56 protein-coding genes (1 of these 56 cut by a window edge) are annotated in these 56,095 nt (G+C 61.5%); 32 read left to right on the top strand and 24 right to left on the bottom strand.

Features of this window, described 5'->3' with window-relative positions; genetic code table 11:
- The 3 genes in view from NCR40_RS12800 to NCR40_RS12790 are tightly spaced (at most 11 nt apart) and all read left to right on the top strand, a layout consistent with a single transcriptional unit that may run on beyond the window.
- A protein-coding gene (locus tag NCR40_RS12800; RefSeq protein ID WP_250509622.1) for a complex I NDUFA9 subunit family protein crosses the window boundary here: on the top strand, positions 1–338 show its 3' end. It extends 619 nt beyond the left edge of the window; only the last 338 of its 957 coding nucleotides appear in the window; its start codon lies beyond the left edge, outside the window; it ends in the stop codon at positions 336–338.
- 11 nt (positions 339–349) lie between these two features.
- Positions 350–973 (top strand): glutathione S-transferase family protein, encoded by a 624-nt coding sequence (locus tag NCR40_RS12795; RefSeq protein WP_250509621.1) that lies wholly within the window; start codon positions 350–352, stop codon positions 971–973.
- Positions 970–2,199 carry a multifunctional CCA addition/repair protein gene (locus NCR40_RS12790; RefSeq protein ID WP_244826504.1) on the top strand — a complete coding sequence of 410 codons (1,230 nt, stop codon included), beginning with the start codon at positions 970–972 and terminating at the stop codon, positions 2,197–2,199. The genes NCR40_RS12795 and NCR40_RS12790 overlap by 4 nt, the downstream gene beginning before the upstream one ends.
- Positions 2,200–2,202: 3 nt before the next feature.
- Here NCR40_RS12790 and NCR40_RS12785 read toward each other — a convergent pair whose 3' ends face one another.
- Entirely contained in the window at positions 2,203–2,397 is a 195-nt protein-coding gene (locus NCR40_RS12785; RefSeq protein ID WP_244826503.1) for a DUF2905 domain-containing protein, read from the bottom strand.
- Positions 2,398–2,406: 9 nt separating this feature from the next.
- Positions 2,407–3,612: a class I SAM-dependent methyltransferase gene (locus NCR40_RS12780; protein ID WP_250509620.1), complete on the bottom strand. Its 1,206-nt coding sequence runs from the start codon at positions 3,610–3,612 to the stop codon at positions 2,407–2,409.
- 13 nt (positions 3,613–3,625) lie between these two features.
- Between NCR40_RS12780 and NCR40_RS12775 the strand changes: the two genes are divergently transcribed.
- The 8 genes from NCR40_RS12775 (at position 3,626) to NCR40_RS12740 (ending at position 13,776) form a co-directional block, all read left to right on the top strand.
- The gene (locus tag NCR40_RS12775; protein ID WP_250509619.1) at positions 3,626–4,471 is read left to right on the top strand and encodes an SDR family oxidoreductase; all 846 of its coding nucleotides are present in this window, start codon (positions 3,626–3,628) and stop codon (positions 4,469–4,471) included.
- Positions 4,472–4,505: 34 nt separating this feature from the next.
- A complete protein-coding gene (locus NCR40_RS12770) occupies positions 4,506–4,907 on the top strand; it encodes a dihydroneopterin aldolase (protein ID WP_250465976.1) in 402 nt (133 codons plus the stop codon).
- Entirely contained in the window at positions 4,904–5,863 is a 960-nt protein-coding gene (ttcA, locus tag NCR40_RS12765) for a tRNA 2-thiocytidine(32) synthetase TtcA (protein ID WP_244826499.1), read from the top strand. The genes NCR40_RS12770 and ttcA overlap by 4 nt, the downstream gene beginning before the upstream one ends.
- Positions 5,864–5,960: 97 nt before the next feature.
- A complete protein-coding gene (gene glmU, locus NCR40_RS12760) occupies positions 5,961–7,325 on the top strand; it encodes a bifunctional UDP-N-acetylglucosamine diphosphorylase/glucosamine-1-phosphate N-acetyltransferase GlmU (RefSeq protein ID WP_244826498.1) in 1,365 nt (454 codons plus the stop codon).
- A gap of 61 nt (positions 7,326–7,386) precedes the next feature.
- Positions 7,387–9,204: a glutamine--fructose-6-phosphate transaminase (isomerizing) gene (gene glmS / locus NCR40_RS12755; protein ID WP_244826497.1), complete on the top strand. Its 1,818-nt coding sequence runs from the start codon at positions 7,387–7,389 to the stop codon at positions 9,202–9,204.
- Positions 9,205–10,204: 1,000 nt separating this feature from the next.
- The gene (locus NCR40_RS12750) at positions 10,205–11,209 is read left to right on the top strand and encodes a dsDNA nuclease domain-containing protein (RefSeq protein WP_250509618.1); all 1,005 of its coding nucleotides are present in this window, start codon (positions 10,205–10,207) and stop codon (positions 11,207–11,209) included.
- Positions 11,210–11,265: 56 nt separating this feature from the next.
- On the top strand, positions 11,266–12,966 hold the full coding sequence (locus tag NCR40_RS12745; protein ID WP_250509617.1) for a coiled-coil domain-containing protein: 1,701 nt from the start codon (positions 11,266–11,268) through the stop codon (positions 12,964–12,966).
- A 651-nt stretch (positions 12,967–13,617) separates the two neighbouring features.
- Complete coding sequence (locus NCR40_RS12740; RefSeq protein ID WP_250509616.1) at positions 13,618–13,776, top strand: hypothetical protein; 159 nt, start codon at positions 13,618–13,620, stop codon at positions 13,774–13,776.
- 463 nt (positions 13,777–14,239) lie between these two features.
- Here the strand turns inward: NCR40_RS12740 and NCR40_RS12735 are convergent, their stop codons facing one another.
- Complete coding sequence (locus NCR40_RS12735; RefSeq protein ID WP_250509615.1) at positions 14,240–14,944, bottom strand: FadR/GntR family transcriptional regulator; 705 nt, start codon at positions 14,942–14,944, stop codon at positions 14,240–14,242.
- Between the two features lie 333 nt (positions 14,945–15,277).
- Between NCR40_RS12735 and garL the strand changes: the two genes are divergently transcribed.
- From garL to gudD, 3 genes are all read left to right on the top strand, one after another.
- Positions 15,278–16,063 carry a 2-dehydro-3-deoxyglucarate aldolase gene (garL, locus tag NCR40_RS12730; RefSeq protein WP_250509614.1) on the top strand — a complete coding sequence of 262 codons (786 nt, stop codon included), beginning with the start codon at positions 15,278–15,280 and terminating at the stop codon, positions 16,061–16,063.
- 70 nt (positions 16,064–16,133) lie between these two features.
- Positions 16,134–17,027, top strand: a complete 894-nt coding sequence (locus NCR40_RS12725) for a 2-hydroxy-3-oxopropionate reductase (protein ID WP_250465961.1) — start codon at positions 16,134–16,136, stop codon at positions 17,025–17,027.
- Between the two features lie 485 nt (positions 17,028–17,512).
- Positions 17,513–18,862, top strand: a complete 1,350-nt coding sequence (gene gudD, locus NCR40_RS12720; RefSeq protein ID WP_250465959.1) for a glucarate dehydratase — start codon at positions 17,513–17,515, stop codon at positions 18,860–18,862.
- Positions 18,863–19,142: 280 nt separating this feature from the next.
- On the opposite strand, the gene NCR40_RS12715 is transcribed toward gudD, so the two are convergent.
- The 3 genes from NCR40_RS12715 to NCR40_RS12705 form a co-directional block, all read right to left on the bottom strand.
- Positions 19,143–19,961: a DUF72 domain-containing protein gene (locus NCR40_RS12715; protein WP_244826482.1), complete on the bottom strand. Its 819-nt coding sequence runs from the start codon at positions 19,959–19,961 to the stop codon at positions 19,143–19,145.
- 36 nt (positions 19,962–19,997) lie between these two features.
- Positions 19,998–20,264 (bottom strand): cupin domain-containing protein, encoded by a 267-nt coding sequence (locus NCR40_RS12710; RefSeq protein ID WP_250509613.1) that lies wholly within the window; start codon positions 20,262–20,264, stop codon positions 19,998–20,000.
- Between the two features lie 106 nt (positions 20,265–20,370).
- Positions 20,371–20,667, bottom strand: coding sequence for a hypothetical protein (locus tag NCR40_RS12705; protein WP_250465934.1), 297 nt, complete (start codon positions 20,665–20,667; stop codon positions 20,371–20,373).
- A gap of 418 nt (positions 20,668–21,085) precedes the next feature.
- On the opposite strand from NCR40_RS12705, the gene arsC reads away from it, so the two are divergent.
- Positions 21,086–21,508, top strand: coding sequence for an arsenate reductase (glutaredoxin) (gene arsC / locus NCR40_RS12700; protein ID WP_250509720.1), 423 nt, complete (start codon positions 21,086–21,088; stop codon positions 21,506–21,508).
- 109 nt (positions 21,509–21,617) lie between these two features.
- Positions 21,618–21,890 (top strand): hypothetical protein, encoded by a 273-nt coding sequence (locus tag NCR40_RS12695; RefSeq protein ID WP_250509612.1) that lies wholly within the window; start codon positions 21,618–21,620, stop codon positions 21,888–21,890.
- Between the two features lie 106 nt (positions 21,891–21,996).
- On the opposite strand, the gene NCR40_RS12690 is transcribed toward NCR40_RS12695, so the two are convergent.
- A complete protein-coding gene (locus NCR40_RS12690; RefSeq protein ID WP_244826478.1) occupies positions 21,997–22,491 on the bottom strand; it encodes an MgtC/SapB family protein in 495 nt (164 codons plus the stop codon).
- 131 nt (positions 22,492–22,622) lie between these two features.
- Here NCR40_RS12690 and NCR40_RS12685 point away from each other — a divergent pair, with 131 nt between their 5' ends.
- On the top strand, positions 22,623–22,997 hold the full coding sequence (locus tag NCR40_RS12685) for a RidA family protein (RefSeq protein WP_284507773.1): 375 nt from the start codon (positions 22,623–22,625) through the stop codon (positions 22,995–22,997).
- Between the two features lie 3 nt (positions 22,998–23,000).
- Here the strand turns inward: NCR40_RS12685 and NCR40_RS12680 are convergent, their stop codons facing one another.
- Complete coding sequence (locus NCR40_RS12680) at positions 23,001–23,597, bottom strand: alpha-ketoglutarate-dependent dioxygenase AlkB family protein (protein ID WP_244826476.1); 597 nt, start codon at positions 23,595–23,597, stop codon at positions 23,001–23,003.
- A gap of 131 nt (positions 23,598–23,728) precedes the next feature.
- Here NCR40_RS12680 and NCR40_RS12675 point away from each other — a divergent pair, with 131 nt between their 5' ends.
- On the top strand, positions 23,729–24,118 hold the full coding sequence (locus NCR40_RS12675; protein ID WP_244826475.1) for a response regulator: 390 nt from the start codon (positions 23,729–23,731) through the stop codon (positions 24,116–24,118).
- Between the two features lie 7 nt (positions 24,119–24,125).
- On the opposite strand, the gene NCR40_RS12670 is transcribed toward NCR40_RS12675, so the two are convergent.
- Positions 24,126–24,935, bottom strand: coding sequence for an endonuclease/exonuclease/phosphatase family protein (locus NCR40_RS12670; protein WP_250465929.1), 810 nt, complete (start codon positions 24,933–24,935; stop codon positions 24,126–24,128).
- Between the two features lie 50 nt (positions 24,936–24,985).
- A complete protein-coding gene (locus NCR40_RS12665; protein WP_250465927.1) occupies positions 24,986–25,525 on the bottom strand; it encodes a hypothetical protein in 540 nt (179 codons plus the stop codon).
- Positions 25,526–25,909: 384 nt separating this feature from the next.
- On the opposite strand from NCR40_RS12665, the gene NCR40_RS12660 reads away from it, so the two are divergent.
- From NCR40_RS12660 to NCR40_RS12645, 4 genes are all read left to right on the top strand, one after another.
- Complete coding sequence (locus NCR40_RS12660; RefSeq protein WP_250509610.1) at positions 25,910–26,887, top strand: AAA family ATPase; 978 nt, start codon at positions 25,910–25,912, stop codon at positions 26,885–26,887.
- Between the two features lie 185 nt (positions 26,888–27,072).
- Entirely contained in the window at positions 27,073–28,173 is a 1,101-nt protein-coding gene (locus NCR40_RS12655; protein ID WP_250465923.1) for an NAD(P)/FAD-dependent oxidoreductase, read from the top strand.
- 126 nt (positions 28,174–28,299) lie between these two features.
- On the top strand, positions 28,300–28,614 hold the full coding sequence (locus NCR40_RS12650; RefSeq protein WP_244826470.1) for a high-potential iron-sulfur protein: 315 nt from the start codon (positions 28,300–28,302) through the stop codon (positions 28,612–28,614).
- 229 nt (positions 28,615–28,843) lie between these two features.
- The gene (locus NCR40_RS12645) at positions 28,844–30,133 is read left to right on the top strand and encodes an MFS transporter (protein ID WP_244826469.1); all 1,290 of its coding nucleotides are present in this window, start codon (positions 28,844–28,846) and stop codon (positions 30,131–30,133) included.
- A gap of 24 nt (positions 30,134–30,157) precedes the next feature.
- Here NCR40_RS12645 and NCR40_RS12640 read toward each other — a convergent pair whose 3' ends face one another.
- Entirely contained in the window at positions 30,158–30,427 is a 270-nt protein-coding gene (locus tag NCR40_RS12640; protein WP_250509609.1) for a hypothetical protein, read from the bottom strand.
- Between the two features lie 54 nt (positions 30,428–30,481).
- Complete coding sequence (locus NCR40_RS12635; RefSeq protein WP_250509608.1) at positions 30,482–31,240, bottom strand: Mut7-C RNAse domain-containing protein; 759 nt, start codon at positions 31,238–31,240, stop codon at positions 30,482–30,484.
- A 90-nt stretch (positions 31,241–31,330) separates the two neighbouring features.
- Here NCR40_RS12635 and NCR40_RS12630 point away from each other — a divergent pair, with 90 nt between their 5' ends.
- The 3 genes from NCR40_RS12630 (at position 31,331) to NCR40_RS12620 (ending at position 33,091) form a co-directional block, all read left to right on the top strand.
- The gene (locus NCR40_RS12630; protein WP_250509607.1) at positions 31,331–32,203 is read left to right on the top strand and encodes an NAD(P)-dependent oxidoreductase; all 873 of its coding nucleotides are present in this window, start codon (positions 31,331–31,333) and stop codon (positions 32,201–32,203) included.
- An 89-nt stretch (positions 32,204–32,292) separates the two neighbouring features.
- The gene (locus NCR40_RS12625) at positions 32,293–32,718 is read left to right on the top strand and encodes a hypothetical protein (protein ID WP_244826465.1); all 426 of its coding nucleotides are present in this window, start codon (positions 32,293–32,295) and stop codon (positions 32,716–32,718) included.
- Positions 32,719–32,725: 7 nt separating this feature from the next.
- Complete coding sequence (locus tag NCR40_RS12620; RefSeq protein ID WP_244826464.1) at positions 32,726–33,091, top strand: response regulator; 366 nt, start codon at positions 32,726–32,728, stop codon at positions 33,089–33,091.
- A gap of 212 nt (positions 33,092–33,303) precedes the next feature.
- Here NCR40_RS12620 and argC read toward each other — a convergent pair whose 3' ends face one another.
- The 4 genes from argC to NCR40_RS12600 all read right to left on the bottom strand — a co-directional run bounded on the left by argC (position 33,304) and on the right by NCR40_RS12600 (position 36,197).
- Positions 33,304–34,257: an N-acetyl-gamma-glutamyl-phosphate reductase gene (gene argC / locus NCR40_RS12615; RefSeq protein ID WP_250509606.1), complete on the bottom strand. Its 954-nt coding sequence runs from the start codon at positions 34,255–34,257 to the stop codon at positions 33,304–33,306.
- Positions 34,258–34,419: 162 nt separating this feature from the next.
- On the bottom strand, positions 34,420–34,986 hold the full coding sequence (locus NCR40_RS12610) for a flavodoxin family protein (RefSeq protein ID WP_250509605.1): 567 nt from the start codon (positions 34,984–34,986) through the stop codon (positions 34,420–34,422).
- A 185-nt stretch (positions 34,987–35,171) separates the two neighbouring features.
- The gene (locus tag NCR40_RS12605; RefSeq protein ID WP_250465911.1) at positions 35,172–35,678 is read right to left on the bottom strand and encodes a YbhB/YbcL family Raf kinase inhibitor-like protein; all 507 of its coding nucleotides are present in this window, start codon (positions 35,676–35,678) and stop codon (positions 35,172–35,174) included.
- Positions 35,679–35,933: 255 nt separating this feature from the next.
- Positions 35,934–36,197: a hypothetical protein gene (locus tag NCR40_RS12600; RefSeq protein WP_250509731.1), complete on the bottom strand. Its 264-nt coding sequence runs from the start codon at positions 36,195–36,197 to the stop codon at positions 35,934–35,936.
- On the opposite strand from NCR40_RS12600, the gene NCR40_RS12595 reads away from it, so the two are divergent.
- A complete protein-coding gene (locus NCR40_RS12595; protein ID WP_250509719.1) occupies positions 36,096–36,755 on the top strand; it encodes a response regulator in 660 nt (219 codons plus the stop codon). The two genes, NCR40_RS12600 and NCR40_RS12595, sit on opposite strands and share 102 nt — an antisense overlap.
- Positions 36,756–36,854: 99 nt before the next feature.
- On the opposite strand, the gene NCR40_RS12590 is transcribed toward NCR40_RS12595, so the two are convergent.
- On the bottom strand, positions 36,855–37,541 hold the full coding sequence (locus NCR40_RS12590; protein ID WP_244826459.1) for an orotate phosphoribosyltransferase: 687 nt from the start codon (positions 37,539–37,541) through the stop codon (positions 36,855–36,857).
- 255 nt (positions 37,542–37,796) lie between these two features.
- Between NCR40_RS12590 and NCR40_RS12585 the strand changes: the two genes are divergently transcribed.
- Positions 37,797–39,023 carry an MFS transporter gene (locus NCR40_RS12585; protein ID WP_250509604.1) on the top strand — a complete coding sequence of 409 codons (1,227 nt, stop codon included), beginning with the start codon at positions 37,797–37,799 and terminating at the stop codon, positions 39,021–39,023.
- 243 nt (positions 39,024–39,266) lie between these two features.
- Positions 39,267–41,546 (top strand): NADP-dependent malic enzyme, encoded by a 2,280-nt coding sequence (locus NCR40_RS12580; protein WP_244826457.1) that lies wholly within the window; start codon positions 39,267–39,269, stop codon positions 41,544–41,546.
- A 115-nt stretch (positions 41,547–41,661) separates the two neighbouring features.
- Here the strand turns inward: NCR40_RS12580 and NCR40_RS12575 are convergent, their stop codons facing one another.
- Complete coding sequence (locus NCR40_RS12575; protein WP_250509603.1) at positions 41,662–45,249, bottom strand: indolepyruvate ferredoxin oxidoreductase family protein; 3,588 nt, start codon at positions 45,247–45,249, stop codon at positions 41,662–41,664.
- 347 nt (positions 45,250–45,596) lie between these two features.
- Here NCR40_RS12575 and NCR40_RS12570 point away from each other — a divergent pair, with 347 nt between their 5' ends.
- The gene (locus NCR40_RS12570) at positions 45,597–45,800 is read left to right on the top strand and encodes a hypothetical protein (RefSeq protein WP_250509602.1); all 204 of its coding nucleotides are present in this window, start codon (positions 45,597–45,599) and stop codon (positions 45,798–45,800) included.
- A 113-nt stretch (positions 45,801–45,913) separates the two neighbouring features.
- Here NCR40_RS12570 and hppD read toward each other — a convergent pair whose 3' ends face one another.
- Positions 45,914–47,017, bottom strand: coding sequence for a 4-hydroxyphenylpyruvate dioxygenase (gene hppD, locus NCR40_RS12565; RefSeq protein ID WP_250509601.1), 1,104 nt, complete (start codon positions 47,015–47,017; stop codon positions 45,914–45,916).
- 135 nt (positions 47,018–47,152) lie between these two features.
- Between hppD and NCR40_RS12560 the strand changes: the two genes are divergently transcribed.
- Positions 47,153–47,656, top strand: a complete 504-nt coding sequence (locus NCR40_RS12560; protein WP_244826453.1) for an Lrp/AsnC family transcriptional regulator — start codon at positions 47,153–47,155, stop codon at positions 47,654–47,656.
- Positions 47,657–47,711: 55 nt separating this feature from the next.
- On the opposite strand, the gene NCR40_RS12555 is transcribed toward NCR40_RS12560, so the two are convergent.
- From NCR40_RS12555 to NCR40_RS12540, 4 genes are all read right to left on the bottom strand, one after another.
- Positions 47,712–48,404, bottom strand: coding sequence for a GNAT family N-acetyltransferase (locus NCR40_RS12555; protein WP_284507765.1), 693 nt, complete (start codon positions 48,402–48,404; stop codon positions 47,712–47,714).
- A gap of 175 nt (positions 48,405–48,579) precedes the next feature.
- Positions 48,580–49,185, bottom strand: coding sequence for a TetR/AcrR family transcriptional regulator (locus NCR40_RS12550; RefSeq protein ID WP_250509599.1), 606 nt, complete (start codon positions 49,183–49,185; stop codon positions 48,580–48,582).
- A 28-nt stretch (positions 49,186–49,213) separates the two neighbouring features.
- Positions 49,214–50,014: a DUF1835 domain-containing protein gene (locus NCR40_RS12545; RefSeq protein ID WP_250509598.1), complete on the bottom strand. Its 801-nt coding sequence runs from the start codon at positions 50,012–50,014 to the stop codon at positions 49,214–49,216.
- Positions 50,015–50,180: 166 nt separating this feature from the next.
- Positions 50,181–51,650, bottom strand: coding sequence for an MFS transporter (locus NCR40_RS12540; protein WP_250509597.1), 1,470 nt, complete (start codon positions 51,648–51,650; stop codon positions 50,181–50,183).
- 181 nt (positions 51,651–51,831) lie between these two features.
- Here NCR40_RS12540 and NCR40_RS12535 point away from each other — a divergent pair, with 181 nt between their 5' ends.
- Entirely contained in the window at positions 51,832–53,094 is a 1,263-nt protein-coding gene (locus NCR40_RS12535) for a TIGR03862 family flavoprotein (RefSeq protein WP_250509596.1), read from the top strand.
- A 7-nt stretch (positions 53,095–53,101) separates the two neighbouring features.
- Here NCR40_RS12535 and NCR40_RS12530 read toward each other — a convergent pair whose 3' ends face one another.
- Positions 53,102–54,280 carry a 50S ribosomal protein L11 methyltransferase gene (locus NCR40_RS12530; RefSeq protein WP_250509595.1) on the bottom strand — a complete coding sequence of 393 codons (1,179 nt, stop codon included), beginning with the start codon at positions 54,278–54,280 and terminating at the stop codon, positions 53,102–53,104.
- A 179-nt stretch (positions 54,281–54,459) separates the two neighbouring features.
- Here NCR40_RS12530 and NCR40_RS12525 point away from each other — a divergent pair, with 179 nt between their 5' ends.
- On the top strand, positions 54,460–55,755 hold the full coding sequence (locus NCR40_RS12525; RefSeq protein ID WP_250509594.1) for an SGNH/GDSL hydrolase family protein: 1,296 nt from the start codon (positions 54,460–54,462) through the stop codon (positions 55,753–55,755).
- The last annotated feature ends 340 nt before the right edge of the window (positions 55,756–56,095 follow it).

The following is a 56,095-nucleotide window of genomic DNA, read 5'->3' as shown; positions in this document are numbered from 1 at the left end:
ACCGCATGGTCTATGAACTCGCGGGGCCAGGCGTCTTCACGCTCGCGGAGCTGGTGCGCTTTGCGGGCGCGACCATCGGCAAGCATTCGCGCATCATCAAGTTGCCCGAGAGCCTTGGCCGCCTTCAGGCGATGACGCTCGAACTCGCGCCCGGTGAACCGCTGATTTCGCGCGACAATCTCGATTCCATGAAAACGCCGAATATTGCGAGCGGCCCACTTGCGCCCGAACTGGGCATCGGCGAACCGGCGAGCATTGAGGCGATTGCGCCGTTGTATCTGACGGGCGCGTCGAATCGCTCGCGCTTCAATTCTTTTCGCGCCACGGCGCATCGCTGAACATCGATCGCATGAAACTCGTCATTGGTGACAAGAACACGTCTTCCTGGTCCATGCGCCCTTGGGTGCTGGCGAAGCACTTCGGCATTCCCTTCAAGGAAACGCTGATCCGTCTCGGTCAGCCCGATACCAAGGCGCGCATTCTCGAAGTGTCGCCATCGGGCAAGGTGCCGTGTCTCGTCACCGACGACGGCGCCTCCGTGTGGGAGTCGCTTGCGATCATGGAGACCCTCGCCGAGCGCTTTCCCGACCACGCGATGTGGCCGCGCGATGCCGGCGCGCGGGCTCATGCGCGCAGCATCAGCGCCGAGATGCACGCGAGTTTCGCTGACTTGCGTCAGTCGATGCCCATGGAAATTCACACGCACGCGCCAGGCAAAGGCGCAAGCGAAGGCGCATTGGCGAATATCGCGCGCATCGAAGCGTTGTGGGCCGATTGCCTGGCGAAGTCGGGCGGGCCGTTTCTGTTCGGCGAGTTCGGTATTGCGGATGCCATGTTCGCGCCGGTCGTCATGCGCTTCAATTCCTACGAGCCGTCGCTTGACGATGAATCGCGTGCCTATGCGCAGCGCGTGACCGCATTGCCCGCGGTCGCGGCGTGGATCGAGGATGCAAAGCAGGAAATCGCGCAATGAACATTTACGCGGTTGGCGGCGCGATCCGCGACGAGTTGCTCGGCGTGCCGGTGGTGGATCGCGATTATGTCGTGGTTGGAGCCACGCCCGAGCAAATGGTGGCGCAAGGCTATAAGCCGGTGGGCAAGGATTTCCCGGTGTTTTTGCATCCGCGGACGCACGAGGAATACGCGCTCGCGCGCACCGAGCGCAAGACGGCGGCGGGGTATCACGGCTTCCAGTTCTACTACTCGCCGGACGTGACGCTCGAAGAGGATTTGACGCGGCGCGATCTGACCATCAATGCAATGGCGCGCGAAGTGAATCCCGATGGCGAACTGACCGGCCCGGTGATCGATCCGTTCAACGGCCGCGCCGATCTCGCGCAGAAACTCTTCCGGCATGTGGGCGATGCGTTCATCGAAGACCCGGTGCGTATTCTTCGTCTCGCTCGTTTCGCGGCGCGCTTCGCCGATTTTTCAGTCGCGCCGGAAACCGAAGCGCTGATGAAGAAAATGGTCGAGGCGGGCGAAGTCGATGCCCTCGTGCCCGAGCGCGTATGGCAGGAAGTCTCGCGCGGTCTGATGGAAAAGAAGCCTTCTCGCATGTTCGAGGTCCTGCGCGGTTGCGGCGCGCTGGCGCGCATTCTCCCCGAAGTGAACGCGCTTTGGGGTGTACCGCAACGCGCCGACTATCACCCTGAAGTGGACACCGGCGTCCACGTGATGATGGTGGTGGACTACGCGGCGTCGCAGGGGTTTGCGTTGCCGGTGCGCTTCGCCGCGCTCACTCACGATCTCGGCAAGGCGACCACGCCGGACGATATCCTGCCGCGCCATCTTGGTCACGAAGGGCGCAGCGTCGATCTCCTGAAGCCGCTTTGCGACCGCTTGCGCGTGCCGAACGAGTGCCGCGATCTGGCGGTACTCGTCGCGCGCGAGCACGGCAACATTCATCGCGTCATGGACGCGGGCGCGGCCGCGCTGGTGCGCCTCTTCGAACGCGCCGACGCGTTGCGCAAACCCGCGCGTTTCGCGGAAGCCTTGCAGGCATGTCTCGCCGATGCGCGCGGTCGGCTCGGTCTGGAACAGCAGCCTTATCCACAGGCTGAACGGCTGCGCGAGGCGCTAGTCGCGGCCCGTTCCGTCGATGCCGGCGCGGTCGCGCAACGCTTCGCCAATCAGCCCGCCCGCATAAAAGACGCCGTGCACGATGCGCGGGTCGAAGCGGTGAAGGCGGTTCTGTAACGGCTAGAGCGCGCGCGCGATCAGCGACAGCAACATCGACAGCAGCAGCGTCGACATGAACGGAAACGAGTACTCGCGTCCAAAGATGCGCAGCGTGAAATCGCCCGGCAAGCGCCCGACGCCGAGCTTGCGGAGCCACGGCCAGCAAGCCGACAGCACCATCAGCGCGACAAACGTAGTCAGAAGCCAGCGGATCATGGCAATGGCTCAGAGCGTATGGGAACGGTCGCCGGCCGAGAAGGCGTCGAGCGTGCCGGGAATGCCGCGCGAAAACGCGATCACCTTGAAGAGTTCGCCCATCTCTGCTTCCGAAAGCAATTTCTGCACGGCGTTGGCGGCGGGCAAAAAGCGCCGTACGTCGGCGGGATCGAGTTCGTTGAGTACGTCGGTGATACCGGCGTTCATCAGAAAGCGCGCCTGCGACGTGAAGCCCAGCAGATCGGCGCCGGCTTCCGTGCCTGCTTCCGCGATCCCCGTGAATTCGACGTGCGCCGTGATGTCCTGCAAGCCCGGATAGAGAAACGGGTCCGTGTGCGCGCGATGCCGGTAATGACACATCAACGTTCCGGTCGCGCGCTGCGCGTGATAGAACTCGCGGCGCGGAAATCCGTAGTCGATGAAAAACGCCGCGCCGCGCGTGAGCATGGTGCAAACGGTCTTCGTGAAGCCGAGCGCCGCCTCGTGCGTTTCGGTCACGTATTCGGTGAATGGCTCGTCGTTGGCTTCGTCGATGGCGGCATCGATCAATTCGATTTGCTCGTCGATTTCCACGGGATGGTCATCGAAAGCGAAACGGTCGTTCAGCACGACCACGCCGCGCTCGTGCCACGCGCCGAGCTTGCGCACCACGAGTCGCACCGGCATGGCGTCCAGCACTTCGTTGCCGATCACCACGCCTTCGAACGAATCCGGCAATGCATCAAGCCAGATGACCTTGGCGGCGAGCGCGGGCGCCTGCGCTTCGATTGTCTCGCGCTGGCGCGCGCGCAATTCGCCGGAAAGATCGACGATTGCGTAACTATCGAAGGCCACGTCCAGTTCGGCGAGCGCGTTGAGCAAACCCGCCGCGAGCTTGCCCGTGCCCGCGCCGAACTCCATCAGCCGGCGCGTGCCGCTCTGTTCGAGCGCCTGCGCCACGGGCCGCGCGAGCGTCGTCGCGAACAAGGGCGACAATTCCGGCGCGGTGACGAAGTCGCTGCCGTCTTCCGCGCGCCGGCCGAACTTTGTCGCGCCGCCGCTGTAATAGCCGAGTCCGGGCGCATACAGCGCGAGGTCCATGTAGCGGTCGAACGGCAGCCAGCCGCCCGCCTCGGCGATACGCTCGCAAATCAGCGCGGAAAGTGCGTCGGACTGGGCGAGTGCATCCGCGCCGGGAGCAGGTAAACTGTCGGATTGTCGAGCTTTCGGATTCATCCCAGTATTGTAAATGAGCGCCTCCACGCCGTTATCTTCCGCAAATTCGCCGCTTTCGCCCGCTTCGGCTGCGCGGTCCCGCGTCGTACTCGTGACCGGCGGCGCCAGGCGCATAGGGCGCGGCGTCGCGCTGGAATTCGCTCGCCAGGGCTGGGACGTCGCCGTGCACTACGGCGGCTCTGCGCGTGAAGCGCTCGAGACCGTCGTCGAAATCGAAGCGCTTGGCCGGCGCGCGGCCGCATTGCACGCGGATCTCGGCATCGAAGCGGAAGTGGCGCGGCTCGTGCCGGCGTGTGTCGAGGCATTCGGCGCGCTGAATTGCGTGGTGAACTGCGCATCGCGTTTCGACGAAGACACGGCCACCGACTTCGGCTATGCGAAGCTGCTCGAGATGACCGCGATCAACGTCGCCGCGCCGCTCACGCTTGCGCGTCTGTTGCACGAAATCACGCCTGAATCCGCCGCCGATGACGACACGCAACGCGGCGTTGTCATCAACGTGCTCGATCAGAAGCTGTACAACATGAACCCGGATTACCTGTCGTACACGCTCACGAAGGCCGCGCTGGAAAACGCCACCGTCGCGCTCGCGCAGGCGCTGGGGCCGAAGCTGCGCGTCGTCGGCCTCGCGCCGGGACTGACGCTGATTTCCGCCGGGCAGACGCCGGAATCGTTCGCGGCGGCGCATCGCGTGACGCCGCTCAAGCGGGCGTCCACGGTGCGCGACGTCGCGGAGGCCGCGTGCTTTCTGGCGAACGCGCACGGCATGACCGGCACGACGCTCGTGGTCGATGGCGGCCAGCATCTCGTGCCGAGCCCGCGCGACGTGATGTACCTGTTCGGCGCGCCGAAGCTGTAGCCGCGCGCCGCACATCAACTTTTGGAACGAACCCATGCTTGCCGCACTTTCGCATCCCCGGCTGGCCGATTGCCGGCGGCTTTTTCTGCGCAACTACGAAGTGCGCATCAATATCGGTGTGCATGACTTCGAGAAGCGCGGCGAGCAACGCGTCGTGATCAACGTCGAACTGTTCGTGCCGCTCGCGCTGTCCACGCCCGTCGCGGACAAGCTCGCCGAAGTCGTCGACTACGACTTCATGCGCTCGACCATCGCCGAGCGCGTGAAGCGCGGCCACATCCATCTGCAGGAAACACTCTGCGACGATGTCGCCGCCGCGCTGCTCGCGCATCCGAATGTGCGGGCCGTGGCGGTATCGACAGAAAAACCCGACGTGTATCCCGACTGCGACGCGGTGGGCGTCGAAGTCTTCCGTATCAAAGAGGAACGAGCATGAACGCGCCCGAGACACTGCAAGCGCCCGACGAGCAAAAGCCCGCGCGCGAAGCGCTGACGCGCCGTCAGCAGAAGGAAGCCTACGAGAACAACAAGCTCTTCAAGCGGCTCGCGCGGCAAGTCGGCGAGGCGATCGGCGACTTCAACATGATCGAGGAAGGCGACAAGGTCATGGTGTGTCTGTCCGGCGGCAAGGACAGTTACGCGATGCTCGAAATTCTCATGCGCCTGCGCGAGCGCGCGCCGATCAACTTCGAACTCGTGGCCGTCAATCTGGATCAGAAGCAACCGGGATTTCCGGAGCATGTGCTGCCCGAATATCTGAGCAAGCTCGACATTCCGTTTCATATCGAGAACCAGGATACGTACAGCATCGTCAAGCGGCTGGTGCCGGAAGGCAAGACGACGTGTTCGCTGTGCTCGCGGCTGCGGCGCGGCATTCTGTACCGCGTGGCGGGCGAACTGGGCGCGACCAAGATCGCGCTCGGGCATCATCGCGACGACATTCTGCAGACGCTTTTGCTCAACATGTTTTATGGCGGCAAGCTGAAGGGCATGCCGCCCAAGCTGCAATCGGACGATGGCAAGAACATCGTAATTCGCCCGCTTGCCTACGTGAAGGAAACCGATCTGGAAAAATACGCCGAGTTGCGCGAGTTTCCGATCATCCCGTGCAATCTGTGCGGCAGTCAGCCCAACTTGAAGCGCGCGGAAATGAAGGCGCTGGTGCGCGATTGGGACAAGCGTTTTCCCGGTCGAGTGGACAACATGTTCAACGCGCTGACCAATGTCGTGCCGTCGCATTTGATGGATCACAAGCTCTTTCCGTTCGCCGGATTGCGCGCGACGGGCGAGGCGGACGCAAACGGCGACATTGCCTTCGACGAAGAACCGTGCGCGAGCGAACCGTCCGGGCCGGCAAACGCGATTTCAATCGTGCAGTTCGACGACCTTTGAGCCTTTCCCGACAAGGCGCAGCGTGGCATTTACCGCACTGCGTCAAAAGGCCTGCGTGCTATATTGGCCGCAACCATTCTTCGCAAGAAATCCGTCAATGAACATCGTGATTCTGGCTGCCGGCATGGGCAAGCGCATGCGCTCCGCTCTGCCGAAGGTCCTTCATCCGCTGGCGGGCAAGCCGCTTCTCGCGCATGTCATCGACACGGCGCGCACGCTTTCGCCAACGCGGCTCGTCGTGGTGATCGGTCACGGCGCGGAGAAAGTGCGCGAAGCCGTCGGCGCGCCCGACGTGCAGTTCGCCGTCCAGGACAAGCAACTCGGCACGGGCCACGCGGTGCAACAGGCGCTGCCGCTGCTCGATCCCTCCGTGCCGACGCTCGTGCTATACGGCGACGTGCCGCTCACGCGCGCAAGCACGTTGCAACGCCTGCTCGATGCTGCCGGCGGCGAACGCTACGGCGTGCTGACGGTAACGGTGGCTGATCCGACCGGCTACGGCCGGATCGTGCGCGATGCCAGCGGTTCCGTGCAGAAAATCGTCGAACAGAAAGATGCGAGCGAGGAAGAGCGGCGGATTGCGGAGATCAACACGGGCATTGTCGTTTCGCCCACGCGCACGCTCGAAGCGTGGCTCGCGTCGCTTAAGAACAACAACGCGCAGGGCGAGTTTTATCTCACCGATGTAGTCGAGCGCGCCATCGAAGCGGGCGTCGAAGTGGTGACGGCGCAGCCCGATGCCGAATGGGAAACGCTCGGCGTGAACAGCAAGATTCAGCTGGCGGAACTGGAGCGCGTGCATCAGCGCAACGTGGCTTACGCGCTGCTCGAAGCGGGCGTGACGCTCGCGGACCCGGCCCGCATCGACGTACGCGGCACGCTCGAATGCGGCGCGGACGTTTTCATCGACGTGAATTGCGTCTTCGAAGGCCGCGTGACGCTGGCGGATAACGTGACCATCGGTCCGAACTGCGTGCTCCGCAATGCCACCATCGGCACAGGCGCGCGCGTGGACGCGTACACGCATATCGAAGGCGGCAAGACCGGCGCGAATGTCGTGCTCGGGCCGTATGCGCGGCTGCGTCCGGGCGCGGTGCTTGGCGACGAAGCGCACGTCGGCAACTTCGTCGAAGTGAAGAACGCGGTGCTAGGTCACGGTTCCAAGGCGAACCACCTAACCTATATTGGCGACGCGGACATCGGCGCGCGGGTAAATGTCGGCGCCGGAACCATCACCTGTAACTACGACGGCGCGAACAAGCATCGCACGATCATCGAAGACGACGTGTTCGTCGGCTCGGATACGCAGCTCGTCGCGCCCGTGCGCGTAGGTCGCGGCGTGACCATCGCGGCGGGCACGACCGTGTGGAAGGATGTCGGCGAAGGCGAACTCGTGCTGAACGAGAAAGTGCAGGTCAGCAAGCCGGGCTACGTTCGCCCGGTCAAGGCGAAGAAGGTCTGAACAACGCGCGCGGACTGCATTGCGGCGCGCGCACGAAACTAAGTCTGAAAGGATCAACGCCATGTGTGGAATTGTCGGCGCGGTTGCGCAACGTAATATCGTCCCGGTGCTCGTCGAAGGCCTGCGACGCCTCGAATATCGCGGCTACGACTCGTGCGGCGTCGCCGTATTGAGCAACGGCGAGCCGCGCCGCGCGCGCAGCGTCGCCCGCGTGGCCGATCTCGACGAACAGGTGAAGCAATCGGGACTCGCCGGCATGACGGCCATTGCGCACACGCGCTGGGCCACGCATGGCGCGCCCGTCACCGACAACGCACACCCCATCTTTTCGCGCGATACCGTGGCGCTCGTGCATAACGGCATCATCGAGAACTACGAGGCGTTGCGCGAGATGCTGCGCGGCAAGGGCTATGAGTTCGTATCGCAGACGGATACCGAAGTCATCGCGCATCTGATTCACAGCATGTATCGCGGTGATCTGTTCCAGACCGTGCGCGAAGCCGTCGCGCAATTGCATGGCGCGTATGCCATCGCGGTCATTCATAAGGATCAGCCGCATACGGTGGTGGGCGCGCGGCAGGGCTCGCCGCTCGTCGTCGGTCTGGGCGATGGCGAGAATTTCCTCGCGTCCGATGCGCTCGCCATTGCGGGCAGCACGGACCGTTTCTCGTTCCTCGAAGAAGGCGATGTCGTCGAACTTTCGCTCGATGGCGTGAAGATTTTCGATCGGGCGGGTCTGCCCGCGAAGCGCGAAGTGCGCGTGGTGACGGCGTACGGCGGCGCCGTGGAGCTTGGGCCGTATCGCCATTTCATGCAGAAGGAAATCTTCGAGCAGCCGCGCGCTATCACCGACACGATTCCGCAAGCCGATCACTTCGACCCGGAGCTATTCGGCGCGACGGCCGGCGAGGTGTTCGCGGAAATCGACAGCGTGCTCATTCTGGCGTGCGGCACGAGTTCGTACGCGGGTTTGACGGCGAAGTACTGGCTCGAATCGATCGCGAAGATTCCGACGCAGGTCGAGATTGCGAGCGAGTATCGGTATCGGGAGTCGGTGCCGAATCCGAAGGCGCTGGTCGTGGTGGTATCCCAATCGGGCGAAACCGCCGACACGCTCGCCGCGCTCAAGCACGCGCAATCGCTCGGCCACAAGCACACGCTCGCGGTCTGCAACGTTGCGACGAGCGCGATGGTGCGACAGACCGAGTTCGCGTTCCTGACGCATGCGGGCACGGAGATTGGCGTGGCGTCGACGAAGGCGTTCACGACGCAGCTCGTCGGCTTGTTCGTGCTGGCGGTGACGCTCGGTAAGCTGCGCGGTTTCGTCGATGCAAAGCAGGAAGCGGCTTATCTCGGTCAGTTGCGTCACTTGCCGGCGGCGTTGAATAGCGTGCTGGCGCTGGAGCCGCAGATCATCGCGTGGTCGGAGGAATTCGCGCGCAAGGAGAATGCGCTTTTCCTCGGGCGCGGGCTGCATTATCCGATCGCGCTGGAAGGCGCGTTGAAGCTCAAGGAGATTTCGTATATCCACGCGGAGGCTTACCCGGCGGGCGAACTGAAGCACGGGCCGCTCGCGCTGGTGACCGAGGCGATGCCGGTCGTGACCGTCGCGCCGAACGATACGCTGCTTGAAAAGCTCAAGTCGAACATGCAGGAAGTGCGGGCGCGCGGCGGTGAGCTTTATGTGTTCGCGGATGCGGATACGCGCATCGTCAGCGAGGCGGGCATTCACGTCATCCGCATGCCCGAGCATTACGGCGCGCTCTCGCCGATTTTGCACGTGGTGCCGCTGCAGTTGCTGTCGTATCACACCGCTTGTGCGCGTGGGACGGATGTGGATAAGCCGCGGAATCTGGCGAAGTCGGTGACGGTGGAGTGAAGTTGGGTGGTTGCCGTCGCGGGTTGGTAGCAGGAATTAGAAACCTTTTCGCTTTCAAACGCTAAAAAGCGTTTATGGCGAGTTTCCGAAGCCAAACATCTGATTTGATGACGTAAAACTTCTAGGTCCAGGCCAAATTTTCGACCGTTTCCCGCACCTGGAGCGCGAAAATAGCAAAAGAATGACGCTACCTTCGCGCTTTTTCTTCTTCCCTCCGGCTCCCGCATACTCTCACCGGCGCGCGTGCTGCGACTGGGTCAGCCCATCCACACCCGACGCGTACACTGCTGAAGCGTTATGAAGCGCGAGTCATGGAGGCATCGCTGATGGCGAGTTCAGGCGGCAAGGTTCCCGTAGTTCCTCTTGAGACGTTCAGGCAACTAATAACCGACGTTCTGTACGACATCAAATCGTACAAACTCCCGCACGCGTGCAAGCGGTTAAGTATTCAGGATTCTGTAGGCCCGGACAACGCGACGGAGGCGCACGCCAGCAAAAGAACCGACATCCGTTGAAGAATTTTGGGTTTGGCAGGCGCCGCTGTCACAGTTAAGAAAACGCGAGGCTGTTCAGGTCTTCAAAGCACGCTTAGCAGGACGGTGGGGGACGCATTTTCGAACTTCAGCCCAAAAATTTCTGAATCAAATCGCATCTCCCGGCGCCTCCCGGTCAGACGCACGCATGCGTTCTGCACAGTTCCGACGTCCGCCGAAAGTATCAGCGTAGGGAGGAGCGTCCAGCTAAGTGTTTCTCTGGTCATGGACTTGTGAAACCGAAAGCCCCGCTACATGGCGAGTTGTTCAATATCACAGCGCGGCCTTCTCATCAGAGGTGCGTATCTATGATGCTGCACACGCTGGTTATAATGGGTCAACTAAAAAAGCGCCGCCCTTCAGACGTGAGAGACCGAAAATCGACTAGGTCGCGACCCCCGCTGGCTCCTGCTGGAGTTAAATCTCCGAACCCGCTTTTTTCACCGCAGCGTGAGACGGCCGGAGCGGTGACCGCGGAGCGCTTCAGTTACCAGTATGACTGGGCGCTTCATGAGTTCCTCGAACTCCATCATCGAGGTGAGGCGAGCATTGTTTTCGTTGAACTGCATGAGGACGTGGTTTTCGGGACGTCTTTGGATGTCGAGGAAACCAGCTTCATCTTCTGTCAGGTTAAAGCTGGTGGGAAAAACGGCTACAGCTCACACGCCTTGATTAAGCGTTCCGGAGCAAAGAACTCTGTTCTAGGCAAAATGCTGTCCAGTATCGCAGTGAAGGACATCGCCGAGCGCGTTCAAAAACTGGGCTTAGTGGCGACTCGTGGTTTTTCTCTGAAGTTGAAGACCTCTGGATTTCGCCTCGAAGAGATACCTTTTAGCGAGCTGGAAGACAAGACCGCAGACAGTATCCGCACTTCTCTGCAAACCGAGCTGAACGCTGACGTTCCCGTTGAGAAGCTGCACTTCCGCGAACCATCGCTCGACACGCGCTCCACGCGCCGCGCCGTCATCGGCCTAATCTCAGACCTGCTCACCGAGCGCAACCCGAATCAACATAGCAACAGCACTCAGATATATGTCGTGCTCACCGACGAGTTACGGCGTAAGGGCGAGCATGCCTGGGACTATTCTGACTGGGACCAGCTTGTCATGCGGAAGGGGCTAACAGCGGACCGCGTTGAAGCACTCTTCGCGCAATACTCGTCGACGGCGTCGACTGACGAACTCATCAACGACTTCAATTCGCAGGTCCGCGAGCTGGGATTTCTGACGCGTGACGTGAAAAGGCTGCGGGAGCGCGCGCGTACCTACTTGCTCAACACGCTTGCCGGAGGAGCGCTGGTTCAGGTGCAAGTTCGAGACTCAATCCGCGAGCACCTCTCGACGCTCGAAGAGGTGTTGTGCCGACAGACGCTTGAGAGCCTGATTAACACCTGCGCGCCTGTCGTAACTGAGCATCTCAGAGACTCAGAGAGCCGCGTCGCCGCTTACATCATCGAGTATCTCAGGTCATAGTGATATGGGATTACCCAACTATAAACTGCTTGTAAGAAATTTGCGTACGAAAGCCCATGAGCGCATTGATATTCAGGACCCTCTACGTACAGTCGACTACCCAAAGGCTCGCCGGACGATTCGGGTTCGAACCAGGCTTAAACCTGATAACGGGCGCGGATAACTCTATCGGCAAGTCTACGCTCGCACGCCTGCCGCTGTGGACCCTAGGGTGCGATATGGCATTCGACACGGATTGGAAGAATTTTGATGTTCGTGTGTTGCTGAAGTTCGAGCTCGACGGGCGCGAGCAATACGTCACCCGGTACCGCGATGAATGGCGGATACGAGCCGATGATGGACTGTGGACGTCATACGAGGTGGGCAGCGACGAGTTCGAGCAAAAATTTGCCTCCTTGGTCGGGTTCGGTGTGAAATTGCCGCGAAGGAATGAACCGTGGATTCACGAAGTGCCTTCGCCAGAGCATTACTTTGTGGCTTTCTACGTTGACCAGATGCGCGGCTGGGTGGAGCCCCTGCACAGCTTCGAAATCTACAAATACGATAAGTGGAAAGGTACGGTTTTGTCGTTTCAAGTTGGATACCGTTCGACCGGATATTTCAATCTCGATGCCGAGATTGCGAAGGGCAAACAGGCCGTCCGCGATGACACAGACTTAATCGACCGCTACACGAAGGCTGTGGACGTCCTCGATTTGTTTGCTCCCCAGGCGGAGCTTCCGACAACAGATGTGGAGCTCGATTCGGCAATTGCGGACATCCAGGGGACGATGGTCGGAATCAAGCGACGAGAGCAAAGGGCGTTGGCCGTCCTGCGGGCGAAGCAAGAAGAGCTGGAAGTCACGAAGGTCCAGCTTGGGATAGCAAAGGCGGCTGTTGAGGCGCTCGAGAGAGATTACGACTACGCGAACGACGAGTTGGATTCCGACGTCCTTGTCTGCCCGCTTTGCGCTACGAAGCATAACAATACTTTTCTTGAGCGCGCCTCGCTTCTTCAGGACCGGGCCGACGCGGAGCATCAGGTTGAGGAATTGACCGGGCGCCAGTCCAAAATTGAAGCGGCTGTGAACGCAACACTCGGGCGGCTGGACACTGTCCGCGAGGACTTGTCTAAGTTAAATCGGCGATTCAAACGGTTAGATAAGGACGTCACGCTGAAGAGCATCCTGGAGTCGATGGGGACTGATTCCGTTCGCCAAAGAGCCACGTCTGAGACAAATGAAGCAAGGAAGCGCCAACGTGATTACAACAAGAAGTTGAGCACCCAGCGCCAAGAGCTCGCCGAGTTGCTTGACGAAGACCACGACGAAACCATCAATCGATATTTCCGCAGTGAGCTACGAGAGCTTTGCCGCGTTCTGCGCATCAAGCCCGGTTTCGACCTTGAAACGGCAACGCCACTGGACTTCCGTAAGCTAAAGGCAACCGGTGGCGGCGCCGACAGCACCCGGATGCGACTCGTCTATTACCTGGCGCTGCATCGAGTCATTCAGCATTTCAAGACGGAAGCTCTTGCGCCCCTAGTTCTCGACACCCCAAACCAGCAAGATCAGGGCGTGTTGAACTACAGCGGCGTTGCGGCTGAATTGAAACGGCGTGCGACTAACGAAACTCAGTTCATCATCTGTGCCACGCGTCATCCTGGTATGGCACAGCTTGAGCAGGACTCCCATGTAATCGAGCTAGATGAAGGGAGGCTTCTGTCCGAGGAAGCGTTCGACCAGTACGAGCATCGTTTCGACAACTGGTTTGCGTAGGCTGTTGACTAGAACGCTCGACAAGCACTAAGTCCCTTTTCGGGCGGGGGTGACAGCCGGCGGCGGCCCCGCGCGTAAGCGTTTCTATTCCAGGCAGGTGCGCTTGGCCTGTAGTGTCATTCTCTTGCTATTTCGCGACCTGGATTAGACGTCAGAAGCGTTAACGGGCGCGGTAACACTATGATTCGGCAACGTAAACGCTTTCTGGCGCAGAAGCTAAAACGGTTCTAATTTCAAACACCACGAGTTTTGTAAAGCGCCCCTTCAGGGGCGTTTTTGTTGGATGGGCATATCCAAAGACAAGTGTTAATTTTTTTAAGCGGTGAAGTAGCGCCGGTAAGCGTCATTTTTTGCATTTAACCGGCAAAAAGATGCACTTTAACTTAGCAAGCTCCGCTGAGATTGGAGGAATTAGGCCAGCGCTGGCGCGCTCACCGCCCTGCACGACGTGGCAAGCCGCGCCGGCATAACGACGCGCGCGCTGCGCAATACCGAACGCGGCAGACAAGGGTCGCTCGATTCTTTGATCCGCGTCGCCATGGCATTGAGCCTCGCCGACGATCTCGATCTCCTTTTCGAACTCAAACCTCGCTCCATCAAGGCAATGGAAACCGCGAGCATCAAGCGGCAACGCGCATCCCGCACAAAGCCATGAAAAACCTGAACGTCATCTACGCCGGATGGGGCGAACGCTTTGCGTTGGGCAAGCTCGCCGAACACGGTCGCGATCCGCTGTTCGAATACTCTGCGATTGCGCGTGATCGCGGACTGGAGCTGTCGCCGTTCAAGCTGCCTCTTGGTCCCTTGTGACGCGCGAGCATCTCATGAACCTCGCCAGCAAGACCGGCATCGCGCCACGTGTCGCTGCGCGCTCCATCGATCGAATCGCGGCCATCGCATCGGATTCAAACGCTACGCCGACAACCTGCCGATAACCGTCGAAACCCTCGACGCCATGACCAAGACGATCTCGACAAACCAGGCGAGCGTGGCCTGACGCCTGTGGACAACCCTGTCAACAGCTCGACTGTTCGGCTGTTGGCGGTTTCTGGATAACTCCGTGTTAACCGCAAACACCGAAAGTTGTCCCAGCTTCCATCCGCAAACGCGCTCGCCATACCGGACTTGTTAAATCGCCAACTCGTTGATCGGAAAAGCACGACGGTACTTATCCACTGAAACGCCTCGTGCTTGTTAACTATTACTACGTATACATACGAATCCTTTTGTTAACTTAGACAGACGAGGCGCGCTGCCCAAAACCCGTGCGATGTCAGACCGCAGCCGACGCATGCACGTCTTTCAACCGCTCACGGCTGTTGCTCAGATGCAGGCGCATTGCTGCGCGTGCATCGTCGCTGTCCTGACGCACGATCGCCCGATAAATCGCCTTGTGTTCACTCAGAACATTGCGCAGGCGTTCGATCTGATCCAGCTCTGCCAACTCCGCCCGGCCAAGCCGCGTGCGCGGACTCACGCCTCGGCCCATCTGGCTCAGGACGTCGTAGAAATATCGGTTGCCGCTTGCCCGCGCAATTTGCAGATGAAACTCGACGTCGTGTTCGAGAACATCTGTGCTGCCGCTCGTCAGTTGATCCTCGAAGTTTCTGAGCGTCGCGGCAATCTGTTTCAGATGCTGCTCCGTACGGCGTCCCGCGGCCAGTGCGGCGGCAGCGCCTTCCAGATCGATGCGAAACTCGATGATCGCCATGATGTCCAGCAGGTTCGACAACTCGACGCCCGGTAAGCGAACGGTCTCGCGCCCGGACGGCGCCAGAATGAAAGTGCCGACGCCATGCCGCGTCTCGACGACATTCGCCGCCTGCAACCGCGACACCGCTTCGCGCACCACCGACCGGCTCACCGACAGTTGCTTCATCAACGCGGCTTCGGTTGGAATCCGGTCGCCAGGTCGCAGAACGCCGCGCTCGATTTCCTCGAATAACGTGGTGACAACTTTATCGGTCAGACTCGCCATGTTCTTTTGATGTTGGGAAGAATGGTGTGGTCGGACATCTTGTCCGCGCCGTGGGCGGCGCCTGTAACTTGGATGTCAGACAACGCATCATGTCGTCACGCCGTTCGTTCGTCAATTCGGCAATTCCAGCGCTCGCAGCGCTTAGCAAATAGGATGTCATATAACTAGCCGCGTGCAACGGTACCGCTTTAAACGTTGCCGCGAAAAGGATTAAGGGTTAACTCCGCTGTCTAGTGTGAATGAAAACACAGTACTCTGTGTTAAGACGTCTGATGACATTTGCAATCTCAGACATCGGCTTCTCATCGAAAGACAGTCGCTCAAGGAGACACCATGTCATCAACAGCACCTTATCAAGCTTTGCCCAATACCTTCCGGGCGGCGCTTCTCGCACGCAAGAAAGTGATTGGATGCTGGACGTCGCTTGCCAGTCCTATCGTCGCGGAATTGCTCGGCGTTGTCGGCTTCGACTGGATTTTGCTCGACGCCGAGCATGCGCCCAACGATTCCATCACGCTGATTCCGCAGCATATGGCGCTAAAAGACAGCGTCAGTGCGCCCGTGGTGCGGCCACCGGCCAACGACGCCGTCGCCATCAAGCGCTTGCTCGACGCGGGCTTCGTCAACTTTCTCGTTCCGTTCGTCGATAGCGCCGACGACGCTCGCCGCGCCGTGGCATCCACACGCTATCCGCCGCAGGGCATTCGCGGCGTGTCGGTCGGGCATCGGGGCAACCGGTATGGCACGGTGCCCAATTACTTCGACTTGGCCAACGACAACATCGCCGTCGCGGTGCAGATCGAAAGCCGCGCGGCCGTCGAAGCCATCGACGAAATCGCGGCCGTCGACGGCGTCGATGCGCTCTTCGTCGGGCCTTCGGATCTCGCGGCATCGTACGGACATCTCGGCAATGCGAATCATCCGGACGTACAAGCCGCCATCAAACATGTCTTCGAACGCGTGCACGCGGCTGGCAAGTCGAGCGGCATTCTCGCGCCCGTGCAGCAGGAAGCCGAGCGCTATCTCGCGCTGGACTGCACGATGGTCGCGGTCTGCGCCGACCTGGGGCTACTCAGGAACGCCGCGCAGGGCGTGAAGAGGCACTTCATCCAGGAGTAAGCTGCGCGGGTGGCAAGACCCGCGGCTGACTTCGAGAATCGAATCTGAAAACCGACCAAGGAGCGACACAATGCAAAAGGCAGGCTTTATCGGACTGGGCATCATGGGCAATCCCATGGCCGCCAATCTCCTCAAGAACGGCGTCGAACTCGCGGCATTCACGCGCAGCGGCGTGCCCGCCGATCTGACCGGCGCGGGCGCCAAGGCGTGCGATAGCCCGGCGGATGTCGCCGCCCAGGCCGACATCATTTTCCTGATGGTGCCGGACACGCCCGATGTAGAGCGCGTGCTGTTCGGCGAGAACGGCGTCGCGCAGAACTTGCGCGCGGGTCAGATCGTCGTCGATATGAGCTCGATCTCACCCATCGCCACGCGCGAGTTCGCGGCGAAGGTGCGCGAGCGCGGCGCGGACTACCTCGATGCGCCCGTTTCCGGCGGTGAAGTCGGCGCGAAGGCGGCATCGCTCACCATCATGGTCGGCGGCGCGCAGGCGACCTTCGACAAGGTCAAGCCGTACTTCGACATGATGGGCAAGAACATCTCGTTGATCGGCGAAGTGGGCGCCGGGCAGGTCTGCAAGGTGGCGAATCAGGTGATCGTCGCGGCAACCATCGAAGCTGTCGGCGAAGCGCTGCTGCTGGCGTCGAAGGCCGGCGTCGATGCCGAGAAGGTTCGCACCGCGCTGATGGGCGGCTTCGCGTCGTCACGCATTCTCGAAGTGCACGGCGAGCGCATGACCAAGCGCACGTTCAATCCGGGCTTCCGGATCGAATTGCATCAGAAGGACTTGAATCTGGCACTGGCGACCGCGCAGTCGCTTGGCGTGTCGCTGCCGAACACGGCGACGTGTCAGCAGTTGTTCAACTCGTGCAGCGCGCATGGCGGCAAGGCGTGGGATCACTCGGGAATGGTTCGCGCGCTGGAGATCATGGCGAATCATGAGATTGGACAGGAAAAGAAGTAAGACGCTGGTTTAACTGTCGTCGACAAGCCGGCGTTCGCCGGCTTTTGTTTTTGGCTGGCTCGTTGAAGCTTGGCCCTTGCCGCGAGGCTCTACGCGGACGCAGTTGCTTTTAGTTGTCGGACGTCTTATTGGCCTTTGCCCATTCGAACCGCGAAAAGGACCGAGCGCTGTAGAGGTCTTGTACAAAAGGACTCAAGCGCGACAGGGTAAACGCCGAATTGGTGCTCAAGCCGACTCGCGATACCATGTCATCTGACAACGTATAACGATGACGGCGTGCTTCTGCATGTCACATAACGCGCGCGAGCCGCTGATCGTATATTGCGCGGAAAGACGGCGAAGACGCGCTACATCACTTTCATGGATACCGGCGTCGCGACGCGCGAGACATCGTCTTGGTTCTCCGCGTGCCATCGGTGCCGCGACTCAATGTGCTCTCGCGCGAAAACAAGCGCAGCGCAAACCAACCCAACGAAGCTCCGACCATGTCCACTCAAGCACCTCAAGCGAACGCCACACCCAAAGTCACCGACCTGCGCGTCGTACCGGTCGCGGGCCGTGACAGCATGCTCATGAACCTGAGTGGCGCGCACGGGCCGTTCTTCACGCGCAACATCGTGATCCTCACCGATAGCGCGGGCAATCAGGGCGTCGGCGAAGTCCCGGGCGGCGAGAGCATCCGCAAGACGATCGACGATGCGCGCGCGCTCGTCGTCGGGCAATCCATCGGCAACATGCAGGCGGTGCTGAACCGCGTGCGCACGCAATTCGCGGATCGCGACGCGGGCGGCCGCGGCCTGCAGACGTTCGACTTGCGCACGACCATCCACGCCGTCACCGCGCTCGAAGCGGCGCTGCTCGATTTGCTCGGTCAGCATCTGGGCGTGCCGGTCGCGGCGTTGCTCGGCGAAGGGCAGCAGCGCGACGAAGTGGAGATGCTCGGCTACCTCTTCTATGTCGGCGATCGCAACAAGACGGACCTGCCGTACGCGAGCGGCGCGGATGGCCGCGACGACTGGGAACGCCTGCGCACCGAAGAAGCGATGACACCGGAAGCGGTCGTCCGTCTGGCCGAGGCCGCGAAGGCGCGTTACGGCTTCAACGATTTCAAGTTGAAGGGCGGCGTGCTATCGGGCGACGAAGAGATGCAGGCGACGACCGCGCTTGCGGAACGCTTCCCGGAAGCGCGCGTGACGCTCGATCCGAACGGCGCGTGGTCGCTTGCCGAAGCCATCCGCCTGTGTCGCGACAAGCACGACGTTCTGGCCTACGCCGAAGATCCGTGCGGCGCGGAAAACGGTTACTCGGGCCGCGAAGTGATGGCCGAATTCCGCCGGGCGACTGGCCTGCCGACGGCCACCAACATGATCGCGACCGACTGGCGGCAGATGGGTCACGCAATCCAGTTGCAATCCGTCGATATTCCGCTTGCCGATCCGCACTTCTGGACCATGCAAGGTTCGGTGCGCGTCGCGCAGATGTGCAACGACTGGGGTCTTACGTGGGGATCGCATTCGAACAACCACTTCGATGTATCGCTCGCGATGTTCACGCATGTGGCCGCCGCCGCGCCGGGCAAGATCACCGCAATCGATACGCACTGGATCTGGCAGGATGGCCAGCGTCTGACGCGAGATCCGCTGCAAATCGTGGGCGGCAAGGTGAAGGTGCCGGAGCAGCCGGGTTTAGGCGTCGAACTCGATATGGATGAAGTGGAGAAGGCGCACGCGCTGTATCTGCAACACGGACTCGGCGCGCGCGATGATGGCGTCGCCATGCAGTATCTGATTCCGAACTGGAAGTTCGATAACAAGAGGCCTTGCATGGTGCGATGAGCGGGCAGTGATCTAAGGGACTGCGGCGAAAATGCTTCGTTTGGGGGCGGGGCATTTTTGTCGCGAGGGAAGGAGCGTCTGGAATCTTCGGCGTAATCTTCGCCGTCGCTGCGACATCGGGAATTGCACTGATCCTTATCGGCCGAACGGCATTTGGTTACAACACCCTGCTACCGCCTGTGAAAGTGAACTGACATAAATCCGGTGACGGCTCTTTACCTACGAAGCGGCAAAGACACCGTCACCGGTCGCTACCCGCGGAACGTTCGCCTCAGTCGAATTACGTCGTCCCATTGATTCGTTCGGTCAGTGCAATTGCCGCAGCGGGATTGCGCTCCTTATATCCACTGATGACGTAAAGAAACACATCCCGTGAACCGACCTTCGCACCCGCGCTTGTCGATGCCCTCGCCATATCCTCAGGCACGCCACCCGCCGCCCATTCTTTCGCGCGGCTCGCCCAGCCATCGAGCGCCGCCTTCGAGTAACCTTGCTTCTGCTTCTCTGTTGTTCCCATGATGCGTGCATAGACGAATGGTGCGGTCGTATCCGCGATTTGCGGATACTTCGAGTCTCCCGCGACGACAATCGCCACGCGATGCTTTCGCGCCAGCGCCACGAATGCCGGATCGCTGAAACTCTCGTGTCGCACTTCGACGGCATGACGAATTGCGCGGCCTTCCACTTTCGCGGGCAGCAGCTTGAGGAAAGCGCCGAAGTCATCGGCATCGAACTTCTTGGTCGCTGCGAATTGCCAGTTGATCGGGCCGAGCTTGTTCTGTAGTTCCAACACGCCGCTTTTGAAGAAACGCTCGATGGTTTCGCCCGCATCGGCGAGTACCCGGCGATTGGTCGCGTAACGCGGCGCCTTCAGCGAGAACACGAAGTCGTCCGGGGCTTCATCGCGCCATTTGGCGAAGGTCTCGGGCTTTTGCGAGCCATAGAACGTGCCGTTCACCTCGATGGTCGTGAGCGCGCGGCTCGCGTATTCGAGCTCCTGCTTCTGCGCGAGTCCCTTCGGATAGAACGTACCGCGCCAGGGCTCGAACGTCCATCCGCCAATACCGACGCGAATCCGCGCCGTCTTTCGCGTGGCCATATGTCGTCCTCGATGTCGTGTGTTCGCCGATGCGGCTTACTTGCGCCCGACCAGATAGGTCACGCCTTGCGGTCCGTAGCGTTCTTCATGCTCGAGATTCGCGGACAGCTGGAAGATCTCGCCGACGCGATACAGCCGCTCGTCATCGCCAACGCGGATGGTGATCTCGCCTTCGACAATTAGCGCCTTGGCTTCGAAGGGATGCGCGTGAATATCCATTACGCCGTTCGGCTCGCGCGTGACGGTCACGACTTCTTGAAAGCCCTCCTCGGGAAGAAGGGCGAGGAATTCGTCTCGGTGCATGGCGATCGTTCCAAAGTGAAAAGGAAAGCGCGCCCGCATACGAGAATGCGAGCGCACGGGATCATGCACCGGATGCTAGCGCAACTTTCAGGCCGCGCTTGCTGCTTCAGTTGCCGAAGAATATGTCGCAGGGCGGCCCGCGCACGCACGGCTTGGAGATGCCCGCGTTGGTTCCGGTCGTGCCGATTGCGCCAGTGGCGCCACGAGAGGCGGGCGCGCCGCCATACGACATATCGCCCGTTTGGCCTTGCGTGCTGCCTTGCATCGCCGGTTGCGACGAGGTATCCGCCGTGGTTTGTCCCGGCACCTGCGCCGTGCGGTAATACGTTTCCTGCGCCGAGGCGCTGCCAGCAGCCACCAGTAGCGAGGCGGCAAGCGCCGTCGCGACGAGACGTGTTTTCATATCGACTCCTTGAATGAGATGCACGAACCGACAATGGCCGGGTCGCGCTATTCGTTGTAGCGAACCGTCGTTCGCACACGACGTGCCACGGTGCGTTCTACTCGATGGCAGTGCGCGAAGAGGCGTCAGGGCCGGTTCCGGTCGGCTTCTGCCATGCGACCACTTGCCGGACTTGTAGATATGCAATTCGAAGGCGACTGCGAAGCAGACAGGGACGAACGCCAGTAAGACCGTTGGCGGATGATCCACCCAGGACATGCCGCACTGCACACTTCGTTATAGGCCGCGCAGCCGCGATTGAACAGGGTATTTGCTGCATCGCTGGCAATCCGGTCGGTGGCCTGACGCAAGCCGGGCGTGCGCGTCATCGTGAGGTCGGCCTAGAATGCCGAATGTGATCATCAAGGACATCGCCGACATGACTGTCATCATCTATCACAACCCAAAGTGCGGCACCTCGCGCAACACACTCGCGCTGATCCGCAATGCGGGCATCGAGCCGAAAGTCGTCGAGTATCTGACCGCGCCGCCGGATCGCGCGACGCTCACTTCGCTCATCGCGCGCGCCGGGCTTTCCGTGCGCGAAGCGCTACGCGAAAAGGGCACGCCCTACGCCGAGCTCGGCTTGGGCGACACGAGTCTCACCGACGAGCAACTCATCGACGCCATGCTCGCGCATCCAATCCTCATCAATCGTCCCTTCGTCGATACCCCGAAAGGCGCGCGACTGTGCCGCCCGTCCGAACGCGTGATCGATCTTCTGCCGGAGCCGCAAAAAGGACCATTTGCAAAGGAAGACGGCGAAGTGGTTATCGACGAAGCAGGCAAACGCTTGCTCTGACTTGACCGTTACCTGACGTTACCTTTCTCGCGGGTCTGTTGCACCTGTGTCAGGAATCGCCTTCTAGACTGCACTCGACATCACGCAATCGGGGCAAGGAGAAGGCGACATGAAGAAGCAGCTTGCAACTGTGGCAATCGCGTTGGCAGGACTCGGGGGATTGGCGGTAACGACGGCAGCATCGGCGCATGTCGATGTCGCGGTAGGCGTCGGCGTGCCGGTTTATGCACAGGCCCAGCCGGTCTACGTGCAGCCCGCATACGGATACGGCTACGGCGATGAACGCTGGCGCGAACACGAATGGCGACGCCACGAGCGCGAGCGTCATTGGCGGCATGAGATGCATCGCGAAGAACGCTGGCGCGAACATCACGGCTGGTAAGCGCACCGACTTTCTGCGCCTGGAAACGCGGCTGGCCGCAAGGTTGCGCCGCGTTGTTCATTGAATGATGCGAGAGTGCGCCGACGCGCACAGGCAACTCCGCCAGTCACTCTTCCTCGCCAATACCCGCCGGACGTTGACTCGGCGGCTTGCGCATCCAGCGCTTCAGCAAGCCTTTCTCGATGATCCGCCCAACCGTCAGCAGCACGATGAGAATCACCGTGGCGATCAGCGCGAGACTCCATACGCCGAGCCCACACAGAATGCCCACGGCCGCCGTCACCCAGATGGAAGCCGCCGTGGTCAGCCCGCGAATGCGGTTCTCGCGCGGATTCTGAATGATCACGCCCGCGCCCAGAAAGCCGATGCCCGTCACGATGCCTTGCACCACCCGCGAGACTTCGGTGTTGTGCGCGAGCGGCTCGGTGGCAAATCCGAGCGCACACATGGTCGCGATGCACGCGCCGAGCGACACGAGCCCGAGCGTCTTCATGCCGGTCGGTTTGCCGTGCAGATCGCGATCGACGCCGATGATGCAGCCGATCAGCACCGCGACGAGCATGCGGACGACGGCATCGATGAGAATGGGTTGAGGAAGCATCGCGAAGAAACAGGACTGGAAGGGACGCTGCATCTTCGCATCAAAGGTCCGGACGCGCGCGGGATATTTTGGCGGGCTAACGTGCCGGTTCCTTGCAAGGAGACAACGTGAACCACCGACCCAAATTCTCGATGATCGATGCCGCGCCGACGCCTGTCGGCCCGTTCTCCCACGCGGCAGAAGCCGACGGCTGGGTTTTCCTCACCGGCCAGATGCCGACCGACCCCAACGACGACAACGCCCCGCTGCCCGAGGGCGTCGCCGCGCAGACGCGCCGCGTGATGGATAACCTGATCCTCGTGCTGACGGGACTCAGCCTCACGCTCGACAGCGTGGTGAGCGCGCGCATCTTCCTCACCGAGTTCAAGCGCGACTACGACGCGATGAACGCCGTGTACCGCTCTTACTTTCTGCCGAAGCCGCTGCCGGCGCGCACGTGCATCGGCGTGACGGGCCTTGCGCGCGATGCGCTCGTCGAGATCGATTTCGTCGCGCGGCGGCCCTGAAGTTCAACGCCGCTTCGATGCGTCGACCCAGCGAAAGGTCAGGTTGATGCGTTCGCCGCGCGCGCCCGGCTCCTTCGGCACGCGATGCACCCATTCGAGCTGCGTGCGTCCGCGCATCACGAGCAGGCTGCCGTGCGTCAGCGCGAGCGCGTGCGTGGCATGCGTGCGCGCGTGGCGGAATTCGAATGCACGCGTGGCGCCAAGACTCACCGACGCAATCACCGGCTCGGGCCCGAGCTCGCGTTCCTTGTCGGCGTGCCAGCCCATGCTGTCGAGCCCCGTGCGATAACGGTTGAGGAGCACGCTGTTGAAACGCGCGGCGCACACGTCCTGAGCGGCATCGCGCAACCGGGCGACGGCGGGCGTCCACGGCTGCGGCACGTTGCGGATGCCCGAGTAGACATAGACGGCATCCGGCTCGCCTTGCCACGCGGTCAGGCGCGGCAGCGGCAAACGGCCGCGGGGCGTGTTCATCGTGTCCTGCTGCCAGCTTACTTCCGCGATCAGCTCGCCCATGAGATCGGAACCGGCGTCGGAGTCGATCCAGTCCGGGTGCCACACGATATCGGGTTTGGGAATGTCGTCGAAGAGATCGAACATGGGAACGCCGGCGTGCGCGGAAAAAGTCCACGATAGCAGAGCTGTCGCATGCTGCCTTGCGCCCTCATTTCATCAGGCTCGGGCGTTGTGCTACAGTCGCCTCGCCATCTTGAAAATGTACGAGGACACGCATGAACACCACCGCCGAAGCGACCGGCGGCGCGGCGTCGAGCCGGCGCATTCTGATTGTCGACGACAGCGAGGACGCCGCGCTTGCCATGTCGATGCTGCTCGAAGCATTGGGCCACGAAGTGCGCACGGAGCACGACGGTCCGCGCGCGCTGCAGTCCATCGACGATTTCAAACCCGACGTGGTGCTGCTCGATATTGGTCTGCCGGGCATGAACGGCTTCGACGTGGCGCGCGAGATGCGCAAGCGCCCCGTCACGCGCGACGCCTTGCTGCTCGCGCTGACCGGTTACGGCAGCGACGCGGATCGCCAGAATTCGATCGATGCCGGCTTCGATCATCACCTCACCAAGCCGGTTTCCATCGACGCTCTGGAAGCGCTGCTCGGCTAACGCCGCCTCATTCCTCGACACGCAGTCTCGCCATATACGGCAAGTGATCGGACAGCCATGCGGTGTCCTGCGTCGGCACGAGCCATTCGACAGGCTTAAGACCGCGCACGAACATCTTGTCGAGCGCGAGCGCGGGCGAGAACGCCGGAAAGGTGCGGCCGGATTCGCCGAGCATCGTCGCGACCTCGCTCATGCCGAGTTCGCGAAATAGCGGCACGGAATCGTTGCGCCAGTCGTTGAAATCGCCTGCCAGCACGAGCGGGCCTTCCGGCGCTTCCTTCGCAATCCAGTGCGCGATCCAGTTCATCTGACGCAGACGCGCGGAACGCGTGAGCGCCAGATGCGCGCACAAGAGCGTGATGGCCTTGCCGGCGAAAGTGGCGCGCGCGACCAGCAAGCCACGCTTTTCGAAGCGATGCGCCGAGATGTCCCAGCGCCCGGACAGATCCAGCGGATGCGGCGACAAGATGGCGTTGCCGTGCCGCCACGACGGCTTGAACACGTTCGGCCCGAGGGCGATCTGCAATTCGAGCGCGGTGGCGATTTCGGTGGCCTGGCAATGCCAGACATCGTCGAGCGGCGCTGCAAGCGGGTTGCCGAAACCGCTTGCGAGCACGGGCTGCGGCATGCGCCGCGCCATCGCTTCCTGGAGAAAATAGACGTCGGCGTTGGTGGTCTGAACCCACCGCTGCATGGCGTTCCAGGCGCGCAGTCCGAGCGGTGAGCGGCCCTTGTGGAGGTTCCAGCTTACGGCGGTGAAATCCGGCGTGCCGTTGTGCGTGGATGGACCTGGCGGAAGATGTTCTGGATTTCGCATGCGTTCGTTGTGTGGTGGCGCGGCCTCTCTACTTTATGTCACGAAGGCCGTCATTGCGTTGCTGGTGCCGAAGCCATGCTCGCGCGCACTCGATACAGCAGCGTCGGATTGCTGTCGACGATCTTCCATTCGCCCCATTCGCCGGGCTTCAACACGAGCCCCGGATGCGATCCGCTCACCTGACGCGGCACCGGCGGCAACTTGCAGCCGGCCGCCGTGGTCCGCGAGGAATCATCCTGAAGCGTTTCCTGAGCGTCGATGGCGAGCGTGATGTCGTCCGCGCTCGCGTGCGTCGGCGAAACGGTGATGGTGCGCGTGAGATCGATGTCGCCCGCCGGCTGATTCGCACAGCCGACCTGATTCTGCGTGATGTTGTGATGCGTATCGGTGCGCGCCTGGCCGACATTCGTCGTGGCGGAAAACGAATCGATTTGCTGACCGTCGCGCACGACCTGCAACTCCCAGTCGACAGGCTGCGGCGTGCTTGACTGCGCCCAGGCAGGTCCCGCCGATACCACCACGAGGCACGCGCTCGCAGCAAGCGCAAATCGAAAGGGGAACGGCAAGACGGTTCGTGTTGTTCTTTGCATTGAAGGCTTCTCCGGCGCACGGGCGGTTCGGATGGCGGCGTTTCGCTTTTGCGCGTGATCTGCTTGGGCGAAAAGCCGCTGGATCGGCGTTTCCTCGGCGACTTGATTCTGACCGGGCTGCACGGCTACGGTTCAGCCAGAATCCTTACCAAAACCCGACATCTGGGGCCGCGCAAAACACTTCGCAGCCAGGTTGGAAAAACGCCGCAGAAAAACAGCACGTTTCGAACCCGCTCGCGGCACGCTCACACGTGGGACGAACGATGATACTCGCGCCTGCGCTACGCGGCGGAATTGGCAGCAGACCCGCGAGACTGCTCGCTTGCGTGGTGTTTTGTCGTCGCTACACTGGCTTTGTCGACCAAAACAATGACGGGGTGTGACATGACGACAGCCGTGGTGAAACAGGAACTGGCGGTGGCATCGTTCAGCAAGGTCTACAGTCTCGACGACGTGGAAACCGCGCTCAACGACTTGTCCGAAGGCGCAAGCGACGCCCTGCGCGCTACTTACGAGAAGATGCTCAAGGTCGGCAATCTGCGCTTCTGCGTGAAGCCGAATCGCATGCCGTGCATCGACGACCTTGCGGCTTCCCTGCCGAACTTCGAGGAGCCGCTCGACGACATTCGCAAGCAGATCGCGCTGTGCCTCGAAACCGAGGACCGCCTCGAACTCATGCCAATGCTGTTGCTTGGCGAACCCGGCATCGGCAAGACGCATTTTGCGAAGCAGCTTGCGCGAATGCTCGGGACCACGTCGCATTACGTGGCGATGAGTTCGCTCACCGCCGGATGGATTCTCTCGGGCGCGTCGTCGCAATGGCGCAACGCCAAGCCAGGCAAGGTGTTCGACGCCCTCGTGAACGGCAGCTACGCGAACCCCGTCATTACCGTCGATGAAATCGACAAGGCCACCGGCGACGCGCAATACGATCCGCTCGGCGCGCTTTACGCGTTGCTCGAACACGACACGGCGCAGACTTTCATCGACGAATTCGCGGAAGTGCCGATCAACGCGGGCAACGTCGTGTGGATTGCAACGGCCAACGACGCGCGCGCCATTCCCGAGCCGATCATGAACCGCATGAACGTCTACGAGATTCCCCCGCCGGATCGCGACGGCGCGCGTCGTATCGCGCAGGCGATTTACGACGACATCCGCACGACGCACGCGTGGGGCCGGCGCTTTCCCGAAACGCTCGGCGATGCCCCGCTCGATGCGCTCACGCATGCCTCGCCACGCGGCATGCGGCGCGCGATGCTCAACGCGTTTGGCAACGCGCGTATCGACGGACGGCATCACGTCGAGGCGCGCGATATCCAGCTCGACCGTAATTCGCGCAAGAAAGCGATCGGTTTTTAAAGCGCACGAATTTTTGGAATTGCCAAAAAAGCCATGGAAACATGGCTTTTTTGTCATCGGACGGCCAGTTTCATGCCTTTTTCTGCATTGCTCCGTAATTCGGTTCAATTGCCATGCGTTTGTTGTGCAACTCGCAATAGTCAAGAACGTAGAATGGTTGCGAGTTATCTTGCGACGGAACGGACATGGATCGGATCGAGTGCGTGGTAATCGGCGCGGGCGTGGTTGGGCTTGCGATTGCGCGGCAACTGGCGATGCGCGGGCGCGAAGTGATCGTGCTGGAAGCGGGCGAGGCGATCGGCATTGGCACCAGTTCGCGCAACAGCGAAGTGATTCACGCGGGCATCTACTATCCGCGTGGATCGCAGAAAGCCGAGCTGTGCGTGCGTGGGCGCGAAATGCTGTACGAATACTGCCGCGAGCATGGCGTGCCGCATCGGCAATGCGGCAAGCTGCTCGTTGCCACGGCGCGCAATCAGATTCCGCAGCTTGCGGGCATCGAACAGAAGGGCCTGGAAAATCGCGTGGAAGGTCTCGTGCGGATCAGCGGCGCACAGGCGGCGGAGATGGAGCCGCAACTGACGTGCGTCGAGGCGGTGTGGTCGCCGAGTACGGGAATCGTCGACAGTCACCAGTACATGCTGGCGCTACAAGGAGATGCCGAGAATCACGGCGCGAACATCGTGTTTCATACGCCGGTGGCCGCCATCGACGCGCGCGAGGGCTGCTTTATCGTCGAGACCGGCGGCGATGCCCCGGCGCGCTTCCGGGCGTCGTTTCTGATCAACAGCGCGGGGCTTCATGCGAACAGGATCGCCAGCAAGATTCGCGGTCTCGACGATCGTCACGTGCCGCCGCTCTACTTCGCGAAGGGCAACTACTTCAGCGTGAGCGGGCGCGCGCCGTTCGAACGGCTCATCTATCCGATGCCCAATGAAGCGGGACTCGGCGTGCATCTGACCGTCGACATGGGCGGCCAAGCCAAGTTCGGTCCTGATGTCGAATGGGTGCAGTCGCTCAATTACGATGTCGATCCGCGCCGCGCCGATTCCTTCTACGCCGCGATTCGTGCGTATTGGCCGGGTCTGCCTGACGACGCGCTGCAGCCAGCCTACGCGGGCATCAGGCCGAAGCTCTCGGGTCCAGGGCAGGCTGCCGCCGACTTCATGATTCAAGGCAAGTCCGCGCATGGCGTGCCGGGGCTCGTGAATCTGTTCGGTATCGAATCGCCCGGACTGACGGCTTCACTCGCCATCGCCGAGCGCGTGGCGGACATGATGCGTTAGCCGCGATTCCCCCGGGTTCTTATCTATAACATTTGGCTTCATCGATTCGCTTCCGGATTGTTATGCTCGGGCATCGCCGTCGTCAGAACGGCGTTTTCCCCCCAATACAACATGGAGCGAGTCACCATGAAGGCATCTCGTCGTACGTTTCTCATCACCAGCGTGGGCGTTGCATCGACGTTCGCGCTCGGCTCGAAAGCCGCTTTCGCCGACGCACCGAAGGTCGACGAAAACGATCCCACCGCCAAGGCGCTCGGCTACAAGGAAGACGCGACCAAGGTCGATAAGGCCAAGTTCGCCAAGTACGCCGCCGGCGAAGACTGCGGCAACTGCCAGTTCTATCAAGGCAAGGCCGCCGATGCCTACGCGCCGTGTCCGATGTTCGCGAACAAGCAGGTCGCCTCGAAGGGCTGGTGCGGCGCGTATGTAAAGAAGGCCTGAGTTTCCCTCGTTGGACGACGAACGCGCCTGGCGGCATTGCCCGGCGCGTTTTGCGTTGTAGCCGCTTGATAAGCAAACGCATGGTCTTTACACTCGCCAAGGCAAATTCAGCCTTACGCCTCGCCTGAGCAAATGCATTCGATGCGCCGGGCGATACGCGCACGACGCGGCCAACGGGGGTCCGTCCGATGGCACGAAACCCAATGATCGACAAACCAAAGGGATTCGCATGGCAGGCAGACCATTGAATGCGCGCGCCGTCGCGGCCGCGGTCATCGGCAATGCGCTGGAGTGGTACGACTTCACCGTGTTCGGTTTCATGACTGTCGTCATCGCCCGCTTGTTCTTTCCGAGCTATAGCGACTACTCATCCATTTTGCTGACCACCGCGACCTTCGGCGTCGCGTTCGTGATGCGGCCGGTCGGCGGCATCGTGCTGGGTCTTTATGCGGATCGCGCGGGACGCAAGGCGGCGCTCACGTTGGTTATCGCGATGATGACCATCGGCATTCTGCTGCTCGCGATAGCGCCGCCATACTCGGCAATCGGGATCGGCGCGCCGCTCGTGATCGTGTTCGCGCGGCTGTTGCAGGGCTTCTCCGCCGGCGGCGAGTTCGGAACGGCGACCGCGCTCTTGATCGAAGCAGCGCCGTTTTCCCGACGCGGTTTCTACGGCAGTTTCCAGATGGCGAGTCAGGCGGCGGCGCTCTTGCTCGGCGCGCTCGTCGGCGCGGCGATCACGCGCGGACTGTCGCCCGAAGCGCTCGATTCATGGGGCTGGCGCGTGCCGTTCGTTCTCGGTTTGATCATCGGGCCGATCGGCCTGTACATTCGGCGTAACATGGCCGATACCGAAGCGTTCCTGCACGCGAAGAAGACCGCGCGCCGCGCGACGCTTGGTGAAGTCTTCCGCAATCACAGCCGCGAAGTGCTGTGCGGGCTCGGTTCGGTGATCGCGCTGACGGTGACGGTCTATGTGCTGATCGCCTATCTGCCGACCTTCGCGGTCAAGCAACTCAAGCTGCCGCTCGGGCAGTCGTTCACGGCGCTGATCGTCGGCAATCTCATCTTGACCGTGCTTTCGCCGGTGGCGGGCGCGTGGTCGGATCGAATCGGACGCAAGGGCCTGACCTTGTGGTCGCTTCTCATCACGCTCGTGATCATCTATCCGCTCTTCGCGTGGCTCGCCGCCGAACCGAGCGTGGCGCGGCTCGTGGTCGTGCAGGCGCTCTTGTCGATCACGCTGTCCGGTTACTACGGGCCGTTCGGCGCGCTGATCGCGGAGCTGTTTCCCGCGCATATCCGCTCGACCGGGCTTGCGCTCGCGTACAACATCGCGGTGATGCTGTTCGGCGGCTTCGGGCAGTTCATCGTGACGTGGCTCATCAAGACGACGGGCTCGCAACTCGCGCCGACCTTCTACGTGATGGCGGGACTCGTGCTTTCGATCATCGCCGTGGCCTGCATTCCGGCGACGCGTCACGTCGATGTCGACGAGGCGCGTGACGGCATCCGCTAGGCGGTCGAGCGCCTGCGCGACGCTTCAACGCTCCAGGCCCGCTGCGACGAGCAATTCCGCGAGGACTTCGGAGAGACCGCCTTCGTGGTTCGCGGCGCGTTCCTTCAATTGCGTCACGAGCTTCTCGTCCAGCTTGCAGGCAAACGGCACGAGACCCTTGGCCTGATCCAGCTTGCGCTGCTCGCGGCGATCCAGTTTCGGCCCTTCCGCTGCGCCCACGCGCGGCTTGCCGCCTTGCTTCAGGTCGTTGGCGAGCTTGAACGCCTTGGTTTGTTCCAGTTGAAATTTGTTCACGCGATGCTCCGTTGCGGCGTTTTGATAGGCAGGGGCCGTATTGTACGTGGAGGTTCACACGCGGCTTGCATCCGCGAGACCGTCGATGCGCTCGCGCATGCGCTTCCAGTGCGAGCCTTCCCAGAAGACGCGGCGGCAGACATCGCAAGTCACGAAACGCGTGTGCCGTTCGCGCACGCCTTCGGGCACGCGGTCGTCGATCTCGCTCGCTGCCGCGCGACGCAGCGGCGCGTTGCACATGAGGCAGAGGCGAAACGCGCGCACATGCGGCGCGAGATCGAGACGTTCCGCCACTTCACGCCATTGCTCGTCGGAATGCAGTGCGCGCACGTAGCAGCCGTGCAGCACATTTTTTCGCTTGAGCAATTCGCGGTCGCGCGTAAGGACGATGCGTGCTTCATCGTGCGCAAGGCGCTCGATTTCATCGTCAGCGAAGTTGTTGTCGTAATGCGTGTCGAAACCCGCGAGCCGCAACAGTTGCGCGAGGCCGCCGAGATGCGCATCGGCGATAAAGCGCAGATTTTCCGCGACGAGCGCCGGCCGCAAAAGCCGTGCGCCGTCGGCCATGCCGGGCGGCACGCGCCGCGCGGGATAGATCTCGATGACATCGTTTTCTTCGATTGGCGCGTCGAAGCCGGCCGGATGCCCGTTGCGCACGATCAGCGCCACTTCCGTGTGCGGCACGCCCAGCGCTTCGATCATGTGCTTGGCCGACGAAGACGGCGGACAGGCGCAAGCGAATGCCTGCCCGCGTTGGGGCCGCGCCAGAAAGTCGTTCAGTTCGCGATGGAAGTGAAAGCGCGCCGTGACCATGCAGGGAGTATCGCATCGGCGGATTCGGCGTGCTGCCAGTCGATGTGCTCTACTGGCGCTCGGTCGGCAATCAACGAATGGAGCGTAAGCATGGATATCGGATTCATCGGTCTGGGTGAAATGGGCGCGGCCATGGCCGTCAACGCGCTGAAAGCGGGCCACACGGTGCGCGTCTGGAACCGCTCGCGCGACAAGACGCGTTCGCTCGCGGACCAGGGCGCATCCGTGGTCGATACCCCCGAGCAGGCATTTGCCGGCGACGCCGCCTTTTCGATGCTCGCGGACGATCAAGCGCTGCGCTCGGTGCTGATCGATGGCGGCTTGCTCAAGCACGCGCCGAAAGGCCTCGTGCACGTGAACATGGCGACCATTTCGGCGGCGCTCGCCGTCGAACTCGCGCAATTGCACGCGCAGCATGGCGTCGCTTACGTGGCCGCGCCCGTGCTTGGCCGGCCGGATGTCGCGGCGGCGGGCAAGCTCAACATTCTCGCGGCCGGCGCCGATGCCGACATCGCGCGCGTGCAACCCGTCTTCGACGCGCTCGGTCAAAAAACCTGGCGCGTGGGCCACGAACCGCAGCACGCCAACGTGCTCAAGCTGGCGGCGAATTTCATGCTGGCGTCGGCGATAGAAAGTTTCGGCGAAGCGGCCGCGCTCGTGAGCGGACACGGTATCGAGGCGCAGACGTTGCTCGACGTCATCACGAATTCGCTGTTTCCGGGGCCGGTCTATCAGGGCTACGGCAAGATGATCGCGGAGCGTCGTTACGAGCCCGCGCTCTTCAAGGCGCGGCTCGGTCTGAAGGACGTGCGCCTCGCGATAGCCGCGGGCGACGCGGTCAACGTGCCGCTGCCAGTCGCGAGCGTGGTGCGCGACAACCTCGTCGACGCGCTTGCCCACGGCGATGGCGAAAAGGACTTCGCGGTGCTCGGGCAAGTGGCGGCGCGCCGCGCGGGACGATGATCGTTGAAAAGAAACGTCTGTTCTAACGGGTTCGTGATTTGCTGGGATGGCTATGCATCGAACGTAATTAAAAATAGCTGGGAGACGTCATGCCATCGAACCGCATCGCCTTCGCCGCGCTTTGCTGGGGCGCCTTGTCGAGCGCGCCCGCTCACGCCGACGACACCCCGAGCCCGTGCGATGCGCTGAAGCGCATCGTGGCGGCGGCGCCGAATTTCTCGTCACTCTCCGCAATCGATGGACGGCCCGTCGCGTTGGCATACGGCGACGGCGCGAGCTGCGCGGCGTCGCAAAGCAACTATCGATGCACCTGGACGCCGCACGGCGGAGCAAGCGCCGATGCGCTGCAAAGCGTCGCGGCGGACATCGCTTCCTGTCTGCCGGACGCCACCCACGATCAGAATTCGCCCGCGCGCCAGCACTTTTATCTTGGCGCACGCGGCGCGCGCACGGAGATCGCGGCATCGCAGGCGGGCGAGAACAAGCTGAAGCTCGAAATCTACGGCAACCGGTGAGGCTATCGTGACGAAGCGCATCCTCATAGCCGACGCCGACGACGACGCCCTGAGCGGTCTCGCCAATCTCCTGAATGGAATGGGGCACGAAGTGGCGCTCGCCGCCAATGGCGCGCAAGCCGTGCACGTGGCCGCGCAGTTTTCGCCGGATGTCGTGATTCTGGATATCGGCGCGCCGCTTTTGGATGGGCTCGCCGCCGCGCGTGATTTGCGCCGCACGCCCACAGGTCACGCGATGATGCTCGTTGCGCTCACGGGTTGGGGTCAGCCGCAACACCGCGAACTAACGATGGATGCGGGCTTCGACGTACATCTTGTGAAGCCAATTTCATCGGATCAACTGCAGTTCATTCTCTCGATGACGCAGCCGTGAAATATTCCGTGTTGATCGCATGCAACGGAGATGTTGCATCGCATCAAATTTAACGATATAGTTACTCCTGTCTCCTCCATGTCTCCACTGATATGGATTCAGCCCGCCAAACTAGGCGGGCTTTTTTTCGTCCGCAGCAAACGATGCAGCCAATAAAAAAGCCGATCCGCTGACAAAGCGAACCGGCTTTTCTGCTTTCCGAGGGATAACGATCAGCGCGTGAGCCCGGCTTCCTCGTCGGCGCCGATGGCCAGATTCATGCATTGAATCGCCGCGCCGGATGCGCCCTTGCCAAGATTGTCGAGCCGCGCCACGGTCACGAAACGCTCTTCGTTGCCGAACACGAAAATCTCGACACGGTTCGTGTCGTTGCACGCTTGCACGTCGAAGAAACCGTTGTCGAGATTGCTTTCGGCATCGAACGAAAGCACGCGCATGAACGGCTCGTTGTTGTAGTACTCGGCGAGCATATCGCGCACGTCCTGCGGTTTCGCCTTGCGCGCGAGCTGGTCGGGGGAGAAATATGTCGTCACCGCCAGACCCTTCAGGAACGGGCCGACTATTGGCGTAAAAATCGGCGCGCGCTTCAAACCCGTGCGCACCGACATTTCCGGCAGATGCTTGTGCGTGAGGCCGAGCGCGTACGGACGTGGACTCGCCAGACGCGCGTCGCCGCCGGCTTCGTATTCGGCGATCATCTTCTTGCCGCCACCGCTGTAGCCGGTGATCGAATAGGCGTGCGCGTCGAAATCGGCGGATACGAGACCGCCCGCGACGAGCGGTTGCACCGACAGTACGAACGCCGATGCATGGCAGCCCGGTACGGCGATGCGCTTCGCAGTACGCAGACGTTCCCGCTGCGCGCGCGACAGTTCGGGCAGACCGTACGCCCAGTCGTCCTGCGTGCGAAACGCGGTGCTGGCGTCGATCATGACGGTGCGAGCGTTGTCCTTGTCGACGAGCGAAACCGATTCTCGCGAGGCGACATCCGGCAGGCACAGAAAGGTCACGTCGGATGCGTTGATGAGGCGGCGGCGTTCCTCGACGTCCTTGCGCTTCGTGTCGTCGATACGCAGCACTTCGATGTCACGGCGTCCCGACAGATATTCGAAAATCTTAAGGCCGGTGGTGCCTTCCTGTCCGTCGACAAATACTTTCGTGGTCATCTTGATCTCACTGGTTCGGCGCGACGACGCAAATGGTTGCAACGCCTACGCGCTCGCCGCAAAAACGGACATTTTAAGGCGTTTCCGAGACGCGTTGATGTCCGTCCTCCGCAACGAGCGCGTGCAGGCTGTCAAACGCGCCGCCCAAGCGGCGCGCGCGCCTTACTTGCCGGTCCAGCGAGCAGTCACGGCAGCGATTCGCGCGCCAAACACGCGGGCGCTTTCGAGATCGCCGGGCGGCGGTGCTTCGTCCGGCGATGCATCCGCGGGCGATTGCGTCAGCAACCCGGTCGAGCCGCCGACGAAGTTCAGGTCGTTGCGGGTGGCGGCCTTCGTGTTCGACGGCATCATGCCGGTGCCCGCCCAGATCATGCCGTGTTGCATGGCGAGCGTGACGAAGTAGGAAATCGTCAGGAACTTGTCGCCGTTCATGGTCGCGGAATTGGTGAAGCCAGCCGCGATCTTGTCTTTCCATTTTTGCGCGAACCAGGGTTTGGAACTGGCGTCGGCGAATTTCTTGAAGTCGGCGGACGGGCCGCCCATGTACGTCGGCGAGCCGAAGATGATGGCGTCGGCGGTATCCAGTTCGGCCCAGGCGGCGTCGTCGAGATCGCCGACTGCGATCAGTTTGGCGTTGGCGCCTGCGTCCGTGGCGCCGGCCAGCACGGCTTCGGCGGCTTTCTTCGTGTGGCCGTAGCCGCTGTGATAAACGATGATGATGTTCGACATGGTTTCCTTTAGCCGCGATGAATTCGCGGTGCGTCTCGACTGCACGCGTGTGGGTTTGCTCTTCGCGACGACGGCATGGAAGCCATCACTCGACGAAGGCGGCGGGCGAGCGGAACCAGTCTAGCAAAGACAAATTTCGTTCTGCGGACATGGATGCGGCGAGCGTTACGCTCGCCGCCCGTTCATTACCGGCCGTAAGTGAAGGTCAACTGCGCCGAGGCGATGCTTACCGTGCGGATTTCGTGTTCGAACATCAGCGCGGGCGTACCTTGCCGCAGCCGCAGGTCGTCGCTGCGCAGCGCATACACCGTCACGATATAGCGGTGCGCCTTGCCAGGCGGAGGGCACGGACCGCCGTAACCGTCGGTGTCCCAGTCGTTGCGGGCTTCCACCGCGCTCATTTTGCGCAGCGCGCCGGCGGCGCTCGCATTGGCCGGTATATGCGTCACACCTGCCGGAATGCCGGCGACGGCCCAATGCCACCAGCCGCGGCCGGGGGCGTCAGGATCGAATACGGTGATCGCAAAACTGCGCGTATCGGTGGGCGCGCCGCGCCATGAAAGCTGCGGTGAGCGATTGCCGCCCTTGCAGTCGGATTCATTGAAAAGAAGATCGCGCGAAACCGGCTTTCCCGGAACTAGATCGACGCTTGAAACGGTGAATGCCGGTTCAGCCACGGCGTCTTGTGGCATGAAAATCACCGCCAATATCCACGTCGAGAGTGCGAATAACGTAAGACCGGCCGGACTCTCGGTTCGACATGCGAGGCGCATGTAGCTGACTCCTGTCAGTGCCGTTGCGCCTTATATCAGCGTTTCGATGGCTGCAACGATGTTTTTTGTCTCAGTGATGCGCTTCATGCCAAGTTGCAGTTTAACATTGCAACAAAGCATTAAAAGCTTGCACCTTGAGACTAAACCTATGGCGCAGTTCAAATGTGTCTGAAATTAAAAACGAGATGACGCCTTGACGGCGGCGACTTCGGCAGCTATCAAAGAGAAAATGAATATCCCGACAGTGATTCGCGCGGCATCAGACGAACTAATATTCTGGGGCAGTAAATGAGCCAGCGAATAAAAGTCATCATTGCAGACGATCATCCGGTCATCTTGTTCGGCGCCACTCAGGCGCTCAACAAGTTTCCGGAGGTCGACGTCATTGGTCAGGCCAAGCAATCCACCGAGCTTATTCAATTGCTGCAAAAATCGCATTGCGACGTTCTCGTAACCGATCTTGCAATGCCGGGCGGCTCTTATGGCGATGGCATGCCGCTGCTCGGCTATATCGGCAGGCAATTTCCCCGGGTAAAACTCGTTGTCCTGACCATGCTGGAAAACCCGGCCTTGCTCAAACGTCTGCGCGAAGTCGGTGTCATGTCGATCATCAACAAAGCCGACGACATGAACCATATCGGCTGGGCAATTCAGCACGTCATGCGCGGTCAGGAGTATCTTGGGCCATCAGTCAAGGCGGCGCTCGACAGCATGGGAATGAGCGGAAGCGGTCAGCAACGCAGCGTGATTCTTTCCAAGCGTGAACTCGAAGTGGTGCGGCTCTTCGTCTCGGGCATGACGATCACTGAAATAGCGGGGCAATTGCGGCGCAGTATTAAAACCATCAGCACGCAAAAGAACACCGCTATGCGCAAACTGGGTATCGAGCGAGATTCCGAATTGTTTCAGTATGCACAAAGTAATGGCTTGATGAATCTCTCGGCATATTCGGGCGACGGTTCCGTGGAAGACGTGCCCATTCCAGATTCGAATTAGGTTCGCACTATTTAACCGCTGGACGAATTGAAAAAAGCCGCTGATGTCATGTCAGCGGCTTTTTCGTTTCGATTCTCAACCAGCGATTGCTTTAAAGACTTATTGCGGCGCAGCCGTCGCTCCGCCGTGTGCCGCCGACCATTCGGCAGGCGCGTGCAGGAATTTCTCGACCTCATCCAGCGTCTTCGATTCGAAATAGCCTTGTTCCTTGGCGACGCGCAGCACGTCCCACCACGTCGCGAGCGCGTGCAGATTCACGTCGATATCCTTCAGCACCGACACGCTCTCTTTGAAGATGTTGTAGTGAAAGAGCACGAAGCAGTCGTTCACCGTTGCGCCGGCCGTGCGCAGCGCATTGATGAAGTTGATCTTGCTGCGGCTGTCGGTGGTCAGGTCTTCCACCAGCAGCACGCGCTGGCCTTCGGTCAGAAGACCTTCGATCTGCGCGTTGCGACCAAAACCCTTGGGCTTCTTGCGAACGTATTGCATCGGCACCATCAGGCGATCCGCCAGCCACGCCGCGAAAGGAATACCCGCCGTCTCGCCGCCTGCAACCGCGTCGATTTGTTCGTAGCCGACGTCGCGCAGAATGGTCGCCTCGGCCATTTCCATCAGTCCGCGACGCACGCGCGGATAGGAAATCAGCTTGCGGCAGTCGATATACACCGGGCTCGCCCAGCCGGACGTGAAGATATACGGTTTTTCCGCGTTGAAGTGCACCGCCTGTACTTCGAGCAAAATCTTGGCGGTGGTGTCGGAGATCGTCTGGCGATCGAAGCCTGTCATGGGCGAATCCTTGGACTTGGATGGTGGCGCTTGGTCGAAGCGGGAGGCGGCCGCGTGGGGCCCTGGCGCATTAACAGGCAGAACGAGCCGCTTTTGGACGGCGTTCGTGCGGTTCCTGCGCGCGTAGGCCGAAATTTTACCCGAGGTGAGACGTTCGGGCGAGCGGCGCTCGGGACAGCGCCTATTTTTTGAGCGTCTTGTAGCCGCGTGGTCGTCGCACTTAAACTCGCGCAACTTCGCCCGCCGTGCTCCCACATGACTCTCGCTTCCCCTTCCGTCGATACCCCGAATCACCGCCACCCGCTGCACGCGCTCATCGCTTCCATTCTCGGCTATGCGATGGATGGCTTCGATCTCCTGATCCTCGGCTTCATGCTGCCCGCGATCGCCGTGGATCTGCACCTCACGCCCGCGCAGGCAGGGTCGCTCGTCACGTGGACGCTGGCCGGCGCGGTCGCGGGCGGCGTGGTTTTCGGCATGCTCTCCGATTACTTCGGCCGTGTGCGCATGCTGACCTGGACCATTCTCCTGTTCGCCGTCTTCACCGGCCTGTGCGCGCTTGCGAGAGGATACGGCGACTTGCTGGGCTATCGCACCATCGCGGGCATTGGGTTGGGCGGGGAGTTCGGCATTGGCATGGCGCTTGTCGCCGAGGCATGGCCGGCTCGGCTGCGGGCGCGCGTGTCCTCGTATGTCGGGCTTGGCTGGCAACTCGGCGTGCTCGCCGCCGCGCTTCTCACGCCGCTTTTGCTGCCGATGATCGGCTGGCGCGGCATGTTCGCCGTCGGCTTGTTGCCGGCGGTCGCGTCGTTCTTCGTGCGGCGCAAGGTCGCCGAACCCGCGCTCTTCACGGAACGTCGCGCGAAGCACGCGCCGCGCAAGCTGCCGCTCGGACGTCTCTTCGACACCGCGCGCACGACGCGTGCGAGCCTTGGCGTGATCGTGCTGTGCTCGGTGCAGAATTTCGGCTATTACGGGCTGATGATCTGGCTGCCCAGTTATCTATCCAAGACCTTCGGCTATTCGCTCACGAAGTCGGGTCTCTGGACAGCCGTCACCGTGCTCGGCATGGCGCTCGGCATCTGGCTCTTTGGCGTCGCGGCCGACCGCTTCGGCCGCAAGCCCGCGTTTCTCTTCTATCAGATCGGCGCGGTGGCAATGGTCTTCGTCTATTCGAACTTGACGAGCCCCGGCGCGTTGCTGGTAGGCGGCGCGGTCATGGGCGTGTTCGTCAACGGAATGATCGGCGGTTACGGCGCGCTCATCTCCGAAATCTATCCGACCGAGGCGCGCGCAACCGCGCAAAACGTGCTGTTCAATATCGGCCGCGCGGTCGGCGGACTGGGTCCGGTCGTGGTTGGCGCGCTTGCCGCGAAGTATTCGTTCGCGACTGCGCTCGCCTTGCTGGCATCGATCTATTTACTCGATATATTTGCCACGCTCTTTCTTATTCCCGAAAAACGCGGCGCCGAACTCGACTGATTGACCGTTCGGCCTAGGGAAAATGCTGCTGCGCGCCATCTGGAAGGCGAGGTGTACACTGGTCGTCCCAAAAATTAAAGCTCCGGCCGTCCCGTTTGATCCTTACGGGCGGCACGCCGCATCTATCCGATGCGCCGGGCGACTGAAGACATTGGTCCATCGAATCACACTCCACACTCAATGTTGAGCGGTCGTCGGCGGTGTGAACCCTGTTCAAAATATTTCTAACGTCTCAGGCTAATCATGGACGAACAACTGAAGCAAAGCGCTCTCGCGTATCACCAATACCCGCGTCCGGGCAAGATCTCCGTCACGCCGACCAAACCGCTTTCCAATCAGCTGGATTTATCGCTTGCGTATTCGCCGGGTGTAGCCGCCGCATGCATGGCGATCTTCGACGAACCGCTCGACGCGCAGAAATACACCTCGCGCGCGAATCTCGTCGGCGTGGTGACGAACGGCACGGCGGTGCTCGGCCTCGGCAACATCGGTCCGCTCGCGGCCAAGCCGGTGATGGAAGGAAAAGGGTGTCTGTTCAAGAAGTTCGCGGGCATCGACGTGTTCGACATCGAGCTCGACGAGACCGATCCCGACAAGCTCGTCGATGCAATCGCCATGCTCGAACCGACGCTCGGTGGCATCAACCTCGAAGACATCAAGGCGCCGGAATGCTTCTATATCGAGAAGAAGCTGCGCGAGCGCATGAAGATCCCCGTTTTCCATGACGATCAGCACGGCACGGCGATCATCGCGTCGGCGGCAATTCTCAACGGCCTGAAAGTGGTCGGCAAGAAGCTCGACGAAATCAAGCTCGTCTGTTCGGGCGCGGGCGCAGCCGCTATCGCGTGTCTGGACTTGCTCGTCGATTTGGGCTTGAAGAAGTCGAACACGCTCGTCGTCGATTCGAAGGGCGTGATCTACGAAGGGCGCGGCAACCTCGATGTGTCGAAGGAGCGCTATCAGGCGACCACCGACGCGCGTACGCTCGCCGATGCCATCGATCAGGCCGACGTTTTCCTCGGTTGTTCGAGCGCGGGCGTGCTCAAGCCCGAGATGGTCAAGGTGATGGCCGACAAGCCGCTGATTCTCGCGCTTGCCAATCCCGAACCGGAAATTCGTCCGGAGGAAGCGAAGAAGGTGCGGCCGGACTGCATCATCGCGACTGGCCGTTCGGACTATCCGAATCAGGTAAACAACGTGCTGTGCTTCCCGTTCATCTTCCGTGGCGCGCTGGACGTGGGCGCCACGACCATTACCGAAGAGATGAAGCTCGCGTGCGTGCGCGCGATCGCCGAACTCGCGGAAGAAACCGACCAGGGCGATGAAGTCGCGAAAGCCTACGAAGGCCATTCGCTCGAATTCGGCCCCGAATATCTGATCCCGAAACCGTTCGATCCGCGACTCATCATCAAGATTGCGCCGGCCGTGGCGCAGGCCGCGATGGATTCGGGCGTGGCGACGCGTCCGATTCAGGACATGGACGCGTATCGCGAGACGCTCGGCGCGACGGTGTATCGCACCGGCATGGTGATGCGGCCGGTGTTCGTGGCGGCGAAGGCTGCGCCCGCGCGCATCGCGTTTGCAGAAGGTGAAGACGAGCGCGTGCTGCGCGCCGCGCAGTTCGTGTTGCTGGAGAAGATCGCGAAGCCGATCATCATCGGCCGGCCGGCTGTCGTCGAAATGCGTCTGCAGAAGATGGGCTCGAAGCTCAAGCCTGGCGTCGATTTCGAGATCGTGAACCCGGAAGACGATCCGCGTTATCAAAAGAGCTGGCAGGCGTATCACGAAATCGCCGCGCGTGAAGGCGTGACGCCCGAAAGCGCGAAGGCCGCGCTGCGCAAGTTCAACACGCTGATCGGCGCGATCCTGGTTCATACCGGCGACGCCGACGGCATGATCTGCGGTCTCATCGACACGTATCAGGATCACCTCAAGTTCATCGATCAGGTGTTGGGCAAGTCCGAAGGCGCAAACAACTTCGCGGCGATGAATCTGCTGATGCTGCAAGGGCGCAATCTCTTCATCAGCGATACCTACGTCAACGAAACGCCGACGCCCGAGCAGCTTGCCGACATGACGATTCTCGCCGCGCGCGAGATCGAGCGCTTCGGCATTTCGCCGAAGGTGGCGCTGGTGTCGAACTCGAACTTCGGCAGCGTGCCGAGCGCGTCGAGCAAGCGGATGGCCGAAGCACGCAAGCTGATCGCCGAACGCGCGCCGGACCTCGAAGTCGATGGCGAAATGCACGGCGACGCCGCGTTGTCGGAAGCGGTACGCAAGGCTTCGTTCCCCGGCACGACGCTCACCGGCGAAGCGAACCTGCTCATCATGCCGAACGTGGAAGCCGCGAACATCACGTACAACCTGCTCAAGATGGTGAGCGGCGAGGGCGTGACGGTCGGACCGTTCCTGCTGGGCGCGGCAAAGCCCGTGCACATCCTGACGCCGGCCGCGACCGTGCGACGGATCATCAATATGACGGCGGTGGCTTCGGCGAACGCGAAGGTGGCGAATAACAAGTAAGGGCAAAACGGCGGCTTCTCGCGAAGAGGTCGCCGCTTCTCTTTGGACGCACGAAAGACAAAAGGGCGGTCCTCGTGGATCGCCCTTTCGTTTCAAACAGCGCGTAACCCAGGCCTTACGCTACCTGTCGCGCCTGACCGCCCTCGTTGTTTCTCCACCGCGTCAGCAGCGCATTCCACTTGATCCGCGCCGCCTTCACGTTGTTGTCCTTCACGTGGCCGTAACCGCGCATCGAATCCGGCAGATTCGCCAGTTCGATGGCAAGCGCCAGCTTCTGCGGCGTCAATCCACCGATCAGCTCCTTCACCAGCGCCTCGTATTCCACGATCAGCGCGCGCTCCATCTTCCGCTCCTCGGTTCTGCCGAACGGATCGAGCGCCGTGCCGCGCAGAAACTTGAGCTTCGCGAGCCCGCGCATGGCGGACATCATCCACGGGCCGTATTGCTTTTTCACCAGATGGCCGTGCTGGTCCTTCTTCGACATGCTCGGCGGCGCGAGATGGAACTTGATCTTCCAGTCGCCTTCGAAACTGTTCTTCACCTTGTCGAGGAAAGCGGGGTCCGCATAGAGACGCGCGACTTCGTACTCGTCCTTGTACGCCATCAGCTTGTGCAGATTCTTCGCGACGGCTTCGGTCAATCGATACTGGCCATCGCCGACGCCGAGTTCCGCCTCGGCGGCACGCACCATTGCGACGAGTCGTCCATAACGCGTTGCATACGCGGTGTTCTGATACTTCGCAAGATAGTCGAGGCGCTTGTCGATGAGCGCGTCGAGCGCCTTCGGCGTGTGCAGCGCAATGATCTTGCCCGCGCCTTCCGGCGCGCTGCCGCGTTGCGCTTCGGTCAGCTTGCGTAGCGAGTCGAGATCGTGCGCGGCGCGACGGCCCCATTCGAACGCGGCCAGATTCTTTTCGACCTGTACGGCGTTCAATTCGATCGCGCGCACGAGCGATTCATGCCGCAACGGCACCCAGCCTTTTTGCCATGCATAGCCGAGCACGAACGGATTCGTGTAGATGGCGTCGCCCATCAGCGCGACGGCGAAGCGGTTGGCATCGACGAGCGCGACATGTTCGCCCGCCGCCGCACGGATGTCGGCTTCAGCGCTCGCGCCAGGAAAGCGCCAGTTCGGGTCCTTGATGAACGCAGCGGTCGGCGTCTGCGCGCTGTTCACGACCACGCGCGTGTGATCCGGCTGCATGCGCGAGCCGCATTCGTCGCTGGCGGTGACGATCGCATCGCAACCGATGACGAGATCCGCCTCGCCCATGGCAATGCGCGTTGCGTGAATATCGCCCGGACGGTTGGCGATCTGCACGTGGCTCATCACCGCGCCGCCTTTCTGCGCGAGGCCGGTGACGTCGAGCACGGTCACGCCTTTCTGCTCCAGATGCGCCGCCATGCCAAGCAGCGCGCCGATGGTCACGACGCCCGTGCCACCGACGCCCGTCACCAGCACGCCATATGGCCGGCCGATATCCGGCAGGTCAGGCGCTGGCAGGGCCGGCATGCCGCCGGCTTCGACAGTCGTCGCCTTCGGCTTCTTCAACTGACCGCCTTCGACCGTGACGAAACTCGGGCAAAAGCCGTTCAGACACGAATAGTCCTTGTTGCAGCTCGACTGATTGATCTGCCGCTTCGTGCCGTACTCGGTATCGAGCGGTTCGACCGAAAGGCAGTTCGACTTCACCGAACAGTCGCCGCAACCTTCGCAGACCGCTTCGTTGATCACCACGCGCTTCGCCGGATCGGGAAACGCGCCGCGCTTTCTGCGGCGGCGCTTTTCGGTCGCGCAGGTTTGGTCGTAGATCAGGATGGACGTGCCGGGAATCTCGCGTAGTTGCCGCTGAATGTCGTCGAGTTCATCGCGATGATGCACGTCGATGCCCGGCGCGAGTCCCGTGCTCGGCGTGTACTTCTCGGGCTGATCCGTGACGATGACGATGCGCGCCGCGCCTTCCGCCGCGAGCTGATGCGTGATCTGCGGCACGGTCAGCACGCCGTCGACGGGTTGGCCGCCGGTCATCGCGACGGCGTCGTTATAAAGAATCTTGTAGGTGATGTTCACCTTCGCCGCGATCGCCGCGCGAATGGCGAGCAGGCCGGAGTGGAAGTAGGTGCCGTCGCCGAGATTGGCGAAGACGTGCTTGTCGTTCGTGAATGGCGCCTGGCCGACCCACGCGACGCCTTCGCCGCCCATCTGACTAAACGTGCTCGTGCTGCGGTCCATCCACACCGTCATGTAGTGGCAGCCGATTCCCGCCATCGCGCGCGAGCCTTCAGGCACGTTCGTCGACGTGTTGTGCGGACAGCCCGAGCAGAACCACGGCTTGCGCTCCACTTCCACACGCGGACGCGCGAGCGCTTTCTCTTTCGCCTCGATCACGGCAATGCGCGCCGCGATGCCCGCGCGTACATCGGCGGGCAGATCGAACTTGTCGAGACGCGTCGCAATGGCCTTCGCGATGATCGCTGGCGAGAGTTCGTAGTGCGCGGGCAGCAACCAGTTGCCCATCGGCACGGACCATTCGCCGCCTGCACCGTCTTTCTCGTCGAACTTGCCGAAGACGCGCGGACGTTGCGCATCGGGCCAGTTGTACAACTCCTCCTTGATCGCGTATTCGAGAATCTGGCGCTTTTCCTCGACCACCAGAATCTCGTCGAGACCGCGCGCGAATTCGTGCGCGCCTTGCGCTTCGAGCGGCCACACGCAGCCGACCTTATAGAGACGAATGCCGATTTGCGCGCAGGTGGCGTCGTCGAGACCGAGATCGGTCAACGCCTGACGCACGTCGAGGTACGCCTTGCCCGCCGTCATGATGCCGAAGCGTGCGTTGGGCGAATCGATTTCCACGCGGTCCAGCTTGTTCGCGCGCACGTAGGCGAGCGCGGCGTACCACTTGTAGTCGAGCAGACGCGATTCCTGCACGAGCGGCGGATCGGGCCAGCGAATGTTCAGGCCGCCGTCGGGCATGGCGAAATCGGTCGGAATCACGATCTTTGTGCGATGCGGATCGATATCCACCGACGCCGACGATTCCACCACGTCGGTCACGCATTTCATCGCGACCCAGAGGCCGGAGTAGCGGCTCATCGCCCAGCCGTGCAGGCCGAAGTCGAGATATTCCTGCACGTTCGACGGAAACAGAACCGGCAGGCCGCACGCCTTGAAAATGTGTTCGGATTGATGCGCGAGCGTCGATGACTTCGCGGCGTGGTCGTCACCAGCGAGCACGAGCACGCCGCCGTGCGTCGCCGAACCAGCCGAATTGCCGTGTTTGAAAACGTCGCCGGTGCGGTCGACGCCCGGACCCTTGCCGTACCACATCGAGAAGACGCCGTCGTATTTGGCGCTCGGGTACAGGTTGACCTGTTGCGAGCCCCAAACGGCGGTGGCCGCGAGGTCTTCGTTGACGCCGGGCTGAAACACGACCTGATGTCCGGCGAGATGCTTTTTCGCCTTCCAGAGCGACTGGTCGAGTCCGCCGAGCGGCGACCCGCGATAACCGGAAATGAATCCGGCGGTGTTGAGGCCAGCGGCTTTGTCGCGCTCTTGCTGCAGCATCGGCAGACGCACCAGCGCCTGGATGCCGCTCATATAGGCGCGGCCGCGTTCCAGCGTGTATTTGTCGTCTAGCGTGACGGATTTGAGTGCGGCTTCTAGCGAAGCTCTTTGTTCTGCGTCTAGCGGGGCGTTCATTCTGTGTACTCCTCCACCCGAGTTTGGGATCACCAAAGCATGTTCCGGGCCGCAGCGTCTTGTGAACGCTCAGGCCGGGACTTCCCAGTTTGCCGATGCTCACGGATTTCAGACAGTGGTACTAACCCGTTAAAAAATACGCACTTACTCGCGCTTTGCATTAAAACGTTGCCGCAAGTGGGCGATTCAGGACAGTTTTGTTACGGCGTGTAAGTTCGACCGAATCGCGGAACCCATGCGCGGACGCATGTCTAAATGAGCGCTTGTGGCGAATGCGCGCCATTCCGGAAGGAATGTGGCGGTCGTTGCAAGTGCCGTAAATCGCAGTCAGAAGGAGTCAATAAAAAATGAAGCAACGTCACATCCAGAGCTTTTTAATGGTCTCGGCGGCCTTTTTCGCTATCAACGCACCGATTGGCGGTGCGCGTGCGAATGCGCCGCAAAATGCGGCATCGCCCGTTCCGCGAATTTCGCAAGTCCGCGTGCCGTCGGCACAAACCGGCGCCGGCATGCGCCGTGAATCCGAACGCAGCGACGACACGGCCGCATAAAGCCAATCGCTCTATTCTTCGCGGTTCGGCGTTGCCGAACGAACCGCGGAAAAGAAGAAGGGGCATGAACCTGAGTGGTCATGTCCCTTTTCTTTTGGTGCTTGCGCCGTTTTCTAGTTGGCGGTCGTGTCTTTCAGCACGCCACGGCGCATCTGATCCAGTTCGATCGATTCGAACAGCGCCTTGAAGTTGCCTTCACCGAAGCCCTGATTGCCCTTGCGCTGAATGATCTCGAAGAAAATCGGCCCGATCTGGTTCTCGGTGAAGATTTGCAGCAGGATTTCGTCGTGCACACCGTCGATCAAAATCTTGCGCTTCTTTAGTTCCGCGACCGATTCGCCGTGGTCCGGCACGCGCCGGTCCACGAGTTCATAGTAAGTGTCGATGGTATCGAGAAGCGCGATTTTCGACGCGCGAAGGCCGTCGACCGTGTTGTAGATGTCGTCCGTCCCGAGCGCGATGTGCTGAATGCCTTCGCCGCGATACGCGTCCAGATATTCCTGAATCTGGCCGGCATTATCCGAACCTTCTTCGTTGATCGGAATACGGATCTTGCCGCAGGGCGAGCTCATCGCCTTGGACTTGACCGCCGTCACTTTTCCTTCGATGTCGAAATAACGCGCTTCGCGGAAATTGAAAAGCCGCTCGTAAAACTCGGCCCATTCAACCATCCGGCCGCGATGCACGTTATGCGTGAGGTGATCGATATACGTGAGGCCGTTGCCAACCGGATTCGGTGAAGCGCCGGGAATCGGCTCGAAATCGACGTCGTAAATGCTGATGTCGCCGATGCTGCCCGGCTGCGCGCCGTTCTTGCCGCGCCAGCGATCGACGAAGTAGATCAGCGAATCGCCGATTCCCTTGATCGCCGGAATGTTCAATTCCATCGGGCCGTTCTTGTTGTCGAAGCCCCACGCGCCCAAGTCCAGCGCGCGTTTGTAGGCTTGAGCGGCATCGGCGACGCGGAATGCGATGGCGCAAATCGACGGGCCGTGCAGGCGCGCAAAGCGCTGCGCGAACGAATCCGGCTCCGCGTTGACAATGAAATTGATTTCGCCTTGCCGATAAAGCGTCACGTCCTTGTGACGGTGCCGCGCAATGGCGGTGAAACCCATTTGCTCGAACAGTTTGCCGAGCGCGACGGGATCGGGCGCGGTGTACTCGATGAATTCGAAGCCGTCGGTGCCAACGGGATTTTCCCAAGTCGATGCGGTCATGCGCGTGTCTCCTGATATTCGTTTCGATATCGAGACAGTCTAGTCAAGCTGGAGCAGCAAAAGCTTGCGAAACAAATCGCGTGTTTCTAAGATTGCGCAACAACCTGCCGTATCACGCCTCAAAAGAGCCAGAACGTGCCCGAAATAGAACTCGACACCATCGACAGGAAGATTCTCGCGATCCTTCAGGAAAACGGCCGGCTTTCGAATCAGGAAATCGCGGATAGAGTCAGTTTGTCACCGAGTCCGTGCTTGCGGCGCATTCGGCGCCTGGAAGAACTTGGCGTGATTCGCGGCTACGTCGCGCTGCTCGACGCGAAAAAGCTCGGGCTTGGGCTGCTCGCCTACATCAACGTGCGACTGGAAAAACGCGGCGGCGTTCCACTCGCGGCCGGGTCGCAGAATCCGCCAACGCATGCCGATCTGTTTCGCGACGCGGTGCGCGCGTGGGACGAAGTCGTCGCGTGCGACGCGATGACTGGCGAAATGGACTTTCTGCTGCGCGTTCAGGTACGCGACATGGAGCACTTTTCGCGCTTCATGCAGGAACGGCTGCTGCACCATCCTTCGGTGATCGACGTGCGTTCGAGTTTCTCGCTCGAACGAATCAAGGACACGACGGCGCTGCCATTGCGTTGAAATGAAAAAAGGGCGGTCAGAGCCGCCCTTTCTTTGGAGATACGTGGACTGCGATTCAGGCCACGGTTGCCGCAGGCATAAACGCCTGAAAAACCTTCGACGCCCGATGGGCCTGCCGTTTGATCGCGTAATCGAAGACGGCGGCCTGTTCCTGAAGCATCTCGGCCATGATGCTGCCTTGATCGGCGGGCGCGAGCGAGAGATACGCGTCCGCTTCGCCATACGCGTATTCGATCTTCATCCCCGATTTCCGGGCGATGTGCATCATGGTCTTGTTGCGCGACAAACAATGCATGTAGAGCTGCGAGACTTTCGAATTGCGGCTGCGCATGGCGGCGCGCTCGAACATTTTGGTGCCGATGCCGCGGCCACGCGCGCTTTCGAGAACTGAGACGCCGAATTCGGCGGTGCGCTTTTCACCATCGACTGGAAGATAGGCCAGATGGCCGACGCCGATCAACTGCAGCGCGTTGTCGAACACGCCAAAAACGGCGTCGTTAGCAAAGTTGATGTTGCGAACGTAATTCTCGATGACGTGATCCGGCACGATTTGCCCGAAACGCAGCAGTCGGTCGTCTTCGTCGAGCGCGAGGAAGTGTGTCTGCAGCCGTTCGCGATCAGCCGACGACAACTCGCGGACCAGAACCGGCAGACGCGCGGATGCAGGCAGCGGATCGCTAGCGACTATCTGCGCGGCAGTGCGGTCGATGTTCAATTCCACGATGATTCTCCTCGGTAATGCGGGCATGTTGCACAGCAAAAACGATTTTAGCCCAATCGAGGAAAGCGGGTACGGGAAAACCCTTAATCAAAGCTGGAGGAGACGTTCTAAATAGCTACGGAAAACGTTTGTAATCTATAAAAATCAATGTCTTATAGAATGTGTCAGCGTGCAACAGCTTCATGCTGCGACGCAATATCGCTCAGGCTTCAGTATTCAGGCCGCTTTCAATCATCGCGACGACTTGCTCGCCGAACTCACGATACCCGAGCCTGCCGCCCGGTTTGAGCCACGTGAAAGTCCAGTTGATCATGCCGAAAACCATCATGGTCAGCGCGGTTTGGTTTTCTCTCGTCACGCGCTTCGGGTACGCGCGCGCCAGTTGCCGCGCGAACGCAGCGACGATATCCCGCTGGCGATCCAGAACGATCTCGCGCTGCACGTCTTCCAGATATTTGACGTCGTTCAATAGCGCGACGTGCCGGCTATGAGAGGTCTCGTATTCGGCAAGGAACGCCCGCACCAGTTCAGCGAAAGCCTCGCGCTCGCCCAGTCCGCGTCGCTGGCTCGCGGCTTCCACTTCCGCGATGATCAGCATCAGCCGCTTGGTGTAGCGGTCGAGCAAATCGAAAAGAATCGCTTCCTTGCTCTCGTAATAGTGATAGAGGCGCGCTTTCGACGTGCCGCTCGCTGCGGCCAAGTCGGCCATCGACGTGCTGGGGTAACTCGTCTGCGCGAATTTCGCGGCGGCAAGCTCCAGAATCTGTTCGCGTTGCGTCTCGTGATCGGGCGCTTTGGTTCGGGCCATTGGGTCGGAAGATGCGTTCTTGTCGGTTTTAGCGCCGCAATTCGGCCTGCACGATATCCGACGGCGTGCCGCGTATTTTAAGCCGGCCCGCCGTGACGAGTTCGCGGCATCGCCAGAAAGCGATCGAATCGCTGAGAAGGAAATCGAAGCGGCGCGCCATTGCGCCACCGGCGATCCGCCGCGCGGGCTGCCATTCGGGGCTGGCCAGGTCGAGCAGGGCTTCGTCGACGTCGAACCAGCTTCCCGAAACCAGCATGTTGTCGCGCAGCCGACGTGTCTCCGCGCTCGCATGCTTCGCCTCCTGCCATTCGAGCGCCAGCCGGCTAATGCGCAGCACCGAAATCGGCGCGGCGCTCGGCAACTTCTTTAGCAACTGTCCAGGTGAAAACATGCCGACAGCGGTCGCGCGATCGGCACGCCGGAGCGGATCGGAATGCGCGTCGGATGCTTCGATCGACAGGTCGTCGTAGTTGAGCTTCGCCTCGTTAAGACGTTGCGGCACGTTGCGCAGATGGTAGGCGACGCGCCGCAAGGTGAGCTGGTCGGCCGCGCTCTGTCCGTGCCACACGACAATCTGCGCGTCGCCGCGCACGAGGCGTGTCAAGAGCGCCTGCTGCGCTTCGAGTTCGTCCTCGAAATCATTCGTGCTGTTGAGCACTTGACGCCAAAACGCTGCGCGCGTGACTGAAGTGTCGTCGGCGTCTCTGAGCGGGCCGACCGCGAGATCGTCGCGCAGAGGGATGACACGGTCTGGACGGTCGGCTAGTCGAAGCGCTTCGGTGAGAGACAGGGCCGCGCTGTCGCCATTGGTGACGTGGATCGTGGTCATTGTTGTGGATTTGCCAGAAGGACTCGCGTTTTGCCGCTCGGACGAGCAGCAATCAGTCTACGCGAATCGATTTGCGACCGGCTGTGGGCTGGCGCGCTTCGGCAAACCATTTCAGAAGCGCGAACGGCGCGACCGCGAGGCCACGCCGTTCTAGCCGAAAGACGCCTTATCGCGTGCCGCTGGCGGCGAAATCCTCGGCGTCGACGTCGTAGCCGGACGGTTCCCAGTGCACCGCGAACAGCGCAATCAAGCCGAGAAGCGGCGCAACCGCGATGATCCAGAACACCTTCGTGCCCAGCGCCGCCGACAGCACCGGAAACAGGAACAGGGACACGGTGGAACTAGCGCGCATCAACGTCTGATTGAAGCCGACGCCCACGCCGCGCAATGACGTCGGATAACTCAGCGACGCAAACGTCATGCTGTGCGAGCCCGGTCCGACGCCCTGGCCGAGCAGGAACGCGGCGAGCAGCGCGATCGCGATCGCCACCTGCGCACCGGTTGCCGGTTTGCCGACGACAGCGAGCCCGACGAGCGCCACCAACTGAAACGCGTAGCCGATCGCGGTCAGATTCCACGCGCCGTACTTCGGCACGGTGCGCACGGAGAACAGGCCGCCCGTGAACGCGAAGAGCAGATTGAGCGCGAGCGAGGCGAGGATCGTGGTGAGCATCGACTGCGCGAGGAAGCTCGAAATGATCACCGGCAAGCCGAACGCGACCGCGTTGTAGGCGAAGGACGATGCAATCGCAATGACGGTCGCGAGCACGGTCCTGCGTAAATACACGCCACGCAGAAGCGCGCCGTAGTTGCTCCACGTCGCCTTGCGCGCCTTCGGAACGGTCGATGCAGCCGCTTCGACGCGAACCTCGACGCCATACGAACGTTTGAGAATCTCGGCGGCGCCCTTGAGATCGCCCTGATTCGCGGCCCACACGGGCGACTCGCTCATGTAACGGCTGCGAATCGCGATGATGAGAATGGCCGGCACAGCGCCGAAGCCAAGAATCAGCCGCCACAGCAAGCCTGCGTGATGCGCCGGCAGCACCGCGTACAAACCGAGCACCAGCAGATAGGACACGCTGATCGCGGCGTACCACGTTGGACACCACATGGCGACGCGCGCGGCCTTGTTGCCACGGCCTTGCAGACGCGAAAATTCGGCGAGAAAGGCCATTGCCACCGGAAGATCGATGCCAACGCCCAGCCCCATCACGAAGCGCGCGCCGCCGAGCACCCACGCGTTGGGCGCGAATGCGCAGGCAATGGCCGCGATCACGAAGAAGAACATATCGGCCATGAAGACGCGGTATCGGCCGATCTTGTCGGTGAGATAGCCGCCGAGAAATGCGCCGATGATCGCGCCGAACGTGATTGCCGATGCGACGAAACCGGTTCCGGTCGGGCTCAGCGAGAACTCACGGGCGATGTCCTTGATGCCGAACGCGAGCGCGCCGAGATCGTAGGCATCGAGGAAAATGCCGCCGAGCGCGATGGCGACGACCACGCGCGCGTCGCTGCCGATGGCGGCGCCACGATTGACGAGGCTGGAGACATCGGCGGCGCTGCGGATGACGGGGCGCGCATCGGCGGCGGCCGGAGCGGAAGCGCGTTCGGACGCGAGTGAGACGGACATAAGCAGGCGGAAAGTGAAAAAGTGTTGATGCAGCGAATCGCGCGATGCTACTGGCAGGGCTTGCCGCGACCAAATTCTTTTTTGTTATTTAATGACTTACGCGCGCCGGCGGGCTTTTCAGGCTGCAAGTTTCATCGGCGCGGATGCGACAATCGCGGCTCTTTTTCTTTTTCCATTCAGCATGGCGTCAGCAGAAAACATCGAAACGGTGAACGTCGCGGTCGTCGGTGGCGGACCGGCCGGGCTCATGGCCGCCGAAGCGCTCACGGCGGGCGGCGCGCGCGTGGATGTCTTCGACGCGATGCCATCGGTCGGCCGCAAATTCCTGATGGCGGGCAAGGGCGGCATGAATCTGACGCACTCCGAAGCCGCCGACGCGTTTCTAGGCCGCTACGGCGCGCGCAGTGCCGAAATCGCGCCGCTCCTCGCGCGCTTCGATGCCGACGCGCTTCGCCAATGGGTGCACGGCCTTGGCGTGGAAACGTTCGTCGGCAGTTCCGGCCGCGTCTTTCCGCGCGACATGAAGGCCGCGCCGATGCTGCGGGCCTGGCTGCATAGGCTGCGCGCGTCCGGCGTGACGCTGCACATGCGGCATCGATGGCTCGGTTTCACCGACGACGGCGCCTCGATCTCGCGCTTCGCGACGCCCGACGGAGAGAAGTGCATTCGTCACGACGCGCTGATTCTCGCAGCGGGAGGCGCGAGCTGGCCGCAACTCGGCTCGGATGGCGGCGCAATCGCGCATCTCGCCGCGCGCGGTGTGCCGGTGCGGCCTTTCGTGCCGTCCAATTGCGGTTTCGATACCGACTGGTCGCCGCATTTCCAAAGCCGCTTCGCGGGCGAACCGCTCAAGGCGGTGGCGATGGGTGTGGCGCGCGCGGACGGCCGGCTCGACTGGCGCACCGGCGAAGCGCTGATTACAGACAATGGTATCGAAGGAAGTCTGATTTACGCGCTGTCGGCGTCAATCCGCAATCGGCTCGCCAAAAACGACGGCGGAGCATCGACGATTCTGCTCGATCTCGTTCCGCAGCTTTCCGCCGAGCGGGTGCGTGCGGAGGTGCTGCATCCACGTGGCGCGCGCTCGCTGTCAAGTCATTTGCAAAGCCGCCTGCATTTGACCGGCGTGAAAGCGGGCTTGCTGCGGGAATGTCTGACAAACGCGGATTTCGGCGATCCCGAAACGCTCGCCGCACGCATCAAGGCGCTGCCGTTGCGCGTCTTACGCCCGCGTCCGATCGCCGAGGCGATCAGCAGCGCGGGCGGCGTGGCGTTCGAAGCGCTCGACGAGCGCGCGATGCTTACCGCGCTGCCCGGCGTGTTCTGCGCGGGCGAAATGCTCGACTGGGAAGCGCCGACAGGCGGTTATTTATTGACGGCGTGTTTTGCGAGCGGGCTCGTGGCTGGGGAAGGCGCGCTCGCGTGGCTGGCGTCGCGCGGCTGAAGCGCGCTCAGGCCGCCACCAAGCGCCACAACGAAGTCACTTCCTTCGAGCGCGCCGCATACAGCGGATCGGTTTTATCGAATGCACGCGGATGCTGCGGCCGAATATCGATGCGGCCATCCACTTTCAATTTCGCCGCGTCGATCCACTCCTGCAACTGCGCGCGCGTGCGCAGCCCGAGATGCTCGGCGAAATCGGACAGAATCAGCCAGCCTTCGCCGCCGGGCGTGAGATGCGCGGCGAGGCCATCGAGAAAACCGCGCAGCATCCGGCTTTCGGGGTCGTAGATCGCGTGCTCGATCGCCGAACTCGGCCGCGCGGGCAGCCACGGCGGATTGCACACGACGAGCGGCGCGCGCCCTTCAGGAAAGAGATTCGCTTCGACCACATTCACTTGGCGATTCAGCCCGAGATGCCCGATGTTCTCGCGTGCACAAGCCAACGCACGCGGATCGAGGTCCGTCGCGACGATTCGTTCGACGCCGCGCCGTGCAAGCACCGCCGCCAAAACGCCCGTACCGGTACCGATATCGAAGGCCAGCGAAGTCGACGGAAGCGGCTGATTGGCAACGAGGTTGATGTATTCGCCGCGCACAGGCGAGAAAACGCCGTAATAGGGATGAATTTTCCCGCCCACCGCCGCGACATCCACGCCTTTCTTGCGCCACTCGTGCGCGCCGACCAGCCCGAGCACTTCCCGCAACGAAACCACCGACGCGTCACGAGCCGCGCCGTACGCTTCTTCGCACGCTTCCTGTACATTCGGCGCGCGGCGCAGCGGAATCGCATACTGCTCGTCTAGCGGCAGAAGCAGCATCGCCAGCGTTCGCGCACGTTGCGACTGCGCCAGACGATGCAGATTGAAGGTATCGACCGGCGAAGCAGCCGCCGCTTTTTCCCTTTCCGCCGCCGCCTTTTTCGGCTTGCGCGGCTTGTTGTCGATACGGCGCGCCATCGCCTGAAGCAACTGCCGCGCGTTCTGATAATCTCCGCGCCAAAGAATGCCAGTTCCTTCGCAAGCTAGGCGATACGCGTTGTCGGCCGTCATCTGGTCGTCGCCAATGACAATGCGCTTTGGCGCCGGGTTGCTGCTTTCCGAGCGCCAGCGGGCGGAGCGTTCTTCGCCGTCCTCTTCCCAGTGCAGGATCGGCGGAGTGTCGGCGTGAGGCGTGCTTTTAGATTGCATTGTTGTCTTTTGATGTGCGGGCCAGCGGCTGCCGGCCGCAAAGTGAACTGGCAGCATTTTGATGCCATTTCACTCGCGCCGGTCGCACCTTTCGAGTTTTGAAGGCGAATCGGGCGCGGTCGATCAGGCACAATCCACGTTTTGTCACAATCGAGCGCTCGCCGGAACGCCATCGCCGAATGAAATTCAGAATCATTGCCTCGCTGTGCGCGGCCGCGCTTGCCGCGCAATTCGCCTTCGCGCCGCAGACGCTCGCCGCCGAATCCGCCGACGCCGCGGCCAACGAACATTGGGTCAGCGCCTGGGGCACGGTTTTGCAGTCCATTCCCCAATTAGCCAATCTGCCGCCGCTGTACCGGGCACCTGAAGTGGGCGGGCGGACGGTTCGGCAGTTGATCTATCCGCAACTCGACGGGAAACGACTCCGGCTGCGCGTCAGCAATCTGTATGGAACGGAGCCACTTGTCATCGAATCGATGAGCGTCTCGAGTGCCGTCAGCGGCAGCAGTCCGGCCATCCGCGCGGGTAGCGCAAAGCCAGTGGCGTTCGGTGGACACAACGCGGTAACCGTTCCGCCAGGCGGCCAGGCGACCAGCGATCCCATAGCGTTCGATGTCACCGCGTTCCAGCCAGTCGCTGTAAGCACATTCATGGGTAAGGATCAGAAACTCGTGGCGTGGCATCGGGTCTCGAGTCAGGTGAATTACGTTTCGTCGCCCGGCAATCACGCAAACGACGCTTCCGCCGATGCGTTTCGCACGCGCTTTACCCAATACGCGTGGCTGACGAATGTGTCGGTCGAACATCCGTCCGCGCAGACGGTGGTGGCAATCGGCGATTCAATCACCGACGGCATGCGCTCGACGCTGAACGCCAACCGAAGCTGGCCGGATGTGCTCGCCAGACAGGTCGCGCAGAAAAGTGGCGGTCAGGCGGCGATAGTGAACGCGGGCATCAGCGGCAATCGGCTCCTCAGCAATTCGCCGTGCTATGGAGAGGCGCTCGTCAGCCGTTTCGAGCGCGACGCGCTGCGTCAGCCGGGCGTGCGGGCGATCATCGTGTTGATCGGCATCAACGACATCAACTTTGCGGCGATGCCCGCGCACGCCGGACTCGACTGCGACGCGCCGCACACGGAAGTCAACGCCGACGCGCTGGTGCGCGGATACCAGCGGCTGATCGCGCAGGCGCATCAGCGCGGCATCAAGATCTACGGCGCGACGCTCACGCCCGCAGCGCTGCCGCCGGAACGCGAGGCCATCCGGACGGCGGTGAACGCGTCGATCCGTTCGAGCCATGCGTTCGATGGCGTGATCGATTTCGATCAAGCGCTTCGCGATCCGGCGCGCCCGAACGTCCTGCAACGGCGTTTCGATAGCGGCGACCACATCCATCCAAGCGATGCCGGCTACGCAGCGATGGCCGCAGCCGTTCCCTTCGACATGGTGTTTGGGCAGGCAAAAGCGGCGCATTGAGGTGCTTCAAAAAAAGTTGGCTCGCTGTCTTGCCATCGGCGTTCGCATCGCCTAATATTTCGCTCCTCGTCGCAAGACGGGAGCCGCCAGCGAAACAGGCGGACTCGAAGTCGGCAGATTTTGATGCGAAAGCGGAAATAAGCTGTTGACAACGAGAAAAAGATTCCTCATAATCTCGTTTCTCTGCTGCAGATGCAGCGACGCAAGACGAAGCGGTGCTGAGCAAAATGCTTGGTGCGCTTGGCGGGAAGTCTTGGCGAATGTGCTCTTTAAAAACTAACAGCCGATAAGTGTGGGCACTTGATGGCGCGAGCGGTTCTGACCTTTTGGGGTTGGGACG

This window comes from Caballeronia sp. GACF4 (genome assembly GCF_023631025.1).
Taxonomy (GTDB): domain Bacteria; phylum Pseudomonadota; class Gammaproteobacteria; order Burkholderiales; family Burkholderiaceae; genus Caballeronia.
Note: the sequence above shows the minus strand (reverse complement) of the source record. Positions and strands in the feature narration are given on the sequence as shown.

Bases quoted from the DNA above. Each gene is read 5' to 3' on its own strand.
- NCR40_RS12795 (WP_250509621.1), top strand. From the start codon at position 350: ATGAAACTCGTCATTGGTGACAAGAACACGTCTTCCTGGTCCATGCGC.
- NCR40_RS12790 (WP_244826504.1), top strand. From the start codon at position 970: ATGAACATTTACGCGGTTGGCGGCGCGATCCGCGACGAGTTGCTCGGC.
- NCR40_RS12785 (WP_244826503.1), bottom strand. From the start codon at position 2,397: ATGATCCGCTGGCTTCTGACTACGTTTGTCGCGCTGATGGTGCTGTCG.
- NCR40_RS12780 (WP_250509620.1), bottom strand. From the start codon at position 3,612: ATGAATCCGAAAGCTCGACAATCCGACAGTTTACCTGCTCCCGGCGCG.
- NCR40_RS12775 (WP_250509619.1), top strand. From the start codon at position 3,626: ATGAGCGCCTCCACGCCGTTATCTTCCGCAAATTCGCCGCTTTCGCCC.
- NCR40_RS12770 (WP_250465976.1), top strand. From the start codon at position 4,506: ATGCTTGCCGCACTTTCGCATCCCCGGCTGGCCGATTGCCGGCGGCTT.
- ttcA (WP_244826499.1), top strand. From the start codon at position 4,904: ATGAACGCGCCCGAGACACTGCAAGCGCCCGACGAGCAAAAGCCCGCG.
- glmU (WP_244826498.1), top strand. From the start codon at position 5,961: ATGAACATCGTGATTCTGGCTGCCGGCATGGGCAAGCGCATGCGCTCC.
- glmS (WP_244826497.1), top strand. From the start codon at position 7,387: ATGTGTGGAATTGTCGGCGCGGTTGCGCAACGTAATATCGTCCCGGTG.
- NCR40_RS12745 (WP_250509617.1), top strand. From the start codon at position 11,266: ATGAGCGCATTGATATTCAGGACCCTCTACGTACAGTCGACTACCCAA.
- NCR40_RS12740 (WP_250509616.1), top strand. From the start codon at position 13,618: ATGAAAAACCTGAACGTCATCTACGCCGGATGGGGCGAACGCTTTGCG.
- NCR40_RS12735 (WP_250509615.1), bottom strand. From the start codon at position 14,944: ATGGCGAGTCTGACCGATAAAGTTGTCACCACGTTATTCGAGGAAATC.
- garL (WP_250509614.1), top strand. From the start codon at position 15,278: ATGTCATCAACAGCACCTTATCAAGCTTTGCCCAATACCTTCCGGGCG.
- NCR40_RS12725 (WP_250465961.1), top strand. From the start codon at position 16,134: ATGCAAAAGGCAGGCTTTATCGGACTGGGCATCATGGGCAATCCCATG.
- gudD (WP_250465959.1), top strand. From the start codon at position 17,513: ATGTCCACTCAAGCACCTCAAGCGAACGCCACACCCAAAGTCACCGAC.
- NCR40_RS12715 (WP_244826482.1), bottom strand. From the start codon at position 19,961: ATGGCCACGCGAAAGACGGCGCGGATTCGCGTCGGTATTGGCGGATGG.
- NCR40_RS12710 (WP_250509613.1), bottom strand. From the start codon at position 20,264: ATGCACCGAGACGAATTCCTCGCCCTTCTTCCCGAGGAGGGCTTTCAA.
- NCR40_RS12705 (WP_250465934.1), bottom strand. From the start codon at position 20,667: ATGAAAACACGTCTCGTCGCGACGGCGCTTGCCGCCTCGCTACTGGTG.
- arsC (WP_250509720.1), top strand. From the start codon at position 21,086: ATGACTGTCATCATCTATCACAACCCAAAGTGCGGCACCTCGCGCAAC.
- NCR40_RS12695 (WP_250509612.1), top strand. From the start codon at position 21,618: ATGAAGAAGCAGCTTGCAACTGTGGCAATCGCGTTGGCAGGACTCGGG.
- NCR40_RS12690 (WP_244826478.1), bottom strand. From the start codon at position 22,491: ATGCTTCCTCAACCCATTCTCATCGATGCCGTCGTCCGCATGCTCGTC.
- NCR40_RS12685 (WP_284507773.1), top strand. From the start codon at position 22,623: ATGATCGATGCCGCGCCGACGCCTGTCGGCCCGTTCTCCCACGCGGCA.
- NCR40_RS12680 (WP_244826476.1), bottom strand. From the start codon at position 23,597: ATGTTCGATCTCTTCGACGACATTCCCAAACCCGATATCGTGTGGCAC.
- NCR40_RS12675 (WP_244826475.1), top strand. From the start codon at position 23,729: ATGAACACCACCGCCGAAGCGACCGGCGGCGCGGCGTCGAGCCGGCGC.
- NCR40_RS12670 (WP_250465929.1), bottom strand. From the start codon at position 24,935: ATGCGAAATCCAGAACATCTTCCGCCAGGTCCATCCACGCACAACGGC.
- NCR40_RS12665 (WP_250465927.1), bottom strand. From the start codon at position 25,525: ATGCAAAGAACAACACGAACCGTCTTGCCGTTCCCCTTTCGATTTGCG.
- NCR40_RS12660 (WP_250509610.1), top strand. From the start codon at position 25,910: ATGACGACAGCCGTGGTGAAACAGGAACTGGCGGTGGCATCGTTCAGC.
- NCR40_RS12655 (WP_250465923.1), top strand. From the start codon at position 27,073: ATGGATCGGATCGAGTGCGTGGTAATCGGCGCGGGCGTGGTTGGGCTT.
- NCR40_RS12650 (WP_244826470.1), top strand. From the start codon at position 28,300: ATGAAGGCATCTCGTCGTACGTTTCTCATCACCAGCGTGGGCGTTGCA.
- NCR40_RS12645 (WP_244826469.1), top strand. From the start codon at position 28,844: ATGGCAGGCAGACCATTGAATGCGCGCGCCGTCGCGGCCGCGGTCATC.
- NCR40_RS12635 (WP_250509608.1), bottom strand. From the start codon at position 31,240: ATGGTCACGGCGCGCTTTCACTTCCATCGCGAACTGAACGACTTTCTG.
- NCR40_RS12630 (WP_250509607.1), top strand. From the start codon at position 31,331: ATGGATATCGGATTCATCGGTCTGGGTGAAATGGGCGCGGCCATGGCC.
- NCR40_RS12625 (WP_244826465.1), top strand. From the start codon at position 32,293: ATGCCATCGAACCGCATCGCCTTCGCCGCGCTTTGCTGGGGCGCCTTG.
- argC (WP_250509606.1), bottom strand. From the start codon at position 34,257: ATGACCACGAAAGTATTTGTCGACGGACAGGAAGGCACCACCGGCCTT.
- NCR40_RS12610 (WP_250509605.1), bottom strand. From the start codon at position 34,986: ATGTCGAACATCATCATCGTTTATCACAGCGGCTACGGCCACACGAAG.
- NCR40_RS12605 (WP_250465911.1), bottom strand. From the start codon at position 35,678: ATGCCACAAGACGCCGTGGCTGAACCGGCATTCACCGTTTCAAGCGTC.
- NCR40_RS12600 (WP_250509731.1), bottom strand. From the start codon at position 36,197: ATGCGATTTTTGCAGCAATTGAATAAGCTCGGTGGATTGCTTGGCCTG.
- NCR40_RS12590 (WP_244826459.1), bottom strand. From the start codon at position 37,541: ATGACAGGCTTCGATCGCCAGACGATCTCCGACACCACCGCCAAGATT.
- NCR40_RS12585 (WP_250509604.1), top strand. From the start codon at position 37,797: ATGACTCTCGCTTCCCCTTCCGTCGATACCCCGAATCACCGCCACCCG.
- NCR40_RS12580 (WP_244826457.1), top strand. From the start codon at position 39,267: ATGGACGAACAACTGAAGCAAAGCGCTCTCGCGTATCACCAATACCCG.
- NCR40_RS12575 (WP_250509603.1), bottom strand. From the start codon at position 45,249: ATGAACGCCCCGCTAGACGCAGAACAAAGAGCTTCGCTAGAAGCCGCA.
- NCR40_RS12570 (WP_250509602.1), top strand. From the start codon at position 45,597: ATGAAGCAACGTCACATCCAGAGCTTTTTAATGGTCTCGGCGGCCTTT.
- hppD (WP_250509601.1), bottom strand. From the start codon at position 47,017: ATGACCGCATCGACTTGGGAAAATCCCGTTGGCACCGACGGCTTCGAA.
- NCR40_RS12555 (WP_284507765.1), bottom strand. From the start codon at position 48,404: ATGCCCGCATTACCGAGGAGAATCATCGTGGAATTGAACATCGACCGC.
- NCR40_RS12550 (WP_250509599.1), bottom strand. From the start codon at position 49,185: ATGGCCCGAACCAAAGCGCCCGATCACGAGACGCAACGCGAACAGATT.
- NCR40_RS12545 (WP_250509598.1), bottom strand. From the start codon at position 50,014: ATGACCACGATCCACGTCACCAATGGCGACAGCGCGGCCCTGTCTCTC.
- NCR40_RS12540 (WP_250509597.1), bottom strand. From the start codon at position 51,650: ATGTCCGTCTCACTCGCGTCCGAACGCGCTTCCGCTCCGGCCGCCGCC.
- NCR40_RS12535 (WP_250509596.1), top strand. From the start codon at position 51,832: ATGGCGTCAGCAGAAAACATCGAAACGGTGAACGTCGCGGTCGTCGGT.
- NCR40_RS12530 (WP_250509595.1), bottom strand. From the start codon at position 54,280: ATGCAATCTAAAAGCACGCCTCACGCCGACACTCCGCCGATCCTGCAC.
- NCR40_RS12525 (WP_250509594.1), top strand. From the start codon at position 54,460: ATGAAATTCAGAATCATTGCCTCGCTGTGCGCGGCCGCGCTTGCCGCG.